The organism is Zunongwangia sp. HGR-M22 (genome assembly GCF_027594425.1).
In the GTDB taxonomy this organism is placed as follows: Bacteria; Bacteroidota; Bacteroidia; order Flavobacteriales; family Flavobacteriaceae; genus Zunongwangia.
This window is the reverse complement of sequence record NZ_CP115159.1, coordinates 1,602,401-1,660,071: the sequence shown is the minus strand read 5'-3', so window position 1 is coordinate 1,660,071 and position 57,671 is coordinate 1,602,401. Positions and strand designations below refer to the sequence as shown.

Here is a 57,671-nt window from a genome sequence, read left to right as displayed (position 1 = left end):
AGTCTTCCTTATAAATATTCCATCCTAATGCAAAAGATGGAAAAACTGCATATTCATTATTTTCTCCAAACTTAGTAGAACCATCAGAACGTACTGTTGCAGTGACTAAATATTTATCAGCATAATTATAATTTACCCTTCCAAAGAAAGACTGTAATTCATTTTGAATGGCGTCTGAAGATTGTGTATTATCTTCTCCTCTAGCCTCACCAAGTTGATATCTTGGTTCGATACCATTATCAGGAAAATTGGTAAAGTAGAAATTCTTATTATGCACATAGAATTTCTGATAAGAATGTCCCGCTAAAAGACTTAAACCGTGATCACCAAAATCGGTTTCATAGTTTAAAGTATTTTCGATTAGGGTATTTCTATTTGTAGTGAAGGTAGATTCTATAGAACCTTCTGCATAATCTGGATCTTCTGAGTATGGAATGTATTGCTCGTCTCTGTCGGTTTTAGAATAATCTACACCTAAATTCAATTTATATGTTAACCCATCAATAATTTCTAATGAGGGTGAAATGTTGGCAATCATTCTATTATTAAATGCAAAATCACCATAAATATCTTCGATGATTAAAGGGTTAATTCCTGTCCCAAAAACGGTAGGCTTTCCATCGGTGTACGCAGGTCTTGTTGGATTTAAAGACAACATATTGCTAACCATAGTTTCAGTATTTGGACGCTCGTTTTCTGTTCTGGTAGCCGATAGATTTAAATCTACCTTTAGGCGATCGTCCAATCCTCTTTGCGTTACATTTACTCTACCTGAATAGCGTTTTAAATTGCTATTATTAAGAATACCTTCTTGATCTCTAGCACCTAAAGATGCAAAATATGATGTCTTAGAAGTACCCCCGCTCATAGAAAAATTAGCATCCTTGGTAACCGCAGTTCTGGTAAGCTCGTCTTGCCAATCGGTATTTGCTCCGTTATCGCTTAAACTTCCTCCAATTTCCTCAACTACATTTCTAAACTCATCTGCAGAGAATACATCAATTTTATTTGCAATGGAAGAAATAGCTGTAGAAGCAGAAAAATTGATTTGTGTTCTTCCTGCTTTTCCTTTTTTAGTAGTAATTACAACAACTCCATTCGCAGCACGAGATCCATAAATTGCAGCAGCTGAAGCATCTTTTAAAACATTAATAGATTCAATATCTTCAGTATTGATAAAATTTAAAGGATTGGTTTGCATTCCTGTAGAAGAATTATCCAATACAAATCCATCAATTACATATAAAGGAGAAGTTCCAGATCGTAATGTTCCCACTCCACGAATAATTATATCTTGACCAGAACCAGGCTCTCCACTTGCATTAGTAACATTTAAACCCGATACTTTACCTTGTAATAAGTTTCCAGGGTTTGTATTAATACCTTTATTGAATTCTTCATCACTAACTGAACTCACAGAACCTGTTAAATCAGATTTTTTTTGAGTTCCGTAGCCTACAACAAGAACTTCATCTAAAGATGCACTATCTGTTTCTAATTGAATATCGAAATTTGTTTTTCCAGAAATATTCATTTCAAAAGTCCTGAAACCTACAAACGATACTTGTAGAATATCACCTTCCTGTGCATTAATGGTATATTCTCCGTCAAAATTGGTAGTAACACCATTGTTGGTTCCTTTAATCATTACCGTTGCACCCGGTAGTGGCACTCCTTGATCGTCTGTTACAACACCACTTATTGAACGTTGAATAGATTTGCTTGTCATCGTAAATTCTGTTGAGGGCTTTTTGACTAGAGCGGCCTCACCAGTTTGAGAAAAAAGTAAAACGGAAAGACCGAATATTACCTTTTTCGAGTTTAATTGTGTAATTTTAAAATACATGTAGTTAATTAATTGGTTGCACAATGCTTAATTAAATTACCGCGGTTCCTGCTGGTACCTACGATTTAGTAATGTTCGAATATTCTACTTATAGTATCAAATACTAGAATTAAGTTTTTATTAACACGCCGCTAAATAAGGAAGAAAGAGCTGGATAAAGTTTAATTGAAGTTTATGTATAGTTTAATTAACGTAGATGGCCTCTAAACTAGAATAAACCATGTGTTTTTTAGCTATTTATCCTTAGATATTCCTAAATTCCAAGCTTATACCCCTAAAGAATGATAGATTATTACTGAAAAAGGAAATTTTAGAGATTCTTGCTACTAATCTTTAACTGAATTGGATTAACATTCATACGGCTAAGCTAATGTTAAAGAAATTTAGGCTTAACATTGACTTAAAATTGATAATTTAAAGGGTATAAGGAATTAAGCTTTTCATGATAAAAAAAAAGAAAACTGAAGATTATTAATTTTCAATTGAAATTTGATTAGAAATAAATAAGAACTAAAATCGTCGAATTGCAGCATAAAAAAAGGAGTACTTCAAAGTACTCCTTTTTAATTTTAATCCCAAAAGGCTACAATTTAATATCCTATATTTTGTGTTATTTCAGCAGTAACATCAATAGTTTCTTGCGGAATAGCAAATACTCTTAAATAAGGTTCCGTTGCTGCTTTAGCGGTGTAAGCTTCATCGTAAGTCCCGAAGCGAATCATTTGCTTTCTTCGGTACATTTCCCAATACATTTCAAAACCAATCTCGTTATAAAGTGTTTCTTCATCTAAAGAAGAGATTGCTTTTCCTGGCTCATTATTAAATAATGCCTCACGAGTTCTACTGGTCCTAAGTAAATTTACATCCTGTAAAGCTGCTGCAGTCTCTCCGTTTCTAAAGTAAGCTTCAGCTCTCATACAATAAATTCCGCCTAATCTATATAAAGGAACATCAACAGCGCTTGTACCATTACCATATTCAGGATCAAATTCCCATTTAAAATTTCTTACACCACGATTAATCTGATCCTGACTGAACACTGCAGAAAGTGAATTTTCAAAATTAAGATCTGGGGTGTAATCCATAGGAACGGTTGTATTTTTTTCCATCCTTAATTTACTGATAGCAATTCGACCATCAGAAGTCATATCAAATCCTCCTTCACCGTCTAACGTTGGTCCATATTGTTGGCCTACCTGTAATCCTCTATTAAAGTGAAACCAAGCTCCACCGGTGTCGGGACGTACATCTTCTGCAGGAACACTGCCTGTTGTACCATCATTCATAAACCAAGTGCCATCTGCATATTGATAATATCTGTGGAAACGAGGATCATCATGATTTCCTTCCCAGGTATAATAAAATTCTGGTTCTACGCAAGAAGCGTTAGTACCTCTGTTATCTGGGGTTGGCTTTTGTGCCCTTCCTGTAGACATGTATGCAAAATCGTTATCACTTCTACGGATGTTATCATTTTCTTGCGCTACAGCAAAAATAATTTCTGAACCGTTTCTATTATCGATGGCAAAATTGTCAAAATAATTACTTTCTAAACTGAAGTTTCCTTCAATCAACAAGGAAGTATAATAAATCACTTTGTCCATATCGCTGCCGTCATTATCGACTGCAGCTTCAGTAAAATTAAAACTAGACGAAGCATTATATCTATCTTTTAAAACGGCTCTATTTAAATACATATCTGCCAACAAAGCATAAGCGGCTTGCTTGGTAAAACGTGCATTAAATGTTCTTTGCTCTCCTAAATTTGCCAAATTTGGAATAAGGGACTCTACTTCGATAATTAAATTATCAATTTCAGTATCTGCCTGAAGAAATTCTAACTCGGCATTCTCTGTAAATGGATCTCTATAAGGTGCTTGTTGAAACAAATCGATCGTATTATAAACATACAATGCTAAAAGACCTCTAGCTTCTGCTAAAAATAACTCGTAATTTTCATAATCTGGGTTTGCTTCCAAAGATTCAATAGCGGTAAGTGTTTTAGTGATACCACTATTTAAAGCATTCCAAGTACTAGCTACTGCGGCATTGTTTGTTCCCCAGGTAAATTCGGTTAAAGCTCTCCATTTACCGCCATCACCCCAGTCACTACCTCTTGTAGGTAGCATACACTCATCTGTTGGATATTCCTGAAGTCCAAATACATTCCCGTGATCGGTAAATGTACCTTCTGCTAACTGTCCATAGGCTGCTGCCATAGCACTTTCGGGACTGGAGCTTTTTCCTCCGATTACTTCATCAATTACTTCTTCTTCTAAATCTGTACAACTAAATAAAGTTGCACTAAAGCAGATCGCAATTATAGTTTTAGTTGATATATGTGAAAATTTCATTTATTATAATTTTAAAGTTGCACCAATCATGTAAGATCTTGAAGATGGGTAGGTTGTATAATCGATCCCTATAGATTGATTACCTCCTGTTGATCTTGGACTATTTACTAAAGGATCGAATCCTGAATAATTGGTTATGGTAAATACATTTTGAGCGCTTAGATAAAGATTAAGACCTTTAAGCCAATTAAGATTTGCAGTGTTAAAAGTATAGCCGACTCTTGCATTATTTAATCTTAAGAAATCAGATTTCTCCATATATAGAGTAGAAAGCTGTGGTGTATTTTGAGGATTTGCGCCTGCTTCGTAAAATTCGGAAAGTACGTTTCTGTCTGAAGCAAGGTTATTAATATTTAGTGCCAAATTGGTGTTATTCACTAAATAACCTCCTGTTTGGCCAATAAATGCCATACTTAAATCCCATCTTTTGTAGCTTAAACTGGTATTTAAACCGAAAGTAAAGTTTGGTATAGCGCCTTCAAAAATCTGACGGTCATCACTATTAATTACTCCGTCATTATTGATATCTTCAAAAATATCATTTCCGTTTTCGTCAAAACCAAGGTGCTTCAGCATAAAGAAAGAACCTGCCTCGTAACCACTTTTGTAGATATTTGCAGCTACTCCAGATAATCCAGGACCTGCAACACTACCAGAATACAATTCAGAAACCGGTAAATTTTTGATTTCGTTATTTAGTGTAGCACCATTAACATCAACAGACCAGTCAAAATCTTCTGTGCTTACAATTTTAGACCCTAATGTAAATTCAAATCCTTTGTTTACAATTTCTCCATCGATATTCTTCCAAACTGAAGTTGTTGGGCTTAAAGGTTCAGAAGGGATATTTAAAATCGCATCGGTAGTTGTTTTATTGTAATAGTCTAATGAGCCGTATAACTTATTATTCCATAAACTGAAATCTACACCGGCATTAAACTGTGTCACGACTTCCCACTTTAAATCGGGATTAGCGGTACGATTTACCACAACACCATTCATTAAGTTGTAATCGTTATAAAGATAGTAACCACCTGCTGCCGACTGTGAGTAACTTGCCTGAGTGATTTTATTCTGAACTTCCTGGTTACCCGTTTCTCCCCAGCTGGCTCTTAATTTTAACTGATCTATTTCATTAAAATCACTAAGGAATAATTCTCTATCTATATTCCACCCCAAGGCAAAAGATGGGAAATAACCGTATTTATTATTCTCGCCGAATCTAGTTGATCCATCTGCTCTTAAAGAAGCCGTTACTAAATAACGATCATCAAAAGTATAATTAACTCGGCCAAAATAAGATTGTAGCTCATTTTCCTGAGCATAACCACTCACCCCAGATTGCTCTCCAGAATAGCCAGGATTATATTCTGGTGCTACACCTTCGTCCATAGGACTGATATTGGTTGTAGAAAAAGAAGTTCCCGAAAAATTAAATTTTTGATAAGAGAAGCCTCCTAAAACTTCAAAATTACTTTTGTTAAGATCAAAATTGTAGGTTAGGTAATGTTCAACTAAAGAACTTTGAGAATCAAGATTGTTCTGAACATAAGCTCCTAGCGGAGTTCTATCGGTAACGTTTGGATATATAGTTGAATTTCTCTCTGAAGTAGAACGATCTATCCCTAGATTAAATTTATACTCCAATCCATCAATGATGCGGAAAGTAGCTTCAATATTCCCCAAAACTCTAAGTGTTTCGGTTTTATCTTCATAGATATTTAGCAAGTACATAGGATTGTAATGCGCATTCATATTGAAGTTGGTATAATCGCCATCGGCATCAAAAACCGAACGTGTAGGATTAGCCATTAACGCATGCATTATTACCTGCCCGTCTGAACCTGCATCAGCTCCGTTTGGAATTCCGTTTTCATCAATTTGGCTGGCAGTAAGATTCATCTTAACCTTCAATCTCTTATTATCGAAGAAAGATTCTTCTGCATTGATCCTAGCCGTAGTTCTTTTAAAATCACTAGTCTCTACAATCCCTTCCTGATCCATATGAGAAAGTGAGGCATAATAGTTACCAGTCTTTGTTCTTTTGGAAAATGAGAAATTATGATTTTGGGTAATTGCTGTTCTAAATAATTCGTCTTGCCAATCTGTACTACCACCATGATCGTATGATGGATCGTCGATGGCGTCTCTATATTCAGAAGCAGAAAGTAAATCTACCTTATCTATTACGTTAGCTACATTTAAATAAGAATCTACTGTAATTGTAGCATCTCCTTTTTCACCTTGTTTTGTAGTAATAATCACAACACCATTAGAACCTCTAGCTCCATAAATCGCAGCAGCCGATGCATCTTTAAGCACAGTAATCGATGCAATATCGCTTGTGTTCAAGAAATTTAGTGGGTTTTTAGCAGCAGTATTTCCAAGACCAAAATCTGGACCACCAGCACTTACATTCTCATTACTTAAAGGAATCCCATCTACCACAAATAAAGGTGTGCTACCACTACGGATAGAACCAATACCACGAATAGACACATCTACCCCGGCTCCTGGTTCTCCACTAGACTGTACCACACGTACACCAGCAACTTTTCCCTGAATTAAATTATCTGGAGAAACATTAACTCCCTTTTTAAAATCTTCTGAAGAAAGTTGGCTCACAGCTCCCGTTAAATCCTTTTTTGTTTTTTTACCATAACCTACTAAGACAATTTCATCCAAATTGGCGGCGTCTGCAACTAAGGTTACAGTAATTCCGTCTTTAGCTTCAACCTGAACGCTTTTGAAGCCTAAATAAGAAACTTCCAAAATTGCATTATCAGCAACCTCTATGGTAAACTGACCATCAAAATTGGTCACTACGCCATTATCTGTACCAGATTCTTTAATGGTTGCGCCTGGTAATGGCATTCCTTTGTCGTCTACAACCGTACCGGTAATAGTTTGTTGATATTTGTTAGAACTAATCTTAGTTTTTGCATTCTCAATATAAATACTGCTTCCTGCAGTAGCGATTTGAGAAGCTAGTAAAACCGACATTCCAAAAATTATTTTTTTCGGTTTTAATTGTGTAATTTTAAAATACATGTAGTTAAGTAATTGGTTGCACAATGCTTAATGAATAACCGCAGTTGTTGGTAGCAACTGTGGTTTTTTATTTATTCATTTAAAATCTCTAGATCTTCATATTTTTATAGTTTTGGTAAAAGGTTTTATCTATTTTTTGAAGCCGCTAAATAATGAAATGTTAATTTCTTTCACATTTTTTCAATCTTATTAAAGCTTTAAGTAATTCTGAATTTTTAACCATATTTATTAACCTTTTCCAACTACCTAAATAATCTTATATTAATATTTCGCGCAATTTTATTTGTTATATAAAGCACCAAGCTTACATTTTCTTAACACAATATATTCTTTAGATTACTTTAAAATCATCCTAAAAATCTAGATTTAGCGGCTAAAATTTAAACATCCCAATGATTAAAAAGTTTTCTATCAACCTATTCGCATTAATTAGCATCTACTTCATTTTTGCATGCTCAGATCATAAGAAAATTAAACAAAAAATAAATCAAATTCAGGTTATTGGATCTCATAATAGTTACAAGAAGGCTATTGAAGACTCTTTGTATGCCTATTTAGAAACTCAGGATACCACCGGAGGATTAAAAAGTTTACAATACGAACATATCCCGATATTGGAACAATTAAGCATGGGGCTCAGGAATTTAGAAATTGACGTTTATATTGATAAAAATGGAGGGAAGTTCTCGAATCCTAAAGGTTTATCTTTAGCTGAAGAACAATCGGAATATGATCCTGAAAACAAATTAGAGCAACCGGGGTTTAAAATGATACATATACCAGATATCGATTTTAGAACTCAATATTACCTTTTTGAAAATTGCCTTAAAGATTTAAAATCTTGGTCTGAAGACAATCCAGATCACACACCAATATTTATTACGCTAGAGCCAAAAGATGGCGAAGAGAATAATTTTGGCACCTCTCCAGAACCTTTTACTGCGGAAGCCTATCAAGAATTAGATGATGTTATCCTGAAATTCTTAGGTAAAGAACATTTGATCACACCAGATGATGTTCGAGCTGATTTTAAAACTTTAAACGAAGCCGTGATCGCTGGAAATTGGCCAACTATCGATGAGGCTAAAGGCAAATTCATGTTTATTTTAGATACTAAAGACGCCAAAATGCAAATTTATATTAAAAATCATGAATCTTTAAAAAACAGAGTGATTTTTACAAATTCTGAAGAAAATTCTGCGGAAGCAGCTGCTATGATCATTAATGATCCCAATGATCCACGAATACCAGGTTTAGTAGAAAAAGGCTATATTATTAGAACAAGAGCCGACGCAAATACTACTGAGGCCAGAAATAATGATTATTCTCGTTTTGAAACCGCTAAAAAATCGGGTGCACAAATTATAACAACAGATTACTATATGCCTAGTACGTTCTTCGATTCTGACTATCATATTGACTTTGGTAAAGGTGATTTTTCTAGAAAGAACCCAATAAATAACAAATCTTAACTTACAAATATTCAGTAATTAAGAATATATTTTAGAACAGAACGTTATCTTTAATATCTCTTAATCACTACATCTTGAACTATCCACTAATTGTCTTGCTTTTGCTCTCCTTTCATTTAGTAATGGGGCAGGAAAGAAATTCTACGGAAGAAGGATTAACCACTAAGTTCAGTCAAAATAAAGTCTCAGATCGTTTATTTGGGGTTGGCGAATTTTCTCATTTTCGTAATAATTTTGAAATAGTTCAACAGAATTTTTTAAAACTTGAAGCTTTTGTAGGACTGTTAGAACGTTATGATTTTATGAGCGCAACTAGAACGTTGCAATACTCCTATGGGGCGAGATTAGACATGCAGGTAGCGCCCAAAACTTTATTTTATATTTCAGCACAATATATTTCAGCGCCATTCGATCAAGTTGAGATGCAATCTACAACACCTATGGATCCATTTTTCCCTAATTCAGAAATTGGATTCGGTTTAGATTTTCAGATTAATAACAATATCAATCTTGATATAGGTAACAAAACTCTACTGCCCGGTGACAACAATGCTGTTTTTAATCCAACTCCACTTAATATGACTAGAGCAAAAATTAAAATAGGATTTTAAAATAAAAAAAGCTCCCAGAAATTAATACTAGGAGCTTTTTCAACAATTCAAATAAAAAAACAATAAAAAAACTAATTCTAATTTTTCCAGCCACCACCAAGTGCCTGATACATATTTACCACAGCATTCATTTGTTTCATTTTAGTCTCCACCAGATCAAATTTAGATTCTAATGCATCACGTTGTGTCATTAAAACTTCCATATACTCTGCTCGCGCGTTTTTAAATAATTTATTCGAAATTTTTATCGATTCGGTTAATGCATCAACTTCTGCAGCTCTTAAATCATAACTCTTCTTTAAATTATCGATTTTAGATAATTGATTAGCAACTTCTATATAAGCTTTTAAAACGGTTTGCTCGTAATCAAATGCGGCTTGAACTTGTTTTGCATTCGCTGTTTTATAGGCTGCTTTTATCGCATTTCTATTAACCAAAGGAGCCATTAAATCACCTGCAACCGAGTAAATTAAAGACTCAGGCGTATTTAACAAATAATCTGGATTAAACGCCTGATAGCCTACATTTGCTGAAATTCCCAAAGATGGATAAAAGCGTGCTCTTGCTACTTTAATATCTAGCTTAGAAGCTTGTAATTCGTATTCTGCCTGTCGAATATCAGGACGATTTTGTAATAATTGCGAAGGTAATCCTGCATCTATTTGTTTAGGAATCATCGCTGCAAAATGGTCTGAATTACGCTGAATTGGCTGCGGATAACGCCCCACTAAAAAGTTCAGCTTATTCTCTGTTTCCACAATGCGCTGCTGAATGTCAAATTGCAAACTTTTAGTATGCAAAACTTCAGCGTTAAACTTACTTACCGCAAGTTGGGTAACTCGAGCGGCTTGTTTTTGAAGCTTTACAATTCTATAAGCTCTTTCCTGAATTTCGATATTATTCTTTACAATCTGAAGCTGATTATCCAAAGCCAATAATTCGTAATAAGAATTAGCAATTTCAGCAATTAGATTGGTTACCATAAAATTTCTACCTTCAACGCTAGACAAATAACGCATCACGGCAGATTTTTTGGCATTATGTAACTTGCTCCAGATATCAACTTCCCATTGTGCATTCAAACCAATGGTATAATCGGGTAATGGATCAGGAAAATTTCGCCCTTCTTTTATTTCCAGGTTTTCTTCTACCGCTCCTTCTCTTGTATATTTTCCAACCTTATCGATTCCTGCACCTGCTTTTAATCCTATAGAAGGTAAATATTCACCTTTTCTAGCCTGAACTTCGCTTTTCGCAATTTCCAATTCCTGAAGCGTAATATTAAGCTCCTGATTATTTTCTAAAGCAGTATCGATAAGTGCAGACAAATGAGGATCATTAAAAAAAGATTTCCAATCCATCAAAGCTGAACTTGAAGTATCTGTCTCATTAAAGGTTTTGCTAGCCAGAGAATCCTGGGAATTATGATAATTCCCGGGAACCTCTTTACTAACTGCTTTCTCTGATAATGAAGGTACACAAGACGAAACAGTAAGTATGATTCCTGCTGTAACGCCCAAATAAGAGAAATGTTTATATTTATTTATTCTATTCATCATATTCAAAATCTTCAGTTAATGGATTTTCGTCTTCGAATTTTATAAGTGATCTTCCTTCGGCAAGACTTCCGAAGATATAATATAGACCGGGAACTATAAGTACCCCGAAGATTGTCCCAAAGAGCATTCCTCCTAACGCAGAGGCACCTAAAGTTCTATTTCCTACAGCTCCTGCTCCACTGGCTAAGATTAAAGGAATAAGCCCTGCGATAAAGGCAAAAGAAGTCATCAAAATTGGTCTAAATCTTACTTTGGCTCCCTCTATTGCTGCATCTAGAATTGATAAACCTTCATGATGTTTCATTACAGCAAACTCCACAATTAATACCGCATTTTTCCCTAGGAGACCAACAAGCATAATTAATCCAATTTGTGCATAGATATCATTTTGAAGTCCCATAAACTTAAGAAGCATAAACGAACCAAAAACACCTACAGGTAAGGAAAATATCACAGAAAGAGGAATTATAAAACTTTCGTATTGTGCTGCGAGAACAAAATAAACGAAGATCAAAACGATTAAGAAAATATAAATAGATTCGTTACCGCGCTGTGCTTCGTCATAAGAAAGACCTTCCCATGCAATATCATAATTCTTCGGAAGAGTTTCTTTTGCAACCTCTTTTATCGCACCAATAGCATCTGCCGTGGTATAACCTTCGGCCGGCAAACCACGTATAGCAGCCGAATTATACATATTGAAACGTGTCACCTCATTAGGACCTTGAAGTTTCTTAAGCTTCATAAAAGCCGAATAAGGCACCATCTCTCCGTGATCGTTTTTCACATACATGTTTAATACATCTGAAGGTAATCTTCTAAATTTAGGATCAGACTGTACATATACTTTAAAGAATCTATTGTATTTAATGAATCCCTGCTCGTACGTACTACCAATTAAAATATTCAGGTTTTCCATGGCATCGCCAATAGAAACACCTTTTTGCATGGCGAGTTCGTTATTGAATTCTAATTCATATTGCGGATAATTTGCAGCGAAGAATGTAAACAGTCCTTTAAGCTCTGGACGCTGTCTTAAATTCTCCATAAACTCCTGGTTGATCTTATCAAAATCTTGATAGTCTGTCTCTGTATTTTCATCTAATAGACGCATAGAAAAACCTCCTGAAGAACCAAAACCTGGAATTGCCGGTGGCTCAAAGAACTCGATAACCGCACCAAGATCTTTAGATTTTTCCTCCAGTTCTTCCATAATTTCTGTAACCGTATGATCACGATCAGACCATTCTTTTAGGTTAATCAAACAGGTACCAGCATTAGACCCCCTACCTTCTGTCATGATCTCGTAACCTGCTAAAGATGCTACAGATTCGATACCATCTACTTCTTCACAAATTGCCTGTAGTTTTCTGGAAACCTCGTTAGTTCTCTCTAAGGTTGCTCCCGGTGGAGTTTGAATAATCGCGTAAATGGTTCCCTGATCTTCACTAGGCACAAAACCTGAAGGCAATACCTGATTTTCTAAGTATATCCCAGCACAAAAAGCAATTAAAATCCCGAATGTTAACCATTTTCTACTTACCATTCGCTTTAAAACACTTACATATTTACCGGTAAGTTTATCGAATCCTGAATTAAATTTATCCAGTCCTTTGGTTAAGAAATTTTGCTTATGCTCTTTACCATGATGGTTCTTAAGTAAAATTGCGCATAAGACCGGCGTTAAAGTAAGTGCTATTATTGCTGAAATCACGATGGCACTAGCCATAGTGATAGAGAATTGTCTGTAGAACGTACCAACCGGTCCAGACATAAACGAGATAGGTAAGAAAACCGAAACCATTACGGCAGTAATTGCGATAATCGCCCCACCAATTTCTCCTAAAACCTGTTTTACGGCTACATATGGAGATATATCTGGATACTCATCAAACTTGGCATGTACCGCCTCGACGACGACAATGGCATCATCTACCACAATACCTATCGCTAATACTAAAGCAAAAAGCGTTACCAAGTTTATAGAAATACCAAAAAATTGGATCACAAAAAACGCCCCTACCAAGGAAACCGGAACAGCAAGAATAGGTATAAGTGTGGAGCGCCAATCACCCAAGAAAATAAATACTACGACGGCAACCAGAATAAAAGCATCTCTTAAAGTATCTACCACCTGCTCTATAGAGGCATCTAAAAACTGCGATACATCATAACTGAGTTTGTAATCCATACCAGGAGGAAAATCTTCTTTCATTTTTTCCAACTCGTCTTTAACTTCATCTATAACATCGCTGGCGTTACTACCGTAACTTTGTTTTAAGACAATAGCTGCAGATGGATGACCATCTAAATTAGAATAAATATCAAAGAATTCACTTCCTAGTTCTACCCTACCAATATCTTTTAAACGTAAGCTTTCACCTTCAGCATTAGCTCTAATGATAATATTTTCATATTGCTCTGGTTCATTATATCGACCTTTATAAGTTAATACATATTCTAAAGATTGTGCCTGTATACCAGAGCTTCGACCTAAACGACCTGGTCTTCCGACGATACTTTGCTCTTTCATAGCTTCCATCACCTCGTCTACAGAAACATCATAAGCACGCATCCTATCAGGATTTAACCAAACACGCATAGCATATTTTCTACTTCCCAAAATTTTAGACCGCGCAATTCCTTTGATTCTATTAATTTCAGGTATCATCTTTACGTTGGCGTAATTGTATAGAAATTTTTCATCCATACTTTCCTTTTTAGAATAAAGGTTTACGTACATCAACATACTGGGTTGAATGGGTGTAATTGTCACCCCTTCCCGCTGCACAAGCTCGGGCAATAAGGGCATAACCTGGTCTACCCGGGTTTTTACTTTTACTACTGCATCATTTGGATCTGTTCCCGGTTCAAAAATTACCCTAAGGGTAGCTTCACCTGCACTCGTAGCATCTGTAGCTAAATAACGCATTCCCTGCACCCCATTAATAGAATTTTCTAGGGTAATAAGGGTAGATTTTACTAAAACATCTGCACTGGCCCCTGGATAAGCTACAAAGATGTTCACTGTAGTTGGTGCAATTTGGGGAAACTGCGATATTGGCAGTTTTTTTATGGCTAAAGACCCCATAAATACTATTATTATAGAAATAACAATGGCAAATACGGGTCTATGTATAAAACGTTTAAACATAGTTTTTTTTAGATTTTACTCAATATTGAGATTGAAATTTTTTCCAAAGATTAGAGGAGAAAATTCTATAACTAATTTGGATAAATTATATACCAACTTACTCTGCATATAATTGTAAGTGATCGATAACTTGCTGCGGTTCTTCAAATTCGTATTCGATTTCGTCTCCATCTCTTACTTTTCGAAGACCTTCTAGCAAAATTTTGTCATCTTCAGTAATTCCGTCACTTATTGCGTAGATATGGGGAAGTTCACCGGAAAGTGAAATTTCACGTGGTTCAATTTTGTGATCCTCGTTTACCACATAAACGTAATGTTTACTTAATACCTCAAAAGTTGCTTTTTGTGGGATTAGCAACGAGTTTTTAAAAGGTACTTTAGTTAAAACGCTACCTGTTTCACCATGCCTTAAAAGACCTTCAGGATTTGGGAAATTCGCTCTAAAAGCAATATTACCAGTTTCGTTATTAAACTCTCCTTCTATAGTTTGCACAAAACCTTCATGCTTATAAACCTGATTATTAGCCATTAAAAGTTCTACTTTAGTAGTGTCATCTTCATGAACTGCTTGTTGATAATCTAAATATTCGGCTTCAGGAACGTTATAATAAACCCACATATCGCTGTTATCAGATAAGCTGGTTAGTAACTCCCCTTCTTCAACTAAACTTCCTAATTTTAAATGAAGGCGATCTACGATCCCATCAAAAGGAGCTCTAATTTCAGTAAATTCAAGATGAACCTGCGCTAAGGATTGCTCGGCTTTTGCTTTTTCGTATTTCGCTTTAGCCATTGCTAATTCATTAGGAGCAACTACATTACTATCGGCTAATTGTTTAGTGTTTTGATATTCAATTTGGGCAAAATGTGCTTCAGCTTTAGCTTTCTGCAATTCAGCATTGTAAAGCTTTGGCATAATTTTAAACATTAATTGCCCCTTCTTTACAACTTGCCCTTCATCTACATAAATATTTTCTAAATAACCTCGCTCTTGCGCGCGTACCTCGATATTTCGGATTGATTGGATTTGTGCTACATATTGATTTACAATCAATGTATCTTTTCGAACGGGACTAGTTACAAGAAATTTGGATTTTTCTTCTTTCTTTTCTTTGTGGGATTCGCAGCCTATGCTTAAAAATAAAACGCACAGGCTAATAATCATGAGACTTCTACTCATCATAATTTTAAAAATTAAAGTGAAAAAATTAGGGTAAACCTTATGGAAGCCTACAAAAATCTAGAATAAGATTTTTTAAAAGTGATATAGGCTTAAATGAAAGATTCCGGATTTTGAGTGAAATCCGGACTTGAATATCATATTCTAAATACACAATATCTTACGCAAAGAGATGGGTAAGATAATTGGTGAAATTCATTTGAAAAATAAGGTGTACTATCAGATCGATTGAAGTCATGATAGGCAGAAAGTACGGTATAAAAAAGAGTAGCCAGATAATCGCTACTCCCTAAGCATTTTTTGGAAACATCAGCATCTGTTTCATTCTGTGCTTCTTCTATTTCTATTTCTTCACTTTCAGAAAATTTTCTCTCTGGATACGAACTTGATCTTTGATGGATTAAAGCATCACTATCGTCTATGTAGTCAAAATATAAATCTTGATCACATTCAAAAGAAATAATTTCTGAAAAAGAATGAGTATCGTCATTTAGCGAATTGGCATGAAGTGAGCCATATCCGTTAAGAAGAAGTGAAAAAAATGATATGTACTTAAATAGTAATTTCATTTGAAGCGCCAAAATTATACAAACTTCGCCTTAACTACAAGAAGATGTAAAAAAAAATTAATGAGGTTACATAAAATTAACAATCAAGCTTTTAAAGGCAAACTTGATTTAATCAACTTTGGGATTACTTTGAAGCTTATTATTTTAAAAAATCAGCAAGTAAAAAACACCAAATTTTATTTAATTTTAAAGATATTATAGCGTACAAAGCTAAAGATGTATAGCTGTATCAATTACGGTAAGCATCGTAAATTATAAACATCGCTTCATTCTCTGCGGCTTTTATAAGCTGCTTTTCTGAATCGGAAAAACAATCTTTAATCGTTTTAGAATAGATATTATTAAGAATGGCAGCGGTTTCTGCTATAGCTGCCTCTAGCTGCTGCTGCCGATCTACCGTACTTAATATCTTATGATTAAGATCTTCTGCGGCCTCCTTTTTTTGATTCGCTACTTCTAAAGCTTTTTCCTTAAATAGTTTAATTTTTGGTTTCATAAACATATTATTATAGCTTTATAAGAATCAGTATTACGTGTTCTTATAAAACGTAAAAACAGTTGATAAAAATAAAATTGAATAGCTTTATAAGTATAGGTAAAATAAGACGAAATCTAAAAACAAAAATCAACCTCGCAAGAAGTTGATTTTTAAAAAAATATGACGGCATCAAATTGCTAAAATGGCCTTTAAAATGGTTGGTCTACACGACTTCAATACTATTATACCAAGAAAATCTATATTCTTCAAAAAATATTACAAACTAAATTTGTACGAATTTTCTTTCAATAAAAACACCTAAAAATCATTTAAATAGGTTAAAAGCATAATATTTAAGATTATAAGTTATTAAACCAAAAAGTGATTTTTCTCTAATTGAGAAAAAACTCCTTTATCAGATTTTATGTATTTAAGGTGACTTTCTAGCGTATTGCGCTCCTGTTTGTTTTTGATATTTGGTATTATATCCTCATAAAGCGATATTAATTCAGATTGAAGCTCGATACCACGTTTTATTATATAGCTTTTGCCTTTTGATTGTAACTCTGCACATTTAAGTCCGTTTTGCTTTCTTCTATAATTCGCCAATTTATATTGTGCTTTCAAACCGGCTACGTAAGCTTTTTTATGAAGACATAAATTTTTGAATATATTTTTAAAATATAATCTATTAGATTCGTCTAATGCCTGAGAGTAAAAACAGAAAGCGTCTTCTATTTTTTGGTAGATTGCATTTATTTTAAAATCTATTGGGATTTCCTTTTGCTTAGACTCCAGTTTATTTAAAATCAAAATCTTTTCTTCTGAAGTTTCAATATCCTTATAGCTAATCTTAATGGTCCCTAAACCTTCTTGTAGCTCCTTGTGAAAATTTCCGTGATCACAAAAGCCTCCATCTGTGGTAAACGCTAAACGTTTTATTTGGATATTTTCAAGCTGCATTAAAGCACGTTTTTCGTTTGGTTGAATCTGATGTTTTTGTTCAATTTTATTAAGCGCTTCGCTAAAGGGAATACTTCCAATATTTAAGGTTGAGTTCATGGTGGTTGGTTTTGATAAGTTTCGATTTCAAATCTACTGCACCCTATTTAAAATTTATCTTTCTAAAAACCCATTTTTTACTTAAAAAGTGGTTAAAATAATTATGAAAATAAAAGATTTTAACCCTCCATTAGATATTCAAAATATAAATTTCTAATAATAATTTTTTCTTTTTTATATTCATAAAATATTTTAGGAAAGATGAAATGTATTATAGTAGATGATGAAGAATTACAGATTTCTGTTTGTAAAATGTTAGTCTTAGAACATAATGAACTGGAACTGGCAGGAACATTTAATAGCGCCCTTACCGCTCTTAAATTTATTAATGAAACAAAAAATATTGATCTCATTTTTCTAGACATTATGTTACCCCATATTGATGGATTTGATATGCTGTCCATAATGCAAGATCCTCCTCGAGTAATCTTAATGTCATCGGCAAAAGAATTTGCGATCAAAGCATTTGAATTTGATCCTGTACTCGATTATTTACTAAAGCCTATAGAAAAAGTACGCTTCAATAAAGCTGTGCAAAAAGCTATTGGCAAAAATAGAATAATGCAAAAACCTAATACCATAGGAAACGGAGCCTTTTATGTGCAAAGTGACAAACGACTAATAAGAATAAATCCTTCTGAAATTGATTTTATTGAAGCTAGTGGAAATTATGTATGCATTCATTTAGAAAAGCAAAAGATTTTAACCTATACCAGTTTAAAGAAAGTTTTTGCCAAACTCGCTTCAGATAATTTTTTACAAACACATCGATCTTATATAATAAACACCAATAAAATCGAAGATTTAAAAGATAATAGCGTTCTTATCAATAAAAGAATAATTCCTATAAGCAGGCGCTACAAAAAAAATGTTCTCGAGCTAATCAATGTTCTTTAACCGCTTAAATTAAATTAGCTGCCGAATATCTTAAGAAATCGGACATTCGAATAAAAAATATTATCTATATCCATTTTCCATGTAATTTCAATACAGATTAAGAAATCTATTATGAATGCTACTGGTAATATTAAAGCGATTATAATATCGGGAATTTTAAATGCCTATACCATCAAAAAAATTGAAAATGATCTAATCTCAGGAATACATGAAGCAGTAGACCACCTAAAAATAGATATTAATCAGGTAACAGATATAGACGTTACGGCAGCCTTTACTCTTTATATGCTGAAAGAAAAAGCAAAAGAATTGGGTAAATTAATAAGCATTGAAAGAAATGAATGTGTTGCTCTTAAAAAATTAAAGCAGTATAAAATAGAAAGATTATTATAGTTAAGGTTACATTGGTTAGATTAGAATCGGGAGTGATTGAAGAGCATAAACGCCGCCTCCGGAATTTCTATCAAAATTCGCATTTTGGATGTTTTGTTTTTATTTTATCAATAGTTAATTAGTCATTGATTATATTCCAAATGGCTGCTTAAATCAAAAACCTTGAAATATTTTCAAGGTTTTATTTTGAATATAAAATTACAATCAATTTTTCTTGTTTTTAGATCGCATCAAAATAATATAGAAGATAATAACTGCAAGTACATCGATAATGGCTACAATTAAAGTTATTTTTTCAATAGTACTCATCTTATAAAATTACGGGCTTCAAAATTACATATAAATCATTATATCTAACATGCAATTAAACCATATATTATTTAAATTTTCAAAAAATCCATCAATTTTCGATTATATGTTTATAGAGTTTATCAATACTTATTAAATTACCATAAAAATAGGTGTCATCTCAATTGGAATTTTCAAACCGGCTACACAATTCAAGCTTACTTACTAAGTTTTGGATGCAGCCATAAAAATCCACTGGCGGCCATAAAAACGATGAAAAATAACCATAAGTTTATCAGCTCGTAGTATTTTGTTTTTGAATCTCCCTTTATATCATTTTTAAAATAATCTATATTTCGTTTAGATATCTCTCTTGCCTTTTTGGTTTTCCAAAGAGTATCGTTAAATACATCTTTTCAAATTTGATATTTCAAAGCATAAAAAAGCCTTTCAGCTACTAACTGAAAGGCTTAAAAGTTTATATCCAATGAGCCGAAATTCTAAAGCTTCGGCGATAATTCTTTTTATTCTTCTTCCTGGCTTACTTCTTCGTTTAGGTTTTCTACAGCATCCATCATATTAAACTTCTCGAGTTGTTCCTCTTCACCAGTAAAGTATGGAAATACATCTAAAATTGGCGATTCTGTAATTGCCGGAATACTAAAATCTCCCATAGTTTCTTCCATCGCTTTTTCAGTATTCTCATAAGCTTCTTTCACATCGTTAGCCTGCACTAAAAGATAAATGTTAGATTTTTTCTCTTTCCCGCTTTCTTCATCCATAGCTATCAGTGATACCTTAGATTTAAACCAACGATCAGAATTTTCAAAAGGATGAACTTCTGCAAAATTGGCAACCTTTATATTCATAATTTTAAAATCTTCACTAGTTAGCTTTTGCATTTCTTCGGTGATTCTCGATTCTGCTTCAGTGAAAGAAACGGCATCTAATAAGTATACTTCAGAAACTACTTTTTGCTCTCCGGTTTCATGTGTTTTTCTGTATTTCACCTTACATTCGTACCAAATAACGCTCATATCTTAAATTTTAGGAGCGCAAAATTAAAATTTCCAACTTGATACCGAAGCAATCTTGCTAATAGATATCCACAAGTTTAAAATAAGTGATCTTATTTTTACCTATGCTACTCGTTTCCAATTTTTTGGAACCGGTCGATACGAATAATAATGTAAAACTTCTTCTAGCGCTAATTTCATTGCTTTATTGATAGGAAGAATTTTTCTACCCATTCCAAAATCAATTTGCGAAAGGCGTAAATAATAATCACTAAAAACAGGAACAGATAGTCCATTATTTATGGATACAGCAGCTTTGCTAAAGTTTTCTGATTGTTTCAACAGCTTGCAGCTTATAAGCTGAAGTTTATTATTTTTAGCTCTCTGTGCCCCATAGCCAAATAATCTACAAACAAGGCCGCGGTGCGTGTATGCAGTACAACGGCCGGTGCTATTCTCTAAACTCAGCATTTTATAATTATGGCAAATTTCTACCGATGTATTGCTTAGCGCCTCCAATGTTTCTTCAGCTTTGCCTTCAACGAAGCATTGTAAGGCCCATGGTAAAAATTCTAAAGGGGATGCCTGGATACCTGGTTTTTCACAGCATTTACCACAACCAGCGGCGCAGCTAAAACCAGCATGAGCTTGAAAAGTATTAAGTTCTTCTGAAAGGGTTTCGAATAAACTTTCGACTGCCCTTACTTTTTCTTCTAATTTCATTGAAAAGGCTAAATTAGTTGAAAACCGAATCGAATTTCAAAAAATCTTTTGCCAAATTTGTTAAATATTCTATTAGAATTTAAGCGTACCCTCTATTCTAAAATGAAACCTTTTAGAATTTAATAATCACTATTTTACAAGCCGTTTTTCATATTTTAAAATTGATAAAATTAGGTATTTCCATTTTTGCGTAAAGATTTCAAATTAAAACTGCCTCATAAAGAGACGCTGAATAATTGATCAGAAAATTATCTTATTACTAGGCAAACCTAAAAACGATGAATTTCGGTTATCGAGTAAATATCTAATTCAGCTTCAACAATTTTAAATTTAAATTCTGAAAACTCAAATAATTGCTGATTTTATAATTCACTAATTTTTACAGACTTTTTCTTTGCTATTCTTTATATTTAAGAAATAAATTAATTAAACTCTATTTTCACTAAAATGAAAAAATCTAAAATAATCACACTAATTTTATTCGGAATTGGATATTCTAGCATCGGTTTTTCGCAGATGGATGCTCCTACTACTCCACCTGAGGAATCTCCAATGCCTATGAAACCAGAAATGACTGAAATTTGGGAGCCACAGATAGAAAAAATTACTCCGGGAGAAAAGCCGGGCGATGCACCTTCAGATGCGATTATACTTTTTAATGGTAAGAATTTAGACCAATGGGTAAGCCAGAATGATACCGAGAAATCAGCACCCTGGGCTATAAAAGATGGTTATTTTGAGGTTGTGCCGGGAACAGGAGGCATACAAACCAAAATGAAGTTTGGCGATGCGCAAATTCATATTGAATGGAGTGCACCAGATAAAGTTGAAAATTCTGGGCAAGGCCGTGGAAATAGTGGTTTATTTCTTCAGAATAGATACGAATTACAGATTTTAGATTCTTACAATAACCGCTCTTACAGCAATGGGCAGGCTGCTAGTATTTATAAAGATGCACCGCCTTTGGTTAACGCCATGCGCTCTCCTGATAAATGGAATGTTTACGATGTGATCTACACTGCACCGCGTTTTAAAGATGGTAAGTTAGATCAAAAAGCTAAGATCACCGTGCTTCACAATGGTGTGGTTGTACAAAACAATACCACAATACAGGGCTTAACACTTTATATTGGCCTACATAATTATCCTGAAGCACACGAAGAAGATGTAATCGCTTTACAGGATCACGGTACTAAAGTACAGTTTAGAAATATTTGGGTTAGAAAATTATAATCAGAAATATCGATTTTCAGTAAACTACCTCAGGGTAAGCTCGTGAGGCATTTTTTTAAAAATTGTCTTTGTATCAAGGCAAGCCTTGGCGCATTTAATCTCGATTATCGAGTAAATAGATCCGGCTATTTTTTTAGTCGGATTTTTTATTTTGGAAAATCAGATCGCTCCGTTTTTAGACATTAGAATTTAGTTTTAGAATGTTGAATTTTGATTTGGCGTCAGCGGAATTAAAATTGTATCAAGAATTTATGGACTGCAAACTGGGACTGTTTACTACCAACTGAAAAAGACTTCTCGATACCACAAATCTTTCCGATTCACTACAAAATTTGATAATTACTCCCTGTTTATTGTTAATTGAAGATTGCCAATAGAGACTGCTTACTGCATACTGAATCACTGAACTTCATCTTTCAAGATCTCCCAAACATTATTTGCTAAAATCTGCTGACCTTCAGCGGTGGGATGGATGCCGTCTTGCTGATTTAATCCCGGCTCGCCGGCTACACCTTCCAATAAAAAAGGAATCAATTTTAAATCGTATTCCTTAGCTAGATTAGGGAAAAGAGAGCGGAATTCAGACGTATATGCTTCGCCCATATTTGGTGGAATTTGCATCCCGGCCAATATAATTTTTACCTCTGGATTTTTTGTGCGTGCTTTTTCGATAATTTGCTCTAAATTTTGTCGGGTTTCGTCTAAAGAAACGCCTCGTAAACCGTCATTAGCACCGAGTTCGATAACCAGAATATCTACATTTTGTTTAAAAACCCAATCCAATCTATTTAGACCACTCGCGGTAGTTTCGCCACTTAAACCGGCATTTACCACGCTATAATCCATTCCCATCGAATCTATTTTTTTCTGAATTAAAGCCGGATAGGCTTCAGTCGTATCCAAACCTAAACCTGCCGTTAAACTGGTTCCAAAAAACAGCACCACCGGTGCTTCTTTAGTTTTATTCTCTTTAGAAGTTTTCGCTTCAGCAGTATTCTCTTCCGAAGCAGAAGTAGATTGCTTTTCTTCGTTCTTACAGGAATTCAAAAAAACAAGACAAAAAATCGCAGCTATCAGGCTATTAATATTGGTTATTTTCATGGTTAATTTTATTTTTCAAAAGAAATCTTTTCAGTCAATTTATAATTTTAGATTCTCGTCACCCTGAACTTGATTCAGGGTCTCATTCACAAGATCATTAATTTAACTATCCATTATGAGATTCCGGATCAAGCTTGCCTCGCCGGCTGGCAGGTCCGGAATGACAAAAGTTCTAATGTTCAAAAATTTTAAATAATTTAAACAAGTTTAGGAGATAAATCTCAGAAGGTCTTAAAATCATTTCTTAATTTGTACGTTTTATATCCAATTTTTTCTAAACCTACAATGACAAAGATATTAAACGTTACCCACCTGGAGAAAAGCTACGATAGCGGAAGTAAAAAATTACAGATTTTAAACGATATTAATTTTGAAGTTGAAGCTAAAGAAAGTTTCGCCATTGTAGGCCCTTCCGGAAGCGGAAAAACCACTTTACTGGGCCTTTGCGCCGGTTTGGACCAAATTGACAATGGTGATATCGAATTATGTGGAACAAAACTCAGCTCCCTTTCTGAAGACGAATTGGCGCTACTTCGGAATCAAAAAGTCGGCTTCGTTTTTCAGAATTTCCAGTTGTTACCAACACTTACCGCATTAGAAAATGTAGCAGTTCCACTTGAATTACAAGGAAATAAAAATGCTACGGAAAAAGCGAAATCACTGCTGAAAAAAGTGGGTTTAGAACATCGCATGCATCATTACCCTTCGCAACTTTCGGGTGGTGAGCAACAACGGGTGGCTTTAGCGCGAGCATTTTCTAACGATCCTGAAATTTTATTTGCTGATGAGCCTACCGGAAATCTGGATGCTGAAACCGGAGAAAAGGTGATTAAACTTTTATTCGAATTAAATGCCGAATTGGGAACTACTTTAGTGATCGTTACCCACGATATGGAATTGGCCAAAATGACGCAGCATATTTTAGAAATTAAAGGAGGAAAAATAGTTTCCGACCAAAAAACCGGAATCTAAGATGAAGCAAACAAACACTGCAAAACCTGGATTTTCATGGTTGCTAAAAATGGCTTGGAGAGATGGTAAAGCCAGTAAACGTAAGCTTTTGCTTTTTATGGCTTCGATCGTTTTGGGAATTGCTGCTGTAGTTTCCATACAGTCTTTTGGTGAAAATCTACAAGATAATATCGCGTTACAATCCAAATCCCTGATGGGTGCAGATTATACCATCGACATGAATCATCCGCCCAACGAACGTGTTAATGAAATTATGGATTCCCTGGGCATCGATTCTCGCGAAATCAGTTTTGCCTCGATGGCAGCTTTTCCTAATAAAATGGGGACAAAATTCGTTAGCGTTCGTGGTATCGACAGCGGTTTTCCTTTTTATGGTGAATTTGAAACTACTCCTAAATCTGCCGGCCTAAATTACCAAAATCAAAACGGCGCTTTGGTTGATGCCACGGTGATGCTTCAGTTAGATTTATCTGTGGGCGATAGTATTAAGATTGGGGAAATAACGCTGCCAATTTTAGGCAAACTTAAAGAGGCTCCCGGTAGCTCTTCGCTTTTTGGAGCCATTGCACCACCGGTGATCATTCCGTATAAATTCATTGAGCAAACAGGACTCATACAAACCGGAAGTAGAATTAATTACGAGTATTATTTTGAAGCCGATAAAACCACTAATCTTGATGTTTTAGAAGAAAAAATAGGTCCGAAATTAGATAAAGAAGATGCCGATCTGGACACGCATTTATCCACGAGCGAACGCTTAGGGAAACGCTACGAAAACTTTGGTAAGTTTCTGAATCTCGTTGCGTTTATCGCATTGCTATTGGGTTGTGTTGGGATTGCCAGCGCCATAAATATTTACATCAAAGAAAAATTAAAGTCGGTTGCCGTACTAAAATGTCTTGGTGCTTCACGAAAGCAAAGCTTTATGATCTTTTTGATTCAGGTCGCTTTTATAGGTTTATTAAGCGGAATTTTAGGAAGCATCCTAGGAGTAATCTTACAATACGCATTCCCGGTAATTTTAGAAAGTTTACTACCGGTTGAAATCGCTTTATCAATTTCAGGCCGCGTTATTTTTGCAGGAATCATTTTGGGCGTTTTAATGTCGGTTTTATTTGCCTTATATCCGCTGGTTGGTACTTTATATGTTTCCCCACTTCAGGTGTTGCGTGTACAAGAAAATTCAAATTCAAGATCAAGAAAAGCGCTTATTGGAATTTCAATGTTAATCGTACTATTTCTATTTTTATTCTCTTTCTGGCTGCTTAAAGATTGGAAATATTCACTAGCATTTATAGGTGGTGTTTTGGTAACTTTTGCCGTTTTAGCCGGTATTGCGCAATTATTTATCAATGCAATTAGAAAGTTTTTTCCAGATTCGTGGAGTTTCGTTTCTCGACAATCGCTACGGAATTTATTTCGACCTCAAAACCAAACACTTATTTTAATTTTAGCCATTGGGATTGGTACTTTTTTAATCAGCACACTATATTTCACTAAAGATCTTTTACTTGCACAGGCCACTTTAGAAAATACCAATACTAGCGCAAATATGATTTTGCTGGATGTACAAACCAACCAGACAAAAAATGTAGCTCAAACTATCGAATCTCAGGATCTACCGGTTCTAGAAGATATTCCTATTGTTACTATGCGTGTTCAAAATTTAAACGGTAAATCAGTAAACGAGATTCGAGAAGACTCAACTTCAACCATCAACCGTTGGATTTTAAGTCATGAGTTTCGAGTGACGTATCGTGATTCTTTAATTGCTTCGGAAACTATTGAAGACGGCGAATGGATTCCTGAAGTGAAAAATACTACTTCATCTGAAATTATACCAATTTCCGTGAGTACCAATTTCGCTGAAGATGCTCAGGTAAAAGTGGGCGATCAGGTTACTTTTAACGTGCAAGGCGTACTAATGAAAACTAAAATTGCCAGTACTCGATTAGTCGATTGGGGACGTATGCAGACTAACTTTTCAATCGTTTTTCCAAAAGGAATTTTAGAGCAGGCACCACAATTTCACGTGATGACCACGCAGGTTCCAGACGCTGAAAAATCGGCTGAAATTCAACAAATATTGGTAAAAAAGTATCCAAATGTATCGATTTTAGATCTTCGTCAGGTGCTAGGCATTATTGAAGGTTTACTGAATAAAATAAGTTGGATCATCAACTTTATGGCCTTCTTCAGCATTCTTACCGGAATTATCGTTTTACTAGGAGCCGTTAGAACCAGTAAATATCAACGAATTAAAGAAAGTGTGCTGCTTCGAACCATTGGCGCAAAAAGTAACCAAATACTTAAAATTGCGGCTTTAGAATATATTTATTTAGGTGTTTTAGGTAGTTTAAGCGGAATTCTATTATCACTAATTAGTAGTTTATTATTAGCCTGGTTGGCTTTTGAAACCACTTTTATTCCATCCTGGATTCCGTTTGGAATTTTATTCCCAGGTATCACTTTATTGGTCTTAATCATTGGATTGGCAAATAGCCGAAGTGTGATAAAAAACCCGCCGTTACAAGTGTTACGACGGGAAGAAGTTTAAACCGAAATATGCTTAAAATGAACTAACTTTTTATTCTAAACGTTTTGTTGAATAATTTCCGGTAGGAGCGGTTTCTATCCATTTGCCTTCTATTATTTTTTCGTCATTTGTGCGATTATTAATTAAATACAATTTATAAGAAACCTGACGTTTACGGAATTCTATTTCTGTCAAAAATAGCGATTCACCAGCTGGAATTTCTAAGGTTTCCATGGTATCGAAACCGTGGGGTTTTATGCTTACTTCAGCAGTATAAATGTTCTTTTTTCCATTAAAATAAATTTCATCTTCATAAATACTTGTAGGTACTTGTACGCTAATCGAATCATTTTTCAACCAAATAAAAGCGTCATTTTCTTCACTTATAAATTGAGAATTTCTTTGTATATCGATGCCTCCAAAAGGTGAAAATGACATACTTTGAGGATTAGGAATATCAAATTTTCGTCTCATTCCATTTCTAAAGAATAACGAGTCGCCATCTTCTTCTTTCAGAAAAAATTCCAAATCCTTAAATGTATAGCCCTGAGATACTTTTTGACTTACAGTAATCTCTTTTGTCTCCTCTTCAGAACTCAAAACTAAATTAAAGTTGAAAGCTTCTGGCCTACTGTTTTCATTTAAATGAATTTTTAATAAAGTAGGCGTTGGTCGAGTAATCGTAAAACCACGATCGGTCCAGTTCACCATTACTTTTCCCTGATTTTCAAGTGACAAAACTGTATTTTCTCTTAAAATTGATCCGTCTTCTTTATAAATATCACCATACAATTTTGCGTCGCCCTTTATATTTATAATTTCAGCAATATTCCACTCACCTCCGGAAAAAGATATTTCGGCATCGCCACCTTCTGCTTCCATTTCAATATAATTGGTAGAAGGTTGAATAGATGAAAGGGAATCATCGTCGCTACTACAGGAAAATAGAATAAAAAACGATAAGAACGTAAAAACTGGTAGCTGTTTTTGTATCATAAATTGAATTTAATAAAGCTCCTGATTTTGAAGCTGGCTGATTAATGAATATGATTACATAACGCCTAAATATAAAATTTATTTCTATCAAATTCAATTTTCGAATATTTAATTAATTCTTCATGTTTAACGTTATAAAAAAAGCTGTCTCAAAAAACTCAAGACAGCCTTACAAAATGAACTAAAATTACAAACAATTACTTTCTAGCGAAATCAACTAATCCTCAAAATCTTTTTTTAATCTGGTTGGAGTATCGGGAATTCTATTTTTAAGAACTTTTTTATTTCCAGTTTTAGTTAGATCAAATGCATCATATAATGTTCCTATTGGCGTATAGGCTTCGTAGCTGAGTTTATTATCTTTAATCGTAATAATCTGAAACAATTGTGTAAACTCACCTCTTCTTTCAATCCATTTTTTATCTGTAGATTCGTACATTTTAGGGCCGCTAACAGATACCGCATAAATAGTACCTGCATCAGACATAGAAGTGACACCAGACTTTTTATTGCTAATTTGTCCACGAGCGTAAGTATGATCATGCCCTTGTAATACAAGATCTACCTTATACTTATCGATTAATGGCTTTAAATGTTCTATAAGAACTGTATTATCCTCTCTTTTTTGAGCAGGTGTGTATAACGGAAAATGCATCGTTAATGCTGTCCATTTTTTGGTGTTATTCTTTAAAATAGAATCTAACCATTGCACCTGTGCTTCTCTATGCTCCTCTTTTCGATCAAAATTTATACAATCTATTGAAATCACTTTTAGGTCCTGATAATCTACCGCATAAGTGGTTTCAGAAATCTCACCTATTCCTTTTGGTCCGTTTTTAGGTAGGTTGAATTGTGGTCGCCATAATGGCGTAAGTGTCGTGTCTTTATATTCGTGATTACCAGGCGTCATAATACTTGGTACCGTAGCATGAATGAAACTACCAGCATAAAACCATTCGCCCCATTGCAAATTTGAATCATGATCGTTTATCAAATCGCCTGCATGTAGCATAAAATCAACAGATGGAAATTTTCTGTACGAGTTTCTGATCACACGACTCCACATCGATTTAACCTGATTTTGAGCATCACCAAAATAAATAAAACTAAATTCTTCTCCAGTTTTATCTGAAGCTGTTGTATATTGAAACCATTCGCTCCAAAGTATATCGCCCTCTAGCTCATTACTACCTACACGATAAACATAGGTCGTTTTAGGTTGTAAGCCAGTAACGGTGGCAGAATGATAGTTTGCTTTCACTAAAGGCTCGTTATGCTTACTATGTTTATTTTCAAAAGCTTCAGTTTCAGCATTAACTCTATTAATTTTTCCAAGTTTAAACTCTGGGCCATCTGTAGCAATAGCTACTTCTAATATTGCATTTTTAATTTGTTGATCGGTTCGCCAATTCACTGAAATCATTGTAGCGGCATCCTCAGGAACATTTGCAATAATCCGATCGGGCACTTTACTGGGATATATAAGTTTATGCGCCGGTATAGTATCCTGAGCTTCATAATGCGAATGACCGTGCCCATCACCATTATCATCATGGGAATGAGAATGACTTTCAGTTTCTGTTTCTTTCTCAATATTATTGCATGAAAAAACGGAAAAAATAAGTCCAAGAAATATGGATAATATTGTTGTTTTTTTGAATATTTTTTTCATTTAGATTGAATTAGATAGAGACGACTATGAGCTAATTGATCAAGCCGTCTCATTTAAAATTATTAATTTATTGTAGCAGCCACATCTGTGACCATTGGTCATTTTCTGAAGGGCTTAAACCCGACTCGATGGCTTGCAGCATATTGGCTTCGTTATACGTATCTGAATAAATAAATCGAACAGGAGTATTTTGCCCTTTGGTTCCCGAAATGATGTTTTGGTTCAGGTTTGGATATCCCGTTCGTCTCCAATCAAACCAAGATTCATACGTAAGCCACAAAGAGATCCATTTTTGATGCATAATAGGCTGCAATGGATTTTCAGATTCTTCAAGAATACGGCGAGCATTCTCCAGATAAAGTTCTTCATTAAAAGAAACTGTTCTATCTTTTTCAACACTATAAACGGCATTTTCAGCCTCATCATAGATTTCATATTGATCGAAAGATAACTGAATACCTCTTTCATAATGCGCTGTTTCATCATCAGAAATCCAGCCTCTAAGGCTTGCTTCAGCTAATAAAAATTCAACCTCAGCAGCATTCATAAATACCGCTTTCACCAAATCGTTAGCATTTTCCGCATACATATTGGTTAGGTATGAGCTGTGCGGATTTGCAGCTGCAGCTAAGTAAACATCTGGTCTTTCACTGGCTATTGCATCTCCAAAATCACTCAAAGTAGCCGCTCCCATATTAAAATCGTTAGGTGCACTTAAAGCAACCGGTAAGCCAACATAAAGCGAAGTATTTAGATCATTTTCCAGATTATTATCAGAATTTATTTCAGAAATATCCAAACTCGTAATTCTTCTCAATCGTCCATTATCTAAAACTAGATCATCTGTATCTCCCTGGGTTAATTGTACATCTACCGGAGCTACCCATTTTGTTAATCGAGGATCTCCAAGAGCAATAAGGTCATTCACAATTGTTGCTGAAGGTTTTCTTCTATAAAATTCAGACCGGTTGCTCCAGTTTAACGGGCCACCAGGCCAGCTGTTGTTTTCATCTGTTCCGATGAAAGAAACAGAAGCATTATCTTCGTTGCTGGTTATTATTGGTAAATTACCCTGAACTATTTGTGAGAAATTTGATTGCGCATCCATATCATTCTTTTCAGAAAGACGCATATAGAATCTAAGTCTTAAAGAATTTGCAAAAGCCTGCCATTTTTTGCTATCACCGCCATAAACTATATCGGCATTAGCTACTTCGGTTATAACTCCAGCATTACTCAACAACTCATTCGCTTTTTCCAGATCAGATAAAATACCAAGAAAAACTTCTTTTTGTGCATCATAAGAAGGTTGAAAAGCTTCTCCTCCATTTTCTGCCATTAAGGCTTCACTATAAGGAACATCACCAAAAGCCGATGTCAAGAAACCAAAACCATAAGCTTTCATAATCAAAGCTACAGCCTGGTAATAATTTCGAATTTCACCTTCTTTTTCATTCTCGGCTCGTTCATAAATGTATTGCGCATTTTTAAGCGGACTATAAAAACTGCTGTAATCTACAGGTGCCCATTGATAATTATTCTCTTCGTAACTGGTAAAATCTCTCTGTAAATATTGTGTTGCTGCAGAAAGCTCTCCCCAATCGTAGGAAAGTTGACTTTGCATTTGTGCCGAAGAACTTAATATTCCCGTTAAGACAAATTTGATGTCAACTTCAGTATCCGCTAAACTATTTGGGCTTACATTGATATCAGTCAGCGAATCGCTGCAGGCAAGGTTAAAAGTGAGTAGACTGAAAAAACCAAGTTTTATAATTTTATTTTTAAAAGTTCTCATTTATATAATGATTAAAATCCAACATTTAGTCTAAATCCAACAGGTGCCGTCCATGGGGCAAGATTCCATTTTTCATGACCTTGCTGTCCTCCATGATAGGCAAGTTCTGGATCGATTCCTATCCCAGCTTCCGTCCATAAAAGAATGTTCTTAGAGTAAAGAGAAAAGGAAATGTTGTTTGCAGAGATTTTACTAGCTATTTTTTCTGGTAAATTATAAGTGAACGTTATATCTCTTAATTTCACGAAAGACGCATCGTACATAAAGGCATAACCAGTACGCCAAAAGCTACCACTAGATTCTACCACTCGGTAAGCATCAAACATTCTGGTTCCCGGGCCGCCAAAATTTTCGGTATAGGTCCCATCCCCGTTATCGATCACACCTGGGAAAAAGGCACCATTATTATTGCCATTATATTCAAACCCTCCCAGTTCTTCGGTTCTACCACCAATCCAAACATCATTATCGCGATAAACCGGATTATTTCGAATTTCATTTGCTAAAGCTTCTCGATCTCCTCCAAAAGAATTGGCATCTAAAACTCCAGAAAAGGTGCTGGAACTTACACCATTTTGCCAGTTTTCGATCTTACCAGAACGAGCCATTCTTTTCATGGATTCTGAAAAGAATTGTCCTCCCTGTCGCCAATCGAAACTTGCAGATAGTGTAAAGTTTTTATAAGAAATAGATGTCGTCATTCCTAAAGTAAAATCATGATTAAAATTACCAACCTTCTTTTGATTCTCGTAAGTACGATCTACTACCCATCTGCCATTGGAATCCAGTAAATTCCAACCTGCATAAGGCCCTTCTTCCACTTTTTGAATATATGGTGAGTATAAATCACCAATTTCTCCTCCTACCCTGGTAAATGATCCCATATCACGACCACCACCAAAAGAAACACGATCTATCCCGTCCACAAGTTCTACTAGTTTGCTTTTTTGAGTGGTAAAATTAAAGTCCATATTCCATAAAAAATCCTCACTTTTTATGGGAACCAAATGCATTCCCAATTCAACTCCATAATTTTCTACTTTCCCGGCATTAATGGTTGTACTGGTATATCCTGAAAGTGGTGTAGCATTAACATTAAGTATTTGGTTGCGGTTTTCGTTTTTATAATACGTCGCATCTATACCAAATCGATTATTGAAAAATTTAAGATCTGCACCTACTTCGTATGAAGTTGCTATTTCCGGCTTCAACTGAGTATTGGGCATACTACTTGGTAACGAATACGTAAAATCTTCTCCCCAATAGCCTTGCGATAATATTGGATGAATTGCATAAGGGGAAGTATCTTTTCCTACCTGAGCCCATCCTGAACGTAGTTTTACTAAAGAGATCCACGATGGCATTTGTGCCAATTCTGAAAGTAAAACACTTCCTGATACCGATGGATAGAAATATGATCTGTTTTCACGAGGAAGCGTACTTGACCAATCATTTCTTGCCGTTACATCTACAAAAGCAATGTCTCTAAATCCTAAAGAAAGTAATCCATAAGCACTATAAATCGCTTTTTCTGAAAATGCACTAGCATAATTTAGTCCGCCTCTTGCTACATTAGATAGCGTAAATAATCCTGGTAATACCAGATTGTCGCCTCCGGCATTGAAACTTTCTCCTTTAAAATTTAGAATATTACCACCTGCAGATGCAGAAATATCAAAATCCTTTACATCTTTAGTGTAGGTAAAAAGTACCTCGGCATTAGACTCTCTATCCAGTCCTTTATTAATAAAATAGGATCCTTTAGGTTGTGAGTCTCCAAAACCCATATACGACCAAGGACGAACAATTTCCTGCCTATTATTATTACTGCTATGAGAAACTCTTGCCAGCGCATTAAAATCATTGCTAATCTTCCAGTTTAATTCCAGATTTCCAAAACCACGAATTCTGTCAAAACGGTTTTGGCGTTCTTTACTAAACCACCAAGGATTATTGTAACCTTCTGTAATATTTCTTTGCTGCACATTTTTTTCTAGCCAAATTTGATCTTTTAAATCGTTAATATTGATATGCGGCGCAATATTATAGATATCAAAATATTCATCATTATCACCAATTAGGTTGGAAGGATAATTATCTGAATTAGAATTGGTAAGATTAAGGTTTAGCGATAAATTTACATTTTCTGTAATTTTATAGTTTGTTCCTAAATTTAAACCAATACGTTTTAGTTCTGCTTCAGGGGTTATTCCCTCTCCGTTTAGATGTGAAATTCCAAGTCTAAAATCCCCTTTTTCGTAAGAACCAGATACCGTTGCATCATTGATCGTAGTTACTCCTGTTGTAAAATAATCTTCCAGACTGTTATCATAAAATTTTAAAGGAGCGGCTTCTCCATTTGTATTCCACTGTACTGCCTGTGTTCCTTCTTCAGCTCCGTACCAGTGCTGCCAGGTAGCTTCATTAAATAAACCACGCTGCCCATTGGTAAATCGATTCTGTAAATCGAAATATTTATAAGGCATATTGATGGTTAAAGTTGAATTTAGACTTACTCCTATTCCTTTTTGAGCTCCTTTACCAGATTTAGTGGTAATTAATATCACACCATTTCCTGCTCTGGAACCATACAGTGCAGCTGCACTTGCACCTTTTAGGACACTTACAGATTCGATATCCATAGCGCTTATATCACCCATTACGCTGGCATCTCCTACTGGAGCTCCATCAATAACTACCAATGGTTGATCATTCCCTGTAAGTGAAGTTCTTCCTCTAATGGTAACATAAGATGGTGCAAAAATGTCATTCCCGGCTTTGCTTACGTTTAGTCCAGAAACTTTACCAGCTAATCCGCCTAAAACATTTTCTTGGGGAACTAAATTTAAACGTTCAGAATCTACTTCTCCAACCGCATATCCTAGCGCTTTTTTCTCTCGCTTCATTCCTAAAGCCGTAATTACAACTTCATCAAGATCGTCTGCCATAGGAGCTAATTGGATATTGATCGTGGAGCGCTCATTAATTACAACTTCCTGAGTTTTGTATCCAATAAATGCGATGGTAAGCATGGCATCTTCCGAAGAAACCGTAATATTATATTCTCCTTCAAAATTTGTTACCACACCATTAGAAGTTCCCTTTTCGATAACACTTGCTCCAGCTAATGGAAGGCCGTTTTCATCTGAAATCTTTCCTTTTATACGAAATTTTTGCTGTTTTATATTCGTGGTTTCAGAAGATGAAGCATCCGACTTCTTCTTGGTTAAATGAATTTGTTTGTCCTGCTCTACAACGGTGTATTCAGTAGAACTTTTATCGAACATCAATTTTAAAACTTCGGTTAAAGGTTTCTTTACAACTTTGATGTTTATTTTTCGATTTAGATTTACGTTTTTTACTCGGTATATAAAATGGAAATCAGATTGATTTTCAATCTCATCTATTAATTGAAAAATACTAACATCCTTATGATCGAAAGTAATTTTTGTTTTTTGTGCCAAAGAATCATTGGCCTTCATACTAAAGACAGATAAAAAAAGTAAAAGGCTTATTCTCATTTTTAATTTATCGAATAAAGGTTTTGGTCTTCTTTTAGGTTTAAGAAGTTTTTTCATACTTTTAAAGCATTATTAAGTGATTGTTTTTTGTGACAGTCCAAAATTTACAGATCGGGAAATGTTGCCGCATTTTCCGATTTTTTTGCTTCAGTTTTTCTGAGCTACTGTCTGGTTCTAACTTGAGTGATATTGTACAGTTTTTACATAGTTCTTATTTTGAATATTAATTGATATAAATAGTATCTCCAGATGCGGTATAATTGATACCATGGTATTTCTTTAAGCTCTCAAATAGCTTCGTGACCTCTATTTTTCCAAAGCTTGCGCTAAACTTTTCCTTTGCCAGTAATTCGTTATTATTGATAATGGTCTTATCGTAATGTCGTTCCAGCTTTTTTATCATGTTATTAAAACTTATCTCACGAAAAACAAGCCTCCCCTCCATCCATGAGATATAGATATCTGGGGTGGTTTCAGTAATTGCAATTCTATTGTTGTCTTTCATAATACTACCCATTTCTCCTGGAGATAAAATAAACCGACCTTTGGTATCACTAATTTCATTTGGAGACAACGCCACTGCTCCTTCAACCAAAACAACATCTGTAGTTTTGTCTTCGATATAAGACTGAACATTAAATTTGGTGCCTAAAACACTAATTTGAAGATGATCTGCATTCACTAAGAACGGATGAAGAGAATCGTGAGCTACTTCAAAAAACGCCTCTCCTTTTAAAGTAACTTCTCGATTTTTTCCTTCTCTAAATTGAGATGGATATTTTATTGAAGAACCAGCGTTTAAATGAACCTTACTACCGTCTGCTAGTTGTAATTTGAAGGTTTTACCATAAGGAACATTCAATGTGTGATATTCTACTGCTTTAGAATTTTCAGACTCATGGTAAATAAGGGTTTGACTATTGTTTAGTTTATGGACGCTTCCATTCGATGTTAGGGAATAATTGCTATCGCTTTTTTCTATAACTTTCAATTCTCCGTTGGGAAGTTCTAAAGTGATTTGATCTTCAGTAAATACACGATGTTCACCTTCTCCAAAAAATTGTTTTAATAAAACACCGCTACCTAAAAGTATGATAAAGACAGCTGCAATAGACCAATATCTTCTTTTGCCTATAGATTGCTGCTTCGGTTTTTGATCTTCAATAGTTTTTAATATTCTTTTAAAAAGTCTAATCTTAACTGCTTCTTTATTGCTAAGCTGCCATAAAGATTCCTCTTTTGTCTGTGCCTTTTCACAATAGTGCTTTAGAAGTTTCACTTCAGAAGTACTACAGGTCCCTTTTTCAAACTTCTCTAAGAGATCAAAAAACTCACTTTTGGTCATGTGTATTAGCTTTACATATACAAGACACAAAAGCTCTGTTTATTTCACACAACAAAATCTCAAATAATTCGATCTTAATATTTTGTTAACTTAGGCTGAACTTTATGCTAACTTTAGGCTATAAATTGCCAGAAAATAACAGGATTATTAAAGTGGTTCCTAATTCTTTGCGTAGATGTTTTAAAGCAAGGCTTATTTGATTTTCTACCGTTCTTTGAGATATGTTGAAGTGACTTGCAATTTCAGCTGAAGAATAATGCTGAATTTTACTCATGTAGAAAATATCCCGACAGCGATCTGGAAGTTCTTTAGAAGCACGATTTATAGCTAAAATCGTATCGTTCTTATCAAATTTTTGTTCAACCTCCGGGATTAATTCAAGTTTGCTCACGATGGCTTCATCTAATTTTGTGAACTTATTGTCTCTAATTTTCAGTAAAGCTCTATTACGAACGGCATTAAAAAGATAGCTTTTAAGATTGTTGATTTCTAGCTCTTCTTTTCTAATCCAAATTTGCGTAAATACTTCGTGAAGAACATCTTCGGCGAGCCAGGTATCATTTAAAATTTTGAAACAATAAATATAAAGCCGCTCCCAATAATGATCGTAAACTTCTTTAAAGGCTAATTGATTGCCTTGCTTTATACTAGCCAAAAGAGCTAGATCGTTGGCATTATTTATTTTTTGAGCTTCCAAATGGATTAGAAATTATAAAGACAAAAAAATCAAAATTATGTTAATTCTGAAAAGAATAGCGGTTAATTAAACATTATGATAAAAGTATAGTCTCGTTGCATTAATTTCTTATAAAAAACTCAAAAAAACCTCTTACTTCAACTGAAATAAGAGGTTTTTGAATATATTTTTAAATATTTACGAACGAAACGGCAAAGCTCGGTTAGGATAATCGGTAATAACTCCGTCAACTTTCCACTCTAAAAGTTGCTTCATCGCGGTGGTATCATTCACCGTCCATGGGATCACTTTCATTTCTTTTTGATGCAGTGAATCGATACTTTCTTCGGAAATCATTTTATACTCCGGACTATAAATAGCGGGAATAAAACCTAATTTCTCCAAATTTTCACCAATTCCATTCTGATAAACTAAAGCAGAAAGCCGATACTCTGGATGTGCTTCATGTAAATACTGCAAAATTCTAAAATCGAAACTCTGTAACACAATTCGATCTTTTGGAATTCCAGAATTTTCGATGGTTTTTATCACTAATTCTGAAAATTCTTTAGGTTCTGGATGGTACAAATTATCGGCACGCGGATCACTTTTTAATTCGATATTATACGAAAAACCAACGTTGTTTTCAGCTTTAAAATTTTCAGCCATTGCAAAAACATCTTTCAGTAAAGGCTTGGTAACATGCTGTTTTTCCTGCTCGGGAAATTTAGGATTCCCGATGCTTCCGCAGTCGTATTTTTGAACCTCAGCATAGGTATGCTGATAGATATTGAGGCTCATCGAATCTTTTTCTGCAATTGGTTTTCCTACAGAATCTAAACAAAAATCGCGGTTAAACCACAAATCGTGCGACACCAATACTTTTTTATCTTCGGTGATCACCACATCCATTTCTAAGGTATTCACACCCAATTCTAATGCTTTTTTAAAAGCTGGAATCGAATTTTCTGGCATTAAACCTCTGGTACCTCGATGCCCCTCTAGATCAAAATTGTAGATTTTTTCAGCCTTTTTTTCTGAAGTATTTTCGGTTTTATTTTCAGTTGAATTTTCTACTATTACCGATTTTTCTGTCGACTTATTTTTACAAGAAAAAGCGACAATTGCCAATGCAACTAGAAGTATTTTTTTCATTATTTAATATTTTCGGTTATAAATTCAACACTTTCTTGATATACTTTTTCCCAATCTTTAGAACGTAAATCGGAAGCAATCACGTGATTTCCTGCTTCCGGGAAAGCTACTTTCTCCTTTTCAGCGGCGGGCGTTCCTAATTCATCATACATTTTTAGCATTGCTTCTACCGAAACTACCTGATCTTGTTCTTTTTCATTTTTGTAATAATAACCTAGAAATACAGGACAACTTACTTTGCTAAAGGTTTCAGGCTTCATATTCTGCTGAAGCATATTAATTAAGCCAACATAGCCGTTTACATGATAATCGGTAGACCAATATTTAGCTTCTTCCGTTGGGCGATCTTGATGCTGAACCTCTCCCCCAATCTGGTTTATAAAAAACTCTTTTCCGCCAGGTTTTGTGATAGCTGCCATCGCCGGATTTTTAAGTCCGATAAAAGGTGAATACATAATTAAACCTGCCAAATCTCTATCTTCTGAAGCTAAAATTAAACTCAATGTTCCGCCGGTAGATGTACTCACTAAAAGTACTTTTTCGCCAATTTTTTTACCAATGGCTAAGGCTTGTTTTGCTGAAGCGATATAGTTTTCTGGAGTTAAATTTTTGAATGCATCTTCTTCAGCAATACCATGAGATTGCAAACGGGACATATACACATTCCAACCGAATTTTTCTGCTAGTTTAGAAATTACCGGTTCGCCTTCTTTACTGCTTGCACCAAAACCATGTAAATACACAATTGATATTGGTGTTTTTTGATACTCTTTTTCCCAAATAATATGCGCTTCGTTATTCGGTTTTAAATCATTTACCGAAGCTTCTTTTGAAGCAATATATTCGTCTAATTTATTCAATGAAATATTATCTAATTGCTGCGCAAATATGCGGGTTAAATTCAGCAATAAAAATCCGATTAAAATATACTTTTTCATTTCTATCTATTTAAAATTTCACAGAAGCTTGTACACCGTAAAAGCGTGGCGCTCCGGCAATAAAAGTTGGAATTCCGAAACTGCCACCAGTGTTACCACCATCGATTATATATTCTTCATCCAAAAAATTATTCATAAAGAAGTTGATTTCATACTTTTTATTAATAATTGTACCTACTTTGAAGTTTAAGAGTCCGTAAGCATCTTGAGAAACGCCGGGTTTATTAGTTTCTTCAAAAAATACTTTAGATTTATAACTATAAGAAGTACGCACGTATAAATCTAATGATTTTGTGATAGAAGGTTGATAATTAAACCCTAATGAAAACGAGTGTTTTGGGGTTAATCTAAAAGTATTTCCTGCTAATTCTTGTTCATTTCCGTTTTCATCTTCATCATCAAACGTAGCATCTATATAACTGTAATTAGCGAAGAAATTGCTGTTTTTAGCAAATGCATATTGAAAAGCCGTTTCAAAACCATATGAAGTGGCACTACCACTATCATCTGGATTGGTATTTATACCTGTTTCCGGATCGAAAGTTGTAATACTGGTTTGGAAGTGACGGTACTTGTAGGTATAGGCATTTACATCAAATTGAAGTCGGTTATTTAAAAATAGAGATTTAGCACCTACTTCGTAAGACCAAACACTTTCTGCTGCTAGGGTATTTGCACCAGTTTCATCAATATTAATTACATTGGGACGTCTACCTCGTGCTACGTTTCCAAATACTGAAAATTGATTAGAAACTTCATAGTTTACTGCAAATCGACCTACCGCAGATAAAAAGTTTTCGCTAGCTTTTAAACGTCCGTTGGTTGGAGCAAATAAGTTATTAGGATAAGTGCTTAATAAAGCACCAATAAAGCTTGGCGTTTCAGCATCATCCACTTCATAACCTGCATTAATATTTTCCCAAGTTCCGCGTAAACCTAAGGTAAAAGTAAGACTAGGAATAACTGAATACGATACATCTGCAAAAATATCTCCTGAATAATTTTTACCATAGTTGGTATACGATTCACGATTAGCTTCATTTAAGGGAGCTCCGGCTGCTTGACCAAAAGTATCTGGATCGTTTGGAATGGCTGGGAAGAATTGAGGAACACCATCTACCATAAATAAATCTTGGTTTCCGGTTAAGTAACTTAAAATTAAAGCGCCATAACTTTGCTCGTTAGTGATAAGCGGAGCAGCTTGTGATCCATCTTCAAAGAAAAAGTTTCCTCCAAAAAAGCCGTGTAGTTTATCATCTGCACTAAAATTGAAACGAACCTCTTGGCTAAATTGTTTTCCTTTGGCTATTTCATGAAAAAATAAAGCAGGAGCTGCGGTACCATCAGCATCAAAAGCTTCATCAGAATCGAATTCACGATACGCTGTAATCGAAGTGAAATCCCAATTCTCATTGATATGATGTTTTAAGTTTGCTGTAATGTCATAAACCGTACGATCTAAACCTAATTCTTTTCCTCGTTCTAAATCTGCAAAATGAGTTGGATTTGTATCTCCACCTATTGGTGCATAAGTCCCACTTTTAAAAGCCGTTCCCGGAGGAGTGTCGTGTTGCCAGTTGGCAATCACATCAAGTGTGGTATTCATCCCGATCATATATTTCAATGATCCTCTAAAAGCTAAAGTCTCTTTTCCGTTTAAGTCGCCTCCAGAAAGATTATCGATAAATCCGTCACGCTTGCTGTAAATTCCTGCTAGTCTTACAAATAATTTATCTTTAACAAGTGGAGTATTTACGTAACCTGTAGCTCTAAACTGATTGAAATTACCATAACCTAAAGTTAGCTTACCAGAATTTTCATTTTTTGCAGTATTGTTTATAATATGCATGGCACCAATTTCGGCACCACGACCAAACAATGTTCCCTGTGGTCCTTTTAATACTTCTACTCTATCAATATCGTAAAGTTCTACTACCGATCCTCTAGATTTACTAATAGAAACGCCATTTTGAAAAACCGATACTCGAGGCTCTACTCTAGAATCTCCGTTATCACTAGTAATTCCTCTAATTACAATCCCTGGGTTATTTGCACTTTGCAATTGAATTTGTAATCCCGGAACAAATTCTGAAAGTTGATCGAATTCCTGTATATTTTGTTTTTGTAAAAACTCGTTTCCATAAGAAGTGATCGCAATAGGAACATCTTTATTTTTCTGCTCTCTTTTTTGTGCGGTTACTACTAAACCTTCGAGTTCGAAAGCCGACTCTTCTAATTTAAAATTAAGTGTAGTATTGGTATTTAGAGTCACTTCTTTAGTCAACGTACGATATCCTATAAAAGAAACCTTTACCGTATAAGTTCCTTTATCTATAGCTTGAATTTGATAATCTCCTGAATAATCTGATGTTGTTCCTTTTGAAATTTCAGGAATAGTAATATTAGCTCCTGTAATAGGCTCTCCGTCTTCTGTAGTTATTTTCCCCTGAAGTTTTACACCATTTTGGGCATAACTAATATAACAAAAGAAAAATAGCACACATAAAGAATAAAATTTTTGCATAATGAAATTTGTGGTTTATAATTTTTACGCCACAAAAGTACCTGAAGCCCTGTTGTTCCTGGATTTCCTTAAATTGAATTGTATATTATTATAATACCAGCTATGTAAATTTTATATTATTCAATAACTCTATATTCATTTACAAATGTTTAGAATGTTTACAATAATTTAAGCTTTATCTAAAAATTTAGATACAAGGACTATTTGTATAAGCTTAACTAGACATACAGACAGAAAAAAGATTACTATATTTAAAGAAGATTTCTTGTAACCTTTAGGAATAAAAAATCGTCCAATCAAGAAATAGAATTTTATCATCAATCAAAATCATCAATCCATGACTAAAACTAACTTCTTTACTGTTTTATTAATAATGCTGAATGCTGTGCATCTGTGTGCCCAAAATCAAAAACTTCAGCTAAACGAGCCAATTTCAGGAGAACTAAAAACTTCAGAAAGTTCTGAATCCTATCAAATCGCTTTAGATTCCGCCTACTTCGTTTATGGGAAATTAGAGCAAAAAACCATGGACGGAGTAGTAAAATTATATTCTCCGGAAAATAAATTCATCGAAGAATTTGATAAAGACGCTAAAGGACCCGACTTCTTTATGTTTAAAACCAAAGAAAAGGGGAATTACCGACTTGAAGTAGTGCCCTTCAAAAAAGATTCTGGTACGTATAGCATAGAAATTTTAAAATTAGAACCTGTTGCCAAAACTCCAGAGGGAAAAGTCGATCAGTTATTAATTGGGTATACCGGAGATGTTCCCGGCGCTGAAGTTTTAGTCTTAAAAGAAGGAAAAACACTTTTAGAAAAAGCGTATGGAATGGCTAATCTTAGCTATAATATTCCGTTTAAAACTACTACTCCCACCAATATTGGTTCTACCTCCAAGCAATTTACGGCAATGGCGATTATGTTATTGCAGCAACAAGGTAAATTGAACATCGATGATGATGTACGAAAGTATTTTCCAGAATTACCTGAATTCGATCAAAAAGTAACTTTACGCAACCTATTAACACATACTAACGGATATCGAGAGTATTTAAACCTGTTTAGTCTTACCGGTAGCGATCTTACGTTACCAATTAGTAAAGAACAAATTATTAGAAGTATCCAAAATCAATCTGAATTACAAAACGAGCCGGGAACAAAATTCAATTATAACAATACGGGGTTTATTTTACTCAGCTTGGTGGTAGAACGTGTTACCGATATACCTTTCCCAAAATGGATGAAAGAAAATGTATTTAACCCTTTAAATATGAATGATACTCGGGTTAGAGCTTCTAACGAAGAGATTATTCCTAATCGTGCAGCTGGTTACAAAATTGGCGATAACGGAAAATATGTAGAAGTTGAAGATTTGCAATACTCTCGGGGAGCTGGCGGAATTTATACAACCCTGCCAGATTTTAAAAAATGGATTAAAAACTTCAAATCTCATCAATTAGGAGGCGAGGAAATTTATGAAGCCATGACAACATCATTTGTTCTGAAAGACGGCGATTCTACTCATTATGGATTAGGTCTTTTTATTGAAAGTTATAAAGACAAAATCATGATACACCACGCCGGTGCTGATGCAGCCCATCGATCAATGCTCATGTATTTTCCTGAATTTGATGGGGCAGTTATAATGCAAAGTAATAATGCTGCTTTCAATAGTAATTCAATGGCTAATAAAATTGCTGATATTTATTTTAAAGAAGATTTTGAAAAGACCACAACTAGTGAACCTGGTGACTATAATCTTAAGAAATTCGATAAATTAATTGGAGAATACGCATTAGACGAATCACCAAATTTTATTCTTTCTTTTATGAAAGATGAAAATCGAATTTATACCCAGGCTTCAGGACAGCCAAAAATAGATCTTGTTCCTGAATCTGATTCCATCTTTAAAATTGCAGGAGTAGATGCTCGAGTTAAATTTCATTTGAAAAAAGACGGAACAGCAGATCATTTAACTTTGATGCAAAACGGCAATCATACCGCAACTAAAATAGCCTCAAATAATCCAGAAGATGAAGAATTTGCATACGATGTAACCAAATTCGAAAAACTTTTAGGTAAATATTCCTTAGAAGAAATGCAATCTTTTGTGATGAGTTTTATGAAAAACGGAGATCGCATCTATATACAAGCTACGGGTCAACCAGAAATAGATCTTATTGCAGAATCTGATTCGTTATTTAAAATAAAGGGAGTAAATGCTAAGGTGAAATTTCATTTAAACAAAAACGGTACTGCAGATTCTTTAACTTTAATTCAGCATGGAATGCATAAAGCACAAAAAATAAAAATTTCAGAAAGTATCGATCTTACCGATTTTACCGGAAGTTTTTATAGTGCAGAAATTGAAACCGTATATCATATTCATTTAAAAGATGAAGTATTAGAAGTTTCAAGTTTTCTTTTTCCTGAAAATCTTAAAATTGAATATCTTACAGAAGATACTTTTTCCGGCGGATACCCTATTGAATCCTTAAAATACCTTCGGAATAATGACAATGAAATTATAGGTTTTGAAATAGACAACGGAAGAACAAGTGGTGTAAAATTCGTTAAAATGAACAAAGATTTTTTTAAGTAAACTATCTCAGGACAAATTCATGAGACATTTACCAGAAAAATCTTCATTATTTCGAGGCAAGCTTCGGAGCATTTAATATAGATTATCGAGTAAAAAATTATTCCCCCCTACTTATTCAAGGGGGAATATTTTATGATTTTATATTTTTAGAAAAAAATCCCTAAATACCGTGAGTTAAATCAACTAAGCTCCTACTATCTTGCGTTAAGATATAAAATGAACGAAGAACTTACTTCGGCTAAAATCGATTAACGCAAAACAAAGCTTAAGATTCTAACTTATGATACCTACAGAACAAGCCAATAAATACGTAGCTACTTTTAAAAAACCCACATTAAAAAAAGAGGATTTTAGTCAATTTTCAGAACCCTATCAAAAATTAGGCTGGGTACTTTCTAGAATAAATAAAGACAAATACAATTATTATACTACTTACGATTTAGTAGATAGTTTTGCTGAACCCGAAACTATGAATCCTTGGTCGAGTGAGGAAGGAATGAAATTAGGCGTATTTTTATTCGGCCCCATTCAAGCTTCTTATTTACGGGTGATGTGGCATCTTATCGAATCCCTACCCTACCAAGATGGTTATTCTCGAAAAGCCTTTCGGTCTAAACATACTTTCGAGCTACTTACTAAAAAAATCAACATTTTTAGACGCTTTTTAAGCATTAGCCGTTTAGGAATGGGCGGATTATCGCTTCAAGAACAACTACAATACAGCACTTACTACGACAGAGGAAATAGCTATTTTTTTGCTGCTATTTTGGTACATAAACCAGAACTTGTAGATGAAGTTGTAGATGATATTATTCAGGGTGAAGACGAAATAGGTGGTGTAAGTCACGACCTTATCAAAGGGCTATTACTTACTCCAATACAAAAAAACTGGGAACTGGTAGGTAATTTGCTTCTTGCTGCACAACGCCAAGAAGGCTTACGGCAAACTATTTTAGAAACTTTAGATGAAACCCATCTGGGGGCACTTAAATACATTATCAATCTTATTTTAGAAAATGATTTAGCTCGTTTTAGCAGTGTAATTCGTGCAGTAAACGTATGGTTTGGTTTTAATTGGGAAGCGCCTAAAAAGGCTACCGTTAACCGAATTTTACAGCTTGCTGAAAGTTTAATCTATAATATTGACAATGTTGATGAGCTGCTTAAAAGTAAAGACAACATAGAGGTATATGTAGCGCTTTGGGCGGTAGGAATTATAGATGTAGATGTCGCTAATCAAAAAGCCTTAAACCTAGTTTACAAAACAGAAAATAGAGACACCAAACTAGTGGCGCTCTATTTTGTATCAAAAACCAATCGGACTAATTATTCTATTGTAGATTACTTTAAAAAAGAGTTAGGGAACGACCCGGCTATCGATCATTGGATGATTTTAAATTTGCCTCAAATTGAATTAGATACCGATACTTTTAAGCGAATTTATGAAGTTGCTCAAACTGTAGATAACGGTAAATCACAAAAAATAGGCAAAATATTTTCGTGGTATGATTTTCAACCTCCATCAGAATCGTTTTACAACTTTCTGATCCAAAATGCTAACGAAGAACAATTAGCCTTACTTTCTGATGATATAGATAATTTACCTTCTCTACATAGGGAAAATTATATTCGCAAAGTTTTCCCAAACAGTCATCGATATTATTGGGGCAAAAAAAATGTACCAAATCCGCAAGCAAATTACGATTACGAGCGAGGTTCTTGGAAAAGAAATTTAGCACATCAAGCCATAAAAAACCGTAACGAAACAGTAATGGCTACCGGTATTCAACTATTTTATATGATGCCGCTATATGAAGAAGAATTAATGCTAACCGAAGAATTGCTAAGTAGAAAAAGCAAAACCTTACGTTCTGCTTTAATAGAATTAGTGGTTCATCAACCGGAACAAACTTTACAAACCACTACCCTTCATTTAATAGAAGCTAAAAATGTAAATCAGCGTTTAGCAGGGCTTGAAATTTTATCAATTTTAGATAACGACAATCAATACCCTGAGTTTATAAACCAACAAATTGAACGGTATAAAGAGCGCCCTAAACACACCAAAAACGAACAAGTTTTTTTAGACAAGTTTAACCAGTCTGAAAATGCAAATACCTTTAGTAATGGCTTTGGCGCTGTAGATTATAGTAATTTAAGTCCACTTTATATACCACAATCAAAATTTGAAAATAAACCCAACTTTTTTGATAAACTGGGTATCGTTACTTCAGCCGGTAAAAGCTTTAAATTAAAAGCTTTTGTAGATGCCGAAAAAATAATAGTTGAAGTAAATAAATTGATTATGTTAATCGATAATCAGCGTAATTATGAATATGAACGAGAAGGCTATCAGGGAGAAATTGTTACTGCATTATTAGGACAGGGAATTCACGATATTAAACAACTAGAAGACCCAACTCCTTTAGAAGAATTACATAATATTCCGCTAGCCAATATTTGGATAGAATGGTATGAAAACAGTAAACTAAACGACTATGAAATGTATATGGCGATACGTTTTATAGCCAATGCCAGCAATCCTTTCGGCACTTACGGCAAGATTATTCCTTTTGCCAAACAGTACATTCCTAATCTAGAAGGATTAACTATAGACCATAATCCGCGTTCGTATTATGGAAAAAATCAATTATACTTAAGAGTTTTAAATAGACTTTTCAGTGCTTATAAAGATCTGCCTAATATGATTAATTTCAAATTAGATCTATTAGAAGATGTGATTGCTAATTTTCCGGAAGACTGTAAAAAAACTGGCTTTAAACAAAATGATTATTCCATACAATCTTCCAATTGGACGATTATTGCTTCGCAACTTATTGCTCCCTTAAATGAAAATGAATTAGATAATGCCAATCTAGAACAACTAAAAAGGTATTGGGATTTACACCTATACTTAACTGCTCAATATTTAGGACACCCTAAACCAGTTTCACAAGTTCGAGATGTAGCTTCACAGAAAATTAAAAACGCTAGGGATATGCCTAACCCCGATATAGCAACCACCATTAAATTACATCAAAAAAATATAATTAATGATGACGATCTCTTATTTCAGGCGCTATATTCTAGAGAATTAATGTCCATTATAGACGGTGGTTTAAATTACCGAGTACGTAGTGGCAAAATACCTAAAAATCCTATTCCACTACAGGTGTTTTTACCGCTAAAAACTAATTTATTACAAATAGAATTAGAGCGTGGAGATTTAGCTACAGAGGCTTCAGATTATATTGCCCATATACAAACAGTAGCGGGCACTCATTATGTATTTGAAATTTTACAGCGCTTAGGTAAAGAATCTTTTGAGCGTGGTTATAGCTATTATGGAGACAGTAAAAAATCTAAATTTAGCGCTATCCTTAGAAAAAGTGTTCCTAAAGAATCAGAAAGTTATGCCGATTTTGTAGCACTTGCCGATGAGGCGAAAATCCCTAAAAAACGCTTAATCGAATTGGCGTGTTACGCCACGCAATGGGTAGGCTATGTAGGAGAATATTTAGGCTTAGAAAAGTTAGAAGATGCCGTTTGGTGGTTTCAAGCGCACGTTTCAGATTATATGAGTAGCGAAAAAGAAACGATCATTTCCAGATATTCTAACATTCCAAAATCAGATTTTGCCATTGGCGCTATCGATATTGATTGGTTCAATAAAGTGTATAAAGATTTAGGAAAATCGAATTGGAAGCTTTTACACGATGCAGCCAAATATATTTCTGACGGAAATGGCCACCGCCAAGTTAAATTATATTCTAGCGTTATGCTGGGCGAAGTAAAAATTACCGCTACATTAAAGAAAATTAAAGAAAAACGCGATAAAGATTATGTGCGTGCTTTAGGCTTAATTCCGCTTAGTAAAACCGTACCCGAAAAAGATTTATTAAAACGCTACAATCTGTTGCAACAATTTTTAAAAGAAAGCAAACAGTTTGGAGCGCAGCGTCAAGAAAGCGAGAAATTAGCCGTAGAAATTGCATTAGACAATTTATCTAGAAACGCCGGCTATCAAGACCGTGTACGTTTCAGTTGGGCTATGGAAGCAAAAGCTACGCAAGAAATTATGCAAAATGCAACTCTAACGCTCGATGAAACCGAATTAAAATTGGTTATTAATGAGTTAGGTAAAGCAAGTATCCAAGTAACCAAAGCGGGCAAACCGCTTAAAAATATTCCGGCAAAATATCGCAAAGAAAAATCGGTTATTGCGTTAAAAGAACATAAAACCTATTTAACACAGCAATACAAAAGAACGCGTTTGTCTTTAGAAAATGCAATGGTAAACGAAGATCAATTTACCGCAGCAGAGATTCATAAGCTTATGCTGCATCCTATTGTAAAAGCGATGCTCAATCAATTGGTGTTATGCTCTCCGGAAAAAGAAATTAGCGGTTTTTATCATGAAGCTACTTTAACCGATGCTTCTGGTAAAAAACATGCATTAGCAGAAGAAGACGTGTTAGTGATTGCGCATCCTTCTCACCTTTACCAAATGGTAGAGTGGGATGTATACCAAAAACACATATTTGCCGAGCGCATTGTACAACCTTTTAAACAGGTATTTAGAGAGTTGTATGTAGTCACCAAAGAAGAAAAAGAAACCGGTTATAGATCGAAACGCTACGAAGGGCATCAAATTCAACCCAATAAAACCGTGGCCTTATTACGCAGCCGGGGCTGGACAGTTAACCACGATGAAGGTTTGCAAAAAGTATATCACCAACGCGGATTTATGGCTACCATGTACGCCATGGCCGATTGGTTTTCACCTTCAGACGTAGAAGCGCCAACTTTAGAAGAAGTTTGCTTCCACTCGTTAACCGATTATCAACCTATTCCGCTTAGCGAAATTCCGCCAGTAGTCTTTAGCGAAATTATGCGTGATATCGATTTGGTGGTTAGTGTTGCTCACGTTGGTGGTGTAGATCCGGAAGCCAGCCACAGCACCATGGAAATGCGTGCAGCTCTAGCCGAAGAATCTGCCAAACTCTTTAAACTTGATAATATTGAAGTTAAAAATCGACATATTCTCATTAAAGGAAAACTTGGCGAATACAGCATACATTTAGGCAGTGCGCAGGTCAGCAAAAACCGATTAGCGCTTTCCATCTTGCCGGTTCACAGTCAGCATCGTGGCCGTATGTTTTTACCTTTTGTAGATGACGATCCTAAAACCGCCGAGCTTATTTCTAAAATGAAACTGCTTGCCCAAGACCATAAAATACAAGATCCAACCATTTTGGCTCAAATCAATAATTAAAATTAGCATTAGGGCGTTCCCCACTCTCGTGGGGCGCGCTTTCTGTTACAAGTCCGCGTGCTATCGCACTGTGGGCTTTTCACGACAATCGCTAACGCAAAAGTTACGTTTACTATGCAACTCACTTTACAATTAAAAAGATTAGGTAAAAAAAAGGTAAAAAAAATACCGTTCACCTTAGCAGAAACCCCACAAACCTTAGAAGACTTACTTATTGGTTGTGTAAAAAATCAGGTAGAAGCGTTTAATAAAAAACGTTTAGAAGTGAATGTGATTGGTTTTTTAAGTCCGTCAGAAATTCAAAATCAAGCCCAAAGCGGTAAAGTAGATTTTGGGGAGCTAGCCAATAAAAATTTAGCAAACGAACAAGAAGCCATCGATAATGTACTCATTGCATTTAAAGACGGATTATTTCTGGTATTTATAGATGATGAAGAAGTTACCGATTTGCAAACGCCGTTACAGCTTACTTCAGAAAGTGTGGTTGCTTTTATAAGAATGACTTTTTTAGTCGGCACGTATTGGTAAATCAAAAAATGTATAATTCAAAATATAAATAAATCATGCAAATTTTAGATAAAAGTATAAATGATGACGTACAAAATTTAATGGTCGATGTATTTGAAAGCTTAAATTCAGATTCATCCGAAATTCAACCTAGCGAATTACTCGCTACCCAACCTAAACTGGAAGAAGTTTTTAAACTGGTTAAACCAACGGGTTTTTATGAGTTAGACGATCATTTAGATTTAGCCAAAGCTATTGCCATAGAAACTGAACACGAAAATCCAGAAGACGAAATAATGCATACTTGGGTAATCATGGTAAACAACTTAAATACTGCAAGCTCACAAGAAGAATTTAATGCACGGTTCGCTTTGTTTACGCCGGTTATTCTTAAAAAAATGAATACGTATAAACTTTCTAACTAAGCATAAACTTAGTAAAAGCTAAAAATAGAATTACCATGAAATTTAGCCTGAAAAATATAGAATCTTACTACAAACAGCTACAAGAAAAAAGTAATTTTCCGCAGGATAGTATTTATGAACTTTTTATAATCGGTAAACTTTACAGAGTTTTCAAATTTGGAAATACTCTATTTGGAAGGTATTCATTTTGTCAATTTTCCTAAATGGATTGCCGATCTCGAAAATCTACAATATCTAGGAATTAATGGGTGTACGTTTGAAAATGACATTCCTGACTACTTTCATAAACTAAAACTAAAAGAAGTGAAATATTATATTTCTAAATTTAGTGGTAATAATATACCTTCTAAAACCTATCAAAATTTATTAACGCCCAATTACACGAAACTCAAAAAAGAGTTCAGCCACAAAAAGCTTTCCTTTCTTTTTAGTGCCGATTACTATTAAAATGAAAAAAGAGTTAGCTGATTTAATATGCAATATGCACAGCTGCTGGTCTACATTGTTAGTAGAAAAAGAGCTGGGGAATTATGCACCAAGTATTTGGCAGGTAAAGCTGGCTGCGGAAGAGGTTAAATTCGATGAAATGAACAAAACTTTTCAGTTTAAAAATGCCAAATTCTCCTTTGATGTAAATCTAGAAGAACCACCTATAAGCGGAATGAATTACGTAACAAGCATCCCGGTTTCCGGGAAAGGAACTTATGAATTAGATGAAAATAATTCTGCACTAAGAATTTCAGAATTGGTGGTAGAGGAATGTTGAAATTGTTTATAATTAATTCTTAATCACCCTAACTTCTTCTACCCGAATAGGAATGGGGTAAGTATCATTGAGTAAATCTTTTATTTTTTCGGTATCTGCTACCGTAAAACCACCTGTAATTTCAAGCCGGCCGCCGGGTATAGTTTGGTTAACAAACGGAGCGCTCCAAATTTTATCATTAATCGAAAATGCTAAATATTGTGGTGCGTTGTTCTGCGTCCATCGTGCAATATTTTCTGTACCTTGTCGGTCAAATGTTATTTGAACACTTGGATATTGCCTATAATTAAAAGTAGCGGCTACTTTAAGAATATGGGTCTGATCTACAACTTCTTTTCGGCTATCTATCAAATAGAGTAAGATTGCATTACTCCCCATTTCCGGCCCGGTTTGCAACTTAATACCTTTAGCAAAGTTTTGTTTGGCTACCAATTGCTGAATTTCGGTTAACAAATTGCTTTCTTTGGGTAAACGCGCAAAATAGGCTAATCTCGAATCTGTTTTAGCCTGAATTTCTTTACCTTCAGCAGCTAACAATTTTGTGACTTTTTTCTGAAAAGAAGCATATTTTTTACCTCTGTATAGCGGAAGCAATTGAAACGAATTAGCTTTAGTTAAATTTTCTCTTATTGAATCGGGAGTATAATTTCCGATAAGTTCAAGAATTATTTTCCCTTCTTTAGGTGAAAATTTTTTAGGTTTTATTAAAAAATGATTACCAAATCTACCTTGAATGCGTTTTAGTAATTGCTTTTGCACGACTTCATTTTGTAGCGCATTTTTTTCAGAGCTATGTAAAGTAATTTGAGTTTTTGTTAGTGCTTCATTTTTTGCCATTTGAATACTAGGATGTTCTAATATAGTGCTCCAAGTTTCTATAAATTGATTCGATAATTCTATATCTTTTTGCCGTGCAAAGATGGTATGAATGCTATTTTCAGTTTCTAGTATAGCCATTAAATAAGAACCGGGTTTACCTTTTTCTTTCTTTTTTAAAATGACTCTATAAAGCGCGAATGGGTACTTGTTTTCAAGTTGCTTTTCGGTAATCAAACTTACTTTTTCACCATATTTTAAATCATTAATCGCAGCTTGTTGAGTACCTTTAAAATCGGTACTCATTATATTTTTATCTTGGCTGTAAATAATTATGGCTATAGCTTTTTCTCCTTGCTTATCTTTTTTAAACCAAGCCTGAATGCGTTGCGTAGAATCTTGTTTAAAACGTGCCGGTTTAGATTCCCAATGTACAGTTTTGGGCAGATTAAGCTGAATAGCATTCAACTGGTGTTGGGCCGACAAAAATGCAGCATTACAAAATAGAATGATAAAAAGTATCTTGTTTAAAAAGATGTTAACTTTTTTTATTGAAAATAAGTACCTTCAATATACTTTTTTAAAATATTTTAGTCTTTCTGAAGCTTAAAAAGCTGTTCTCGATCTATAGAAAAGTACCTATTCCCATTAAACCTGGGAGTAGACGGCATCATACCTAATGGAGGATGTACACGTTCTGGCGTGCTAAGCTTTAAAGTAATTTTACCGTCGTAAAGTGAATTAATTTCATCTTCATCGGTAATATAAATCGGTTTTTCTACCCAGGTTTCTACGTGTGCGTAATTTGGTTGAAGTAAAAGTTGATTGTAATTTGAATCTTGAAGCGAAAAACTATAAATATGGGCTTCTTTTTTACCTATACGCACCCAAAGACGATCTCCTTTTTGTAGCTGTACATATTGAACGCTATCATTTTCAGTTTTGAATTTTTTTGAAGAAATAAAATTAGCTTCCTCAAAATTTTCACCACTTTTTACTTGAAGATTTTTCAAGTCGAGTTTTCTAAAATAAATTACGAGTTCATCATCAGCAATAGTTTCAGAACTTGATCCGTAAAGTTTAATTTCATCATGAGCTGCACTTGTAGTTGCATAAGCGGTATCGTTTTTCACCGTAAATGTTCCCTGAAAATAATTTACCGCACCTTTTTCAGTAGCTGGTTTTGAAAGTATAAATTGTTTTCTTTTAGCATTTAATCCTAACATTACAGGAAAATCAGGATCATCGTTTTTAAAAAAACCGTTGTATTTACCATATTCTTTACGCTGTTTGATGATTTTTTGCATCAGCTTTTGTTCTTTTTCTTGCTGTCTTTTTAACTGATCTTTTTGCGCAGCAATAACTTTTGAATAATCTATAGGTTTCGCTAATTCTTTCGCCATTTCTTCCGATAAATTTCGTGTAGCACGCCGATAGATTATTTCCTTTGGAGCACTTTTACCGGCAAATTTTATTAAACTTAAATTTCCGGAGGATGTTAATACAGCTTCTAACGGACCGGGATTTTTATCATTAGGGAGCGGATCTAGCGTTATTACTAACGTATCTTCTTTTACTACCCATTTCCCCCTTAAATCGATATTTCTCGCTCCATAAACCTGTTGCCAAGAAAACCGATAAGAATCTAAAATATGAATTTGCTCGGCAAGCTCCATCTCACTATGCGTGTAAGTACCTACAAAATCTTCATCTTGAGCGTTACTAAGGCTACTATAGCAAAACAGCGAAAAGAATAAGATATTTTTTAATTGTTTAATCAGCATTTTTTTGTTTTTTTAATCGTTTTTGTAAGCGAGAATTTTGTGTCGTAAGTTCTTTTTCTTTAGCGGCAAAAACTTGTTTGCTCACTTCAACTTTATGTTGATTTTCATTCAGCCAAAGTACAATTTTACTATCCTTAAAATACACCCTGTTTTCAGTGATTTTCGATTTTTTAAGATCAAAAACTTCATCATCACCATTATTCTTTGCTTTCGTAGCATCCCAATAAATAGGGCGGTTGTAGGTGTAAGTCTTTTCTAAAACAAAGAAAAGTTTGCCTTGTTCAATATAAAATTCAGTAGATTTTTTACCGGTTTCGCTAAACCAACTAGCGCTCATCATTTTTAAATGAGAATGTTGATAATACCCGGTTATAGTAGCGCCTTCAGCCGAATTTTCTAATAACGGTACAGTCTTATTACTATAATTAGCAAGATTTTCAGTAATTTTTTGGTAGTTAATTTTCGCTTCTTTTACGAATGAAGCGGTATGCTGAGCCCAAATTAATGGACTGAAAAATATCGCTAAAATTAGATGTAATAAAGCTATACGTCGCATTATATTTTTTAAAAAATAAAGTGATTTCTATTGAAACAGAATTAAATCATTCGCTTTTATGGGTAAAATTTTTCCGTCTTTCGTCATGTATTTCCAACTATTATTTTCTTGAAAAGGGACCGGAAAGTGAAAATTCATTTCTAGTGTGCGACTATTAAAAGGACCGTCAATCCCGATAATATATAGCGGTTTTAATAATTCTTTTCCATCAGCCGTAATAACGCCGTAGTGATTATTCTTCATGGTAAAAAAACCATTTCCGTTTCCATCGGGATATACTTTATCAAAACGTGGCGGAACTACAACTTTTCCTTCAAAAGTCGCAAAGCCTTGTAGCATATTTCCCGTAGCTTTGTCTTTTTTCTTCAAAAATAAATACCGCTTGTTTTCAAGACTAGGCAAGTATGCTGTACGTCTGATATCGTATGTTACCGGAACAATAATTTTTCCGTCTTTATTAGCATACCCAAATTTTAATTGATTGGTGCTGTCTTTTTGAATTACGATATAATTTCCGTTTCTGAATTGGTGAATATTTGAATACCCGTCTTCTAACAAAAGCTTTTTTCGTTTAGAATCGTACAAATAGAATTTTTCATTTTTTCGAACAGTTAATAAGGAAGTGCTATCATTTACACTGACTTTTGAAAAAGGAAGCTTTTCTTTTTTACGCTTTTTAGCCGAAAACATATAATACAAGCTATCTTTTTCGTGCAATAAAAATTTTGACGGATCAATTTGTTTAATATCGGCATACTTTATAGGTAGAATTTCTTTACCCGTATCATCAAAAAGACCCGATTGGGTTTGGTAATTACCTACTTTTTTTACCACTTTTATGAGCTTAGGTTGATCCTTAAAAACTTGTATAGATTTATATTTTATGGGTAGAATTAACTTGTTTTCTTTTAAATCATAAAGGCCTTGGTCTCCATAATTTTCTTTCATTAAAATTACTTTATGCTGCGGTTGAAGTTCAAATGCGGCATAATCTCCCGGAATTATTTTACGAGTCTTGATGTTGTACAACTTATCGATCCCGTCTTTTTCTAAACTTATTAATCCTACTGGACGAGCACCATACGTATTGCGCTGTCGATCGCTAAAAAATTCGATATGCTCGTACTCAGGATTCATCAGTTGAGCGGTTTTTGGAAAATAAAAACCGTATTTATCGTTCTTTTTTACTCTAAAGATTGAAGCTGTTTTATTCTCGCTAATGGTGATTTTATCACTATCAATCCAATCATATTCGTTCGGCAATAATTCTTCATTTTTTAGATTAAGTAAACCAACTTTTTCATTTTTTTGGGTTATAAAATAATCGTCTCGCACTCGTAAACCCTTAGTATAATTTGGCGGAATAATGATATTTCCCAACGTATCAATAATTCCCAATTTTTCATCTTTTTTTATTGATAAATAAGGCCCCGATTGAAAACTTGAATACGGACTGTAAATTTCTGAATAGTTAAAAGGAACTACCTCTTTACCTTTTCGATTAATCACGCCATAATAACGCTGATTATCTATGGTTTTTGCGGCTATTAAGTGTCCGTTTTCAATCTGAAATTTATCATACTCGGGGGCTCCAAATTCTTTTTGCTGCGGAATATTTATAATTACGTTTTTTCCTTCTTTTCTAAATGCGGCAACCCATTCGTCACTTCGCATATTGGAGTGTACGTGTTCGTAGTTAAAAGGAACCAAAACTTCATTCTTGAGATCAATAACGCCCCATTTTCCATTTTTTTCAGCATAAAAATAATCTGGCTTTTGCCCACAACCGCTACAATAATCAAACTTGTCATATTCAAAAGGAATAACTATTTTATCGTTTTCAGCATCATAAATACCCCATTTATCGTTTTTTTTTACATCAAAATAGCGGGGAGAGATGATCTGAACCGTATCGTATTTTAGGGGAACCAATAACTTACCCCAAGAATCGGCATACGTCATTTTTCCGTCTTTTTCGATTTTCACATAGCGATTATATACAAATTCAATTTTATCGTATTCTGGTTTTAACTTCCATTCTGCTGCGTGATTCAGCATTCCATATTTTCCATTTTCAAGCTGCACGATTCGCATTATTTTTTCTTCATTTTTATAGGATCGTACCATTCCGCCATTAACAGGAACTACGCTATCTAGCGGATGGAATTCTTGCAGTAATTTTTGAAATGCAGGTTGCCCATTTTTGAAGATAAAAAAACTGCTACTATCTTTTTCTACCCGCGCAATACCATAAGAAAAACGAGACGTTTTATCGAATTCCATAGTATCGATCACGGTTTTAGAAGCTTCTGTTTTATGTTCAGACAAGCTTTTAGAAGTGTCGCAAGCATTTAAAAGACCTATTACGCTTAGTAATAAAATATAATAATTAAAATTTGGGGCGATTTTCATTTTATTGCTTTTCTATCTTTGGTGTTTAAAACTTTATTAACTCAGGTTAAAGAGTGATTGCAGTAGGAAAACCATACTTTACGCTAATACAAAACTGCTGTTATTTTTTCAATTTCAACTAGACTTCAAAAAAACTGATTTTCTGAAACTAAATACTCCCCATTTTCAGGGTTTATGATTTTTTTAAGAAGTGGGTTTAGTCAAAAATCCCCAAGAATGAATTTTAAATTTCACGGAATACCGGTATACAAACTCAACGCTGAAAGTCCAAATTTGTAGTACACAAATACGATACACGATGGACTTTAAAACAATGTTACAATTACCAGTTATAGAAACGAGTGAGGTGTTAAAAATACTTCAGGAAGTTGCAGACAACGAACGTAAACGAGAGAACCCAAATATGCCAAAAATTAGCTTTAGCAATACAGATGGCACTATTTCTGGTTATTTTATAAACTACGATGCCGATAAAGGGATGGTTTTAATAGGAAATTGGTACGATAACGAGGCCGATTTACAGTATGTAAGTTTTCATAGCATATCGTGTATTATGTTACAAAACGTAAAAGATTACGTGCACCTGCTATCTGATGGTAAAATACCGTTTAAGCCAGATTCTAAAGACGTTCCAACACAGCTTCAATTAAAAAAAGAGATCAAGATTGCCGTTTTAGCACTTCAAGAATCTTTAGGTAAAGAAGTGAAAATCAAATTTGATGCAGGAGAAAACCCAACAGACACCGAAAAATTCTACGCTAAAAAAGCAATTGCTTTCATAAAAGAAACTATAAGTACGCTTGCTGAAAATAACCTGGCAAAAGAAGCTTTTTCAGAAAGTATTGATGTGATTAATTTTAATTTTTCTGAAGAAAACACCGTATCACTTAACGAACGTACAATAACTATTAGCTTCAATCTTGAAAAAGGCTGGAAAAGTGTTTTCAATAAAATTCAACTTCAAAACGAAATCGAAAAAAACTTATAAAATTTAAATATTATGGTACCTAATACTGTTATAGATCGCATAGAATTCATTTTAAACAAAGATGAAACCACACAAAAGAAATATACCTTACAGCAATTTGATTATAGTATTTCTACTGCTTACGATTTAAATAATGAATCTGAAAAAAGAATAGATGTCTACGCTTCTGGTTGTAATAATAACGAGCCAGACCAAGTATTTTTAGAATGGATTGCCAACCACCCTAGCGATTGGTCTGGAGTTATAAAAATTTTCTTTAAAAATGAAGATACACCTAATATAACCCTCAATTTTGAAAAATCTATTGCACAAAGCTATAATCAATCGTTTACCGAGAATAATGGTTATCAACAAAACGGCTATTTTTCTGCAAATTTAAAAGGAGTTGTCATTAATAAAGTAACAGTGAATTAATGGCTTATT

At 34.4% G+C, this 57,671-nt stretch carries 40 protein-coding genes (1 of these 40 cut by a window edge); 15 read left to right on the top strand and 25 right to left on the bottom strand.

The features are described from left to right. From PBT91_RS07170 to PBT91_RS07160, 3 genes are all read right to left on the bottom strand, one after another. Positions 1 to 1,729, bottom strand: partial view of a SusC/RagA family TonB-linked outer membrane protein gene (locus tag PBT91_RS07170; RefSeq protein WP_270061096.1) — the 5' portion only. Its footprint begins 1,181 nt before the window's first position; only the first 1,729 of its 2,910 coding nucleotides appear in the window; its start codon is at positions 1,727 to 1,729; its stop codon lies off the left edge, out of view. A 707-nt stretch (positions 1,730 to 2,436) separates the two neighbouring features. Next, positions 2,437 to 4,200 carry a RagB/SusD family nutrient uptake outer membrane protein gene (locus PBT91_RS07165; RefSeq protein ID WP_270061095.1) on the bottom strand — a complete coding sequence of 588 codons (1,764 nt, stop codon included), beginning with the start codon at positions 4,198 to 4,200 and terminating at the stop codon, positions 2,437 to 2,439. A gap of 3 nt (positions 4,201 to 4,203) precedes the next feature. Next, on the bottom strand, positions 4,204 to 7,203 hold the full coding sequence (locus tag PBT91_RS07160) for a SusC/RagA family TonB-linked outer membrane protein (RefSeq protein ID WP_270061094.1): 3,000 nt from the start codon (positions 7,201 to 7,203) through the stop codon (positions 4,204 to 4,206). 440 nt (positions 7,204 to 7,643) lie between these two features. Between PBT91_RS07160 and PBT91_RS07155 the strand changes: the two genes are divergently transcribed. Both PBT91_RS07155 and PBT91_RS07150 read left to right on the top strand, forming a co-directional pair. Further along, a complete protein-coding gene (locus tag PBT91_RS07155) occupies positions 7,644 to 8,723 on the top strand; it encodes a phosphatidylinositol-specific phospholipase C1-like protein (protein WP_270061093.1) in 1,080 nt (359 codons plus the stop codon). A 74-nt stretch (positions 8,724 to 8,797) separates the two neighbouring features. Next, positions 8,798 to 9,334: a hypothetical protein gene (locus tag PBT91_RS07150; RefSeq protein ID WP_270061092.1), complete on the top strand. Its 537-nt coding sequence runs from the start codon at positions 8,798 to 8,800 to the stop codon at positions 9,332 to 9,334. Between the two features lie 77 nt (positions 9,335 to 9,411). On the opposite strand, the gene PBT91_RS07145 is transcribed toward PBT91_RS07150, so the two are convergent. From PBT91_RS07145 to PBT91_RS07120, 6 genes are all read right to left on the bottom strand, one after another. Continuing rightward, positions 9,412 to 10,893, bottom strand: coding sequence for a TolC family protein (locus PBT91_RS07145; protein ID WP_270061091.1), 1,482 nt, complete (start codon positions 10,891 to 10,893; stop codon positions 9,412 to 9,414). Continuing rightward, positions 10,883 to 14,047 (bottom strand): efflux RND transporter permease subunit, encoded by a 3,165-nt coding sequence (locus tag PBT91_RS07140; protein WP_270061090.1) that lies wholly within the window; start codon positions 14,045 to 14,047, stop codon positions 10,883 to 10,885. Before PBT91_RS07140 ends, PBT91_RS07145 begins: the two co-directional genes overlap by 11 nt. A 97-nt stretch (positions 14,048 to 14,144) precedes the next feature. After that, positions 14,145 to 15,227, bottom strand: coding sequence for an efflux RND transporter periplasmic adaptor subunit (locus PBT91_RS07135; protein WP_270061439.1), 1,083 nt, complete (start codon positions 15,225 to 15,227; stop codon positions 14,145 to 14,147). A 137-nt stretch (positions 15,228 to 15,364) separates the two neighbouring features. Then, positions 15,365 to 15,796: a hypothetical protein gene (locus tag PBT91_RS07130; RefSeq protein WP_270061089.1), complete on the bottom strand. Its 432-nt coding sequence runs from the start codon at positions 15,794 to 15,796 to the stop codon at positions 15,365 to 15,367. Positions 15,797 to 16,025: 229 nt separating this feature from the next. Then, the gene (locus tag PBT91_RS07125; RefSeq protein WP_270061088.1) at positions 16,026 to 16,292 is read right to left on the bottom strand and encodes a hypothetical protein; all 267 of its coding nucleotides are present in this window, start codon (positions 16,290 to 16,292) and stop codon (positions 16,026 to 16,028) included. A 351-nt stretch (positions 16,293 to 16,643) separates the two neighbouring features. Beyond that, entirely contained in the window at positions 16,644 to 17,336 is a 693-nt protein-coding gene (locus PBT91_RS07120; protein WP_270061087.1) for a hypothetical protein, read from the bottom strand. Positions 17,337 to 17,537: 201 nt separating this feature from the next. Here PBT91_RS07120 and PBT91_RS07115 point away from each other — a divergent pair, with 201 nt between their 5' ends. Together PBT91_RS07115 and PBT91_RS07110 are read left to right on the top strand one after the other, a co-directional pair. Then, positions 17,538 to 18,233 (top strand): LytR/AlgR family response regulator transcription factor, encoded by a 696-nt coding sequence (locus PBT91_RS07115; RefSeq protein ID WP_270061086.1) that lies wholly within the window; start codon positions 17,538 to 17,540, stop codon positions 18,231 to 18,233. 111 nt (positions 18,234 to 18,344) lie between these two features. After that, entirely contained in the window at positions 18,345 to 18,626 is a 282-nt protein-coding gene (locus PBT91_RS07110; RefSeq protein WP_270061085.1) for an STAS domain-containing protein, read from the top strand. A gap of 812 nt (positions 18,627 to 19,438) precedes the next feature. On the opposite strand, the gene PBT91_RS07105 is transcribed toward PBT91_RS07110, so the two are convergent. Next, a complete protein-coding gene (locus PBT91_RS07105; RefSeq protein ID WP_270061084.1) occupies positions 19,439 to 19,951 on the bottom strand; it encodes a DUF4494 domain-containing protein in 513 nt (170 codons plus the stop codon). 102 nt (positions 19,952 to 20,053) lie between these two features. Then, complete coding sequence (locus tag PBT91_RS07100; RefSeq protein WP_270061083.1) at positions 20,054 to 20,653, bottom strand: YkgJ family cysteine cluster protein; 600 nt, start codon at positions 20,651 to 20,653, stop codon at positions 20,054 to 20,056. Between the two features lie 447 nt (positions 20,654 to 21,100). Here PBT91_RS07100 and PBT91_RS07095 point away from each other — a divergent pair, with 447 nt between their 5' ends. Further along, complete coding sequence (locus PBT91_RS07095; RefSeq protein WP_270061082.1) at positions 21,101 to 21,886, top strand: 3-keto-disaccharide hydrolase; 786 nt, start codon at positions 21,101 to 21,103, stop codon at positions 21,884 to 21,886. Positions 21,887 to 22,285: 399 nt separating this feature from the next. On the opposite strand, the gene PBT91_RS07090 is transcribed toward PBT91_RS07095, so the two are convergent. Continuing rightward, positions 22,286 to 22,987 (bottom strand): arylesterase, encoded by a 702-nt coding sequence (locus tag PBT91_RS07090; protein WP_270061081.1) that lies wholly within the window; start codon positions 22,985 to 22,987, stop codon positions 22,286 to 22,288. 285 nt (positions 22,988 to 23,272) lie between these two features. On the opposite strand from PBT91_RS07090, the gene PBT91_RS07085 reads away from it, so the two are divergent. Next, positions 23,273 to 23,959 (top strand): ABC transporter ATP-binding protein, encoded by a 687-nt coding sequence (locus PBT91_RS07085; RefSeq protein WP_270061080.1) that lies wholly within the window; start codon positions 23,273 to 23,275, stop codon positions 23,957 to 23,959. Between the two features lies 1 nt (position 23,960). Beyond that, positions 23,961 to 26,516, top strand: coding sequence for an ABC transporter permease (locus PBT91_RS07080; protein WP_270061079.1), 2,556 nt, complete (start codon positions 23,961 to 23,963; stop codon positions 26,514 to 26,516). 30 nt (positions 26,517 to 26,546) lie between these two features. Here PBT91_RS07080 and PBT91_RS07075 read toward each other — a convergent pair whose 3' ends face one another. The 9 genes from PBT91_RS07075 to PBT91_RS07035 form a co-directional block, all read right to left on the bottom strand. Beyond that, complete coding sequence (locus PBT91_RS07075; RefSeq protein ID WP_270061078.1) at positions 26,547 to 27,491, bottom strand: hypothetical protein; 945 nt, start codon at positions 27,489 to 27,491, stop codon at positions 26,547 to 26,549. Between the two features lie 217 nt (positions 27,492 to 27,708). Next, complete coding sequence (locus PBT91_RS07070; protein ID WP_270061077.1) at positions 27,709 to 29,163, bottom strand: purple acid phosphatase family protein; 1,455 nt, start codon at positions 29,161 to 29,163, stop codon at positions 27,709 to 27,711. A gap of 67 nt (positions 29,164 to 29,230) precedes the next feature. Then, the gene (locus PBT91_RS07065; RefSeq protein ID WP_270061076.1) at positions 29,231 to 30,958 is read right to left on the bottom strand and encodes a SusD/RagB family nutrient-binding outer membrane lipoprotein; all 1,728 of its coding nucleotides are present in this window, start codon (positions 30,956 to 30,958) and stop codon (positions 29,231 to 29,233) included. A gap of 11 nt (positions 30,959 to 30,969) precedes the next feature. Then, a complete protein-coding gene (locus PBT91_RS07060; RefSeq protein WP_270061075.1) occupies positions 30,970 to 34,536 on the bottom strand; it encodes a SusC/RagA family TonB-linked outer membrane protein in 3,567 nt (1,188 codons plus the stop codon). 166 nt (positions 34,537 to 34,702) lie between these two features. Continuing rightward, positions 34,703 to 35,824 (bottom strand): FecR family protein, encoded by a 1,122-nt coding sequence (locus PBT91_RS07055; protein ID WP_270061074.1) that lies wholly within the window; start codon positions 35,822 to 35,824, stop codon positions 34,703 to 34,705. Between the two features lie 118 nt (positions 35,825 to 35,942). Beyond that, positions 35,943 to 36,521 carry an RNA polymerase sigma factor gene (locus PBT91_RS07050; RefSeq protein WP_270061073.1) on the bottom strand — a complete coding sequence of 193 codons (579 nt, stop codon included), beginning with the start codon at positions 36,519 to 36,521 and terminating at the stop codon, positions 35,943 to 35,945. 177 nt (positions 36,522 to 36,698) lie between these two features. Beyond that, complete coding sequence (locus tag PBT91_RS07045; RefSeq protein WP_270061072.1) at positions 36,699 to 37,655, bottom strand: glycerophosphodiester phosphodiesterase family protein; 957 nt, start codon at positions 37,653 to 37,655, stop codon at positions 36,699 to 36,701. After that, entirely contained in the window at positions 37,655 to 38,593 is a 939-nt protein-coding gene (locus PBT91_RS07040; RefSeq protein WP_270061071.1) for an alpha/beta hydrolase, read from the bottom strand. The genes PBT91_RS07045 and PBT91_RS07040 overlap by 1 nt, the downstream gene beginning before the upstream one ends. Positions 38,594 to 38,603: 10 nt before the next feature. Next, entirely contained in the window at positions 38,604 to 41,117 is a 2,514-nt protein-coding gene (locus PBT91_RS07035; RefSeq protein ID WP_270061070.1) for a TonB-dependent receptor, read from the bottom strand. Between the two features lie 337 nt (positions 41,118 to 41,454). Here PBT91_RS07035 and PBT91_RS07030 point away from each other — a divergent pair, with 337 nt between their 5' ends. The 6 genes from PBT91_RS07030 (at position 41,455) to PBT91_RS07005 (ending at position 50,692) form a co-directional block, all read left to right on the top strand. Next, positions 41,455 to 43,719 carry a serine hydrolase domain-containing protein gene (locus PBT91_RS07030; RefSeq protein ID WP_270061069.1) on the top strand — a complete coding sequence of 755 codons (2,265 nt, stop codon included), beginning with the start codon at positions 41,455 to 41,457 and terminating at the stop codon, positions 43,717 to 43,719. A gap of 280 nt (positions 43,720 to 43,999) precedes the next feature. After that, positions 44,000 to 48,994 (top strand): DUF4132 domain-containing protein, encoded by a 4,995-nt coding sequence (locus tag PBT91_RS07025; RefSeq protein WP_270061068.1) that lies wholly within the window; start codon positions 44,000 to 44,002, stop codon positions 48,992 to 48,994. Positions 48,995 to 49,108: 114 nt separating this feature from the next. After that, on the top strand, positions 49,109 to 49,522 hold the full coding sequence (locus PBT91_RS07020; RefSeq protein ID WP_270061067.1) for a hypothetical protein: 414 nt from the start codon (positions 49,109 to 49,111) through the stop codon (positions 49,520 to 49,522). 35 nt (positions 49,523 to 49,557) lie between these two features. Then, a complete protein-coding gene (locus PBT91_RS07015; protein WP_270061066.1) occupies positions 49,558 to 49,926 on the top strand; it encodes a hypothetical protein in 369 nt (122 codons plus the stop codon). 156 nt (positions 49,927 to 50,082) lie between these two features. After that, positions 50,083 to 50,373, top strand: a complete 291-nt coding sequence (locus PBT91_RS07010; RefSeq protein WP_270061065.1) for a hypothetical protein — start codon at positions 50,083 to 50,085, stop codon at positions 50,371 to 50,373. A gap of 1 nt (position 50,374) precedes the next feature. Beyond that, the gene (locus tag PBT91_RS07005) at positions 50,375 to 50,692 is read left to right on the top strand and encodes a hypothetical protein (RefSeq protein ID WP_270061064.1); all 318 of its coding nucleotides are present in this window, start codon (positions 50,375 to 50,377) and stop codon (positions 50,690 to 50,692) included. Positions 50,693 to 50,704: 12 nt separating this feature from the next. Here the strand turns inward: PBT91_RS07005 and PBT91_RS07000 are convergent, their stop codons facing one another. From PBT91_RS07000 to PBT91_RS06985, 4 genes are all read right to left on the bottom strand, one after another. Continuing rightward, complete coding sequence (locus PBT91_RS07000; RefSeq protein ID WP_270061063.1) at positions 50,705 to 51,976, bottom strand: SecDF P1 head subdomain-containing protein; 1,272 nt, start codon at positions 51,974 to 51,976, stop codon at positions 50,705 to 50,707. Between the two features lie 122 nt (positions 51,977 to 52,098). After that, complete coding sequence (locus tag PBT91_RS06995) at positions 52,099 to 53,292, bottom strand: hypothetical protein (RefSeq protein ID WP_270061062.1); 1,194 nt, start codon at positions 53,290 to 53,292, stop codon at positions 52,099 to 52,101. Further along, positions 53,282 to 53,848, bottom strand: coding sequence for a hypothetical protein (locus PBT91_RS06990; protein WP_270061061.1), 567 nt, complete (start codon positions 53,846 to 53,848; stop codon positions 53,282 to 53,284). Before PBT91_RS06990 ends, PBT91_RS06995 begins: the two co-directional genes overlap by 11 nt. A gap of 27 nt (positions 53,849 to 53,875) precedes the next feature. Further along, positions 53,876 to 56,260 (bottom strand): WG repeat-containing protein, encoded by a 2,385-nt coding sequence (locus PBT91_RS06985; protein WP_270061060.1) that lies wholly within the window; start codon positions 56,258 to 56,260, stop codon positions 53,876 to 53,878. Between the two features lie 313 nt (positions 56,261 to 56,573). Here PBT91_RS06985 and PBT91_RS06980 point away from each other — a divergent pair, with 313 nt between their 5' ends. After that, the gene (locus tag PBT91_RS06980) at positions 56,574 to 57,248 is read left to right on the top strand and encodes a hypothetical protein (protein WP_270061059.1); all 675 of its coding nucleotides are present in this window, start codon (positions 56,574 to 56,576) and stop codon (positions 57,246 to 57,248) included. Between the two features lie 12 nt (positions 57,249 to 57,260). After that, positions 57,261 to 57,662: a type VI secretion system tube protein TssD gene (gene tssD / locus PBT91_RS06975; RefSeq protein ID WP_270061058.1), complete on the top strand. Its 402-nt coding sequence runs from the start codon at positions 57,261 to 57,263 to the stop codon at positions 57,660 to 57,662. Positions 57,663 to 57,671: the final 9 nt, after the last annotated feature.

Excerpts from the sequence above, each read along its gene's own strand:
- PBT91_RS07165 (WP_270061095.1), bottom strand. The coding sequence starts at position 4,200 with ATGAAATTTTCACATATATCAACTAAAACTATAATTGCGATCTGCTTT.
- PBT91_RS07160 (WP_270061094.1), bottom strand. The coding sequence starts at position 7,203 with ATGTCGGTTTTACTAGCTTCTCAAATCGCTACTGCAGGAAGCAGTATT.
- PBT91_RS07155 (WP_270061093.1), top strand. The coding sequence starts at position 7,644 with ATGATTAAAAAGTTTTCTATCAACCTATTCGCATTAATTAGCATCTAC.
- PBT91_RS07145 (WP_270061091.1), bottom strand. The coding sequence starts at position 10,893 with ATGATGAATAGAATAAATAAATATAAACATTTCTCTTATTTGGGCGTT.
- PBT91_RS07140 (WP_270061090.1), bottom strand. The coding sequence starts at position 14,047 with ATGTTTAAACGTTTTATACATAGACCCGTATTTGCCATTGTTATTTCT.
- PBT91_RS07135 (WP_270061439.1), bottom strand. The coding sequence starts at position 15,227 with ATGAGTAGAAGTCTCATGATTATTAGCCTGTGCGTTTTATTTTTAAGC.
- PBT91_RS07130 (WP_270061089.1), bottom strand. The coding sequence starts at position 15,796 with ATGAAATTACTATTTAAGTACATATCATTTTTTTCACTTCTTCTTAAC.
- PBT91_RS07125 (WP_270061088.1), bottom strand. The coding sequence starts at position 16,292 with ATGAAACCAAAAATTAAACTATTTAAGGAAAAAGCTTTAGAAGTAGCG.
- PBT91_RS07120 (WP_270061087.1), bottom strand. The coding sequence starts at position 17,336 with ATGAACTCAACCTTAAATATTGGAAGTATTCCCTTTAGCGAAGCGCTT.
- PBT91_RS07115 (WP_270061086.1), top strand. The coding sequence starts at position 17,538 with ATGAAATGTATTATAGTAGATGATGAAGAATTACAGATTTCTGTTTGT.
- PBT91_RS07110 (WP_270061085.1), top strand. The coding sequence starts at position 18,345 with ATGAATGCTACTGGTAATATTAAAGCGATTATAATATCGGGAATTTTA.
- PBT91_RS07105 (WP_270061084.1), bottom strand. The coding sequence starts at position 19,951 with ATGAGCGTTATTTGGTACGAATGTAAGGTGAAATACAGAAAAACACAT.
- PBT91_RS07100 (WP_270061083.1), bottom strand. The coding sequence starts at position 20,653 with ATGAAATTAGAAGAAAAAGTAAGGGCAGTCGAAAGTTTATTCGAAACC.
- PBT91_RS07095 (WP_270061082.1), top strand. The coding sequence starts at position 21,101 with ATGAAAAAATCTAAAATAATCACACTAATTTTATTCGGAATTGGATAT.
- PBT91_RS07090 (WP_270061081.1), bottom strand. The coding sequence starts at position 22,987 with ATGAAAATAACCAATATTAATAGCCTGATAGCTGCGATTTTTTGTCTT.
- PBT91_RS07085 (WP_270061080.1), top strand. The coding sequence starts at position 23,273 with ATGACAAAGATATTAAACGTTACCCACCTGGAGAAAAGCTACGATAGC.
- PBT91_RS07080 (WP_270061079.1), top strand. The coding sequence starts at position 23,961 with ATGAAGCAAACAAACACTGCAAAACCTGGATTTTCATGGTTGCTAAAA.
- PBT91_RS07075 (WP_270061078.1), bottom strand. The coding sequence starts at position 27,491 with ATGATACAAAAACAGCTACCAGTTTTTACGTTCTTATCGTTTTTTATT.
- PBT91_RS07070 (WP_270061077.1), bottom strand. The coding sequence starts at position 29,163 with ATGAAAAAAATATTCAAAAAAACAACAATATTATCCATATTTCTTGGA.
- PBT91_RS07065 (WP_270061076.1), bottom strand. The coding sequence starts at position 30,958 with ATGAGAACTTTTAAAAATAAAATTATAAAACTTGGTTTTTTCAGTCTA.
- PBT91_RS07060 (WP_270061075.1), bottom strand. The coding sequence starts at position 34,536 with ATGAAAAAACTTCTTAAACCTAAAAGAAGACCAAAACCTTTATTCGAT.
- PBT91_RS07055 (WP_270061074.1), bottom strand. The coding sequence starts at position 35,824 with ATGACCAAAAGTGAGTTTTTTGATCTCTTAGAGAAGTTTGAAAAAGGG.
- PBT91_RS07045 (WP_270061072.1), bottom strand. The coding sequence starts at position 37,655 with ATGAAAAAAATACTTCTAGTTGCATTGGCAATTGTCGCTTTTTCTTGT.
- PBT91_RS07040 (WP_270061071.1), bottom strand. The coding sequence starts at position 38,593 with ATGAAAAAGTATATTTTAATCGGATTTTTATTGCTGAATTTAACCCGC.
- PBT91_RS07035 (WP_270061070.1), bottom strand. The coding sequence starts at position 41,117 with ATGCAAAAATTTTATTCTTTATGTGTGCTATTTTTCTTTTGTTATATT.
- PBT91_RS07030 (WP_270061069.1), top strand. The coding sequence starts at position 41,455 with ATGACTAAAACTAACTTCTTTACTGTTTTATTAATAATGCTGAATGCT.
- PBT91_RS07025 (WP_270061068.1), top strand. The coding sequence starts at position 44,000 with ATGATACCTACAGAACAAGCCAATAAATACGTAGCTACTTTTAAAAAA.
- PBT91_RS07020 (WP_270061067.1), top strand. The coding sequence starts at position 49,109 with ATGCAACTCACTTTACAATTAAAAAGATTAGGTAAAAAAAAGGTAAAA.
- PBT91_RS07015 (WP_270061066.1), top strand. The coding sequence starts at position 49,558 with ATGCAAATTTTAGATAAAAGTATAAATGATGACGTACAAAATTTAATG.
- PBT91_RS07005 (WP_270061064.1), top strand. The coding sequence starts at position 50,375 with ATGAAAAAAGAGTTAGCTGATTTAATATGCAATATGCACAGCTGCTGG.
- PBT91_RS06995 (WP_270061062.1), bottom strand. The coding sequence starts at position 53,292 with ATGCTGATTAAACAATTAAAAAATATCTTATTCTTTTCGCTGTTTTGC.
- PBT91_RS06990 (WP_270061061.1), bottom strand. The coding sequence starts at position 53,848 with ATGCGACGTATAGCTTTATTACATCTAATTTTAGCGATATTTTTCAGT.
- PBT91_RS06985 (WP_270061060.1), bottom strand. The coding sequence starts at position 56,260 with ATGAAAATCGCCCCAAATTTTAATTATTATATTTTATTACTAAGCGTA.
- PBT91_RS06980 (WP_270061059.1), top strand. The coding sequence starts at position 56,574 with ATGTTACAATTACCAGTTATAGAAACGAGTGAGGTGTTAAAAATACTT.
- tssD (WP_270061058.1), top strand. The coding sequence starts at position 57,261 with ATGGTACCTAATACTGTTATAGATCGCATAGAATTCATTTTAAACAAA.